Raw genomic sequence first — 56,036 nt, forward strand, 5'->3', positions numbered from 1 at the left:
GCCACATCGAGCAGCACGACACCGTCCAGATCCTCCGGAGCCAGTTCTCGGACCACGCCGAGCGATACCAGGCCCGGCGTCGCGTTGACGACCAACTCGGCGCCCCGGATCGCGTCGGCGTAGGACTCGATGCGGACCGCGCCGTGGGTGCCCGTCCCCCAGTGCCGGCCGTTCGGTGTGTCGTATGTCCGGGACCCGATCGCGACGTCGTGGCCCTGCCGCACGAGGGCAGCCCCGAGGGTCCGGCCGACGATCCCGCTTCCCAGAATGCCGATCTGCATCCCGAGACCGTGACAGGTACGGGAACCGGTGTCAACGCCGTCGGTCGCGGAGCCAACCCTGCCCTGACGCGCCGGACCTGGACTCCCCGGGCCTCTCGTCCCCGCAACCGGGTGCGAGCGGCCTGGTCGGCGGCGGCACCTGAATCAGGCAGCGGCCTGCCGTGCGGCATCCTCGAGCAACTGCGCTCCCCGGCGTGCCCCCTCGGCGGCCCGGAGGCGCTCTCCGATGGCCGCGGCGGCAGCACCGTAGCTCTCCGTGGCGAGGATGGTCATGAGGGCGTCGGCGATCTGCGCGCCGGAGGACTTGCGGCTCAGCGTCAGCCCGGCGCCCGCCTCCTGCACGACCTTCCCGATCATGGGCTGATCGAGCATGGGATGCATCGGCAGGATGAGCATCGGCAGACCGTGGGCGAGGGCCCGCATCGTCGTCGCGTGGCCGCCGTGTCCTACCACCGCGGAGCAGTGGGGCATCAGTTCGGTGTGGGGGACGTACCGGTGGACCGCGACGTTCGGCGGGGCGGTCAGCCGGTCGGGATCGATGGCGGGCCCCGTCGTCACCGTCGCGTCGACGGGCAGGTCCGCGACGGCGTCGAGGATTCGCTGCAGCACCGCGGGCTGACCCGCAAACGCGGTGGTGCTGAGACTCACCAGGACGTGGGGGTGCTCCGGCCGCACCGCCGGCCCCGCCACGTCCAGTGCGGCTCCGGCCCAGACCACCCTGCCGGCGTCGTCGTCCGCGGCCGGATCGAGGGCAGGGTCCGCGCAGACCAGCACCAGCTCGGCGCCCCTGGTCACCTGCCGTGGGCCCACCCCCTTCAGCCGTGCCATCACGGAGATGGGGTTGCGCCGGAACGGGCCGTCGAGGAAGGCGTAGAAGCTGTGGACCAGCGAGACGTAGGCCAGCCCTTCCCTGTCCGCGGCGCCGAGGGCACCGAGCAGCAGGCAGTCGATCACCAGCAGATCCGGTGGGTCGCGGCGGGCTTCGGAGATCAGGTCGCGGGCTATCCCGGGATCGGTGAACACCGACAGCATCATGGCGATGTCGCGGAGCGTCGGCCGCTCGACCGTCGGCGTCATCGGCCGGGCCGAGCGGTACGGGATGAACGCCGCGCCCGTGGTTTCGATCGTGGAGGCCTGGGCCGGATGCCCCATGAACCGCACGGAGTGCCCCTGGCGCATCAGCTCACGGCCGATCAGCAGGGCCGGAGGAACATTGCCGCCGGCGTCGAGTGTGGCAAAGAGGAAGGTGGACATGACGTCCCTCCGGGGAACTCGCCGAACCATGCTGGGGGACGAGAATACTGCTCGCTCCCCCGTGGAACAATGACCGGAAGTACCCTCTTCCCCTGCCCGAAGTCCGAAAGCAGCCCCATGCCGTCACCGCCTGCCCGCCCCACCCTCCTGCGGGCGCGGACCCGGTCACTGGCGCCCGGGCTGACGGTGGTCGCCGCCGGGGTCGCCGTCGCCGTCTGGATGGGATCGCTGCAGTCCGTGCTCGGACCCCTGGTGATCGCGCTGGTGCTCGGCGTCCTGCTCGCCAACTCGCCCCTGTACGCCCCGTCCCTCCGCCCGGGCGTGACGACGGGGACGAAGAAGCTCCTGCGGGCCGGCGTCGTGCTGCTGGGCCTCCAGCTCGCGCTGCCCGACATCGTGGCGCTCGGCCTCCCGGTCCTCGGCCTGATCGTGGCGTGCGTGGCGCTGAGCTACGTGCTCACACTGCAGCTGGGCCTGCGGCTCGGACTCACCCGCGCCGGCGCCACGCTCATGGCCGCGGGCTTCTCGATCTGCGGGGCGTCCGCCATCGCGGGACTCCAGGGCGTCGTGAGGGCCGACGACGACGAGACCGCCGGCGCGGTCGCGATGGTCACCCTCTACGGGTCGCTCATGATCGTGGTCCTCCCCGTGCTCGGCGGCCTGCTCGGGCTGAGCGAGGACCGGTTCGGGATGTGGGCCGGCCTGGCCGTCCACGAGGTGGCGCAGGTCGTGGCCGTCGCGGGCACCGCCGGTGCCACGGCGCTCGCCGTCGCGACGGTGGTCAAGCTCGGCCGGGTGCTGATGCTGGCGCCGGTCGCCGCGTTGGCATCCCTCGGCGAACGACGGCGCGCTGCCGTCCTGGCCGGAGCGGATCGGCGCGGACGGAGCGCCGCCGGCTCCCCGGGCGTCCCGGTGTCCGGTGCCCGTCCTCCCGTGGTGCCGCTCTTCGTGCTCGGCTTCCTCGTCATGGTGGCCGTCCGCTCGCTCGGCATCCTGCCGGACCAGGTGCTCGCGCTGGGCCGCACCGTCACGACCGTCCTGCTGGCAGCCGGGATGTTCGGGCTCGGCGCGGGGATCGACGTCCGCCGCCTGCTGCGCACGGGCGGCCGCTTCGCCGCCGTCGGTGCGCTCTCGACCGTGCTGCTGGCGGGAGGCTCACTCCTCGGAGTGCTCCTGCTGCCCTGACCGCCGCGTCAGTGGCGGAGACTCAGCGCAGGCCGGTGCCCCGCTCGAGGGCCAGCCCGATCAGTTCGTCGATCAGCTCGGTGTACCCGAGACCGGACTTCGCCCACATCTGCGGGTACATGCTGATGGGCGTGAAGCCGGGCATCGTGTTGATCTCGTTGATCACCAGGCGCCCCTCCGCCGTGTAGAAGAAGTCCACGCGGGAGAGCCCCTCCCCGCCGATCGCGTCGAACGCGTCGGCGGCCAGGAGCCGCACGCGGTCGATGACGTCCGCCGGGAGGTCCGCGGGGCACGTCAGCTCGGCGGCGGCACCGTCCACGTACTTCGCCTCGAAGTCGTACCAGGCGTGGTCGCCCGGCTGCATCGCGATCTCACCGGGCAGCGAGGTGCGCGGGGCGTCGAGCCCGCGCCCCTGCAGGACCGCCACCTCGATCTCGCGCCCGTCGATCCCTGCTTCGACGATGACCTTCGGGTCGAACACGCGGGCGGCCTCGATCGCTGCCCGGATGCCGTCGACGTCGTCCACCCGGGTGATCCCCATGGACGAGCCGGCACGTGCCGGCTTCACGAACAGCGGGAACCCGAGTGCCGCGGCGCGCCGCACGGCGGCGTCGGCGTCGGTGCGCCACTGGCGGTCGGTGACCACGTGGTACGGGCCGACGTCGAGCCCGGCGGCCTCGAACACCACCTTCATGTAGTGCTTGTCCATGCCGACGGCGGAGGCCAGCACGCCCGCGCCCACGTAGCGCATGTCCGCCATCTCCAGCATGCCCTGCAGGGTGCCGTCCTCGCCGAACGGACCGTGCAGGAGCGGCAGCACGACGTCGACGCCGCCGAGGCTTTGCGGCACGGACCCGGGGGCCGCGATGAGCAGCTCCTGGCCGGTGCCGCCGTCGACCGCGGAGCCCATGACCACGGCGTGCTCGGTCGCCGTCACCTCGGGCAGCACATCGGAGCGCAGGGACCACGCGGACGGATCCGCGGAGACCAGGGACCACTGCCCGGAGCGCGTGATGCCCACGGGCACGACGTCGTAGCGGGTGCGGTCGATCGCCTCGAGGACGCCGGCGGCGGTCACGCAGCTGACGGCGTGCTCACTCGAGCGGCCCCCGAACAGGACGAGGACGCGGGGCTTGCCGGAGCGGGCCGGGGTCCCGGTGGGCGCGGTGGTCAGGGTGGTCACGGGGTGTGATCGCCTTCCGGCTTGAGGTTGCGGGCCAGCAGGCGCGGCCCGAGGTCGTTGACGGAGAGTCGCCCCTGGAGGACGGCGACCACACTCTCGGTGATGGGCATGTCCACACCGTGCTGGTCGGCGGAGTCCAGGACGGCCTGGGCGGACTTGATGCCCTCGGCGGTCTGGTTCATCCGTGCCGTCACCTCGTCGAGGGTCAGCCCCTGCCCCAGCAGCCGGCCGGCGGTGTGGTTCCGCGACAGCGCCGACGAGCACGTGGCGATGAGGTCCCCCATCCCGGCGAGTCCGGCCATCGTCTCGCGGCGTCCCCCGAGGGCGACGGCCAGGCGGGTGGTCTCGGCGAGCCCGCGCGTGATGACGGAGGCCTTGGTGTTGTCCCCCATGCGGCGGCCCTCGCAGATGCCGACGGCGAGGGCGATCACGTTCTTGACGATGCCGCCGATCTCCACGCCGATCACGTCCGTGGCGGTGTAGGGGCGGAAGTAGGACGCCGTGCAGGCCTCGGCGATCCAGGCGGCGGTGTCGTGGTCCACGCAGGCGACGACGGACGCCGTCGGCTCCTCCCGGGCGATCTCCATGGCCAGGTTCGGCCCCGACAGCACCGCGATCCGGTCCTCGGGCAGCGCGAGTTCCTCGGCGATCACCTCGCTCATGCGGGCGTCGGTGCCGACCTCGAGGCCCTTCATGAGGGAGACGACGACGGCGTGGGACGCGATGAGGGGACGCCACGCCGGGAGCTGGGCGCGCAGGGACTGGGCGGGCACGGCGAGGATCACGAGGTCGCTGCCGGCGAGGACCTCCCCGACGTCGGCCGACGCCGTGATGTTCGCCGGGAGCACGGTGTCCCCGAGGTAGCGCGAGTTGCGGTGGTCGGTGGTGATCTCGGCGGCCACCTCGGGCCGGCGGGACCAGAGCATGACCGGGGTCTCCGGGGACGCATCGGCAACCACCTTCGCGAAGGTGGTCCCCCAGCTGCCGGAGCCGAGGACGGCGATCTTCGCGGGGCGTGTTCCGCGCGGCTCGGCCGTCATGTCGCTCCTCCTGATACCGGTCCGTCGTCGTCGTCGTTCTCCTGGCGACCCTCGAAGTCGCGGCCGGTCAGCTTCTGGTGCTGCTGCGCCGGGTCCCAGCGCTCGGCGGGCGGCTGCTCGCCCCGCAGCTCCGCGAGGAGCTCGGTGACGGCGTCGAGGATGCGTTCCGTCGCCGCATCGAGGGTCGTGCGGGTCAGCGGGAGGTCCCGGAACTCGGAGAGGTCCACGGGGTCGCCCACGAGGACACGGGAGCGCTTCCGGGGGACCAGGTGGAACCGCTTCGCGTAGCGGGGAAAGACCTCCTGGGCCCCCCAGTGCGCAATCGGCACCACGGGCGCACCGGTCTGGAGGGCCAGACGGGCGGCCCCGGTCCGGCCCTTCATCGGCCACATGTCCGGGTCGCGCGTGAGCGTGCCCTCGGGATAGATGATGATCGCCCCATTATCCGAGAGCGCCTCGCGGGCGGCTTCCAGGGAGCGGTTCGCCCCCGCGGAGCTTCGCTCGACCGGCACCTGCTTGGTGGTGCGCAGGATGTATCCCACCACGGGCACCTTGAACAATGACGCCTTCGCCATGAAGTGGGGCATGACGCCCTGGTTGTAGAGGAAATGCGAGATGACCACGGGGTCGATCTCCGTGACGTGGTTGGGGCAGACGATCATGCCCGTACCGTGCGGCAGCTTCTCCTGCCCCCGCCATTCCTTGGCCATCAGAGCGTTCATGACCGGCCTCACCCACAGGCCGAGGAACGTGAACATGGCACGTGAGCCCCGTGACTCCCCCATCCTGCCGGGCCGCCTATGCGAGTGCCACGGCGACAGCCGGGGCGTCCTCCGTGACATCGAAGTCCGCGCCGAGGCCCTCGAGCTTGTCCTGGAAGCGCTCGTAGCCGCGGTTGATGAGCTCGATCCCGGTGACGCGGGACACGCCGTCGGCGGCGAGGGCCGCGATGAGGTGGCTGAACCCTCCGCGCAGGTCCGGGATGTCGATGTCGGTGCCACCCAGCTGCGTGGGCCCCGAGATCACGGCGGAGTGCAGGAAGTTCCGCTGCCCGAACCGGCAGGGGACGCTGCCGAGGCACTCACGGTGCACCTGGATGCTGGCGCCCATGCGCAGCAGTGCCTCGGTGAACCCGAAGCGGTTCTCGTACACCGTCTCGTGGACGATCGAGACGCCGGTGGCCTGCGTGAGCGCCACGACGAGGGGCTGCTGCCAATCCGTCATGAAGCCGGGGTGCACGTCCGTCTCGAGCACGAGCGGCTTCAGGGGACCACCCGGGTGGTAGAAGCGGATGCCGTCGTCGTCGACGTCGAAGGCTCCGCCGACCTTGCGGTACGTGTTGAGGAAGGCCGTGAGGTCGAGCTGGCGCGCGCCCTCCACGTAGATGTCACCCTCGGTGACGAGGGCGGCGGACGCCCACGACGCCGTCTCGTTGCGGTCCGAGATGGCCTTGTGGTTGTAGCCCGTCAGCTCCCTGACGCCTTCGATGCGGATCACACGGTCCGTCTGCACCGTGATGATCGCGCCCATCTTCTGCAGGACGGCGATGAGGTCCATGATCTCGGGCTCGACGGCGGCACCGGAGAGCTCGGTGATGCCCTCGGCGCGGACCGCGGTCAGGAGCACCTGCTCGGTGGCCCCGACGCTCGGGTACGGCAGCGTGAGCTTGGCGCCGTGCAGGCCCTTGGGCGCGGAGATGGAGATGCCACCCGGTCGCTTGTCGACGACGGCGCCGAAGTTGCGGAGGACCTCCATGTGGTAGTCGATCGGCCGGTCGCCGATCTTGCAGCCACCGAGGTCGGGGATGAAGGCCTCGCCGATGCTGTGCATCAGGGGTCCGCAGAAGAGGATGGGGATGCGCGAGTCCCCGGCGTGCGCGTCGATGTCCTTGGACATCGCTATCTTCGCATCGCTCGGGTCCATCGTGAGGTCACCGGTAATGGGGTCCTTCGTCACCCTGACGCCGTGCAGTTGCAGCAGGCTGGTGACGACCTCGACGTCCTTGATCTCGGGGACGTTGCGGAGGACGGACGGCGAGTTGCCCAGCAGCGATGCGACCATCGCCTTCGGTACCAGATTCTTCGCCCCGCGGACGAGGACCTTGCCCCTCAACGGAATGCCGCCTCGGATGGTCAGAACGCTACCCATGAATACCTGTTTCCCTCATACGTTGAACCCCCGCGAACCCGGAAATACCCCCTCCAAGCATAGGAGTACCGTCGGGCAGACAAAAAACAAGGGTACTGGGTGCACTCCCAGCTCCCCTACAGGAACCTCCGGGACCACGCGGTCATTCCTCCCGGGCCCGGCCGTGGCCCGTGAAGTGCGCGACAGCAGCACGTACCACGATGCGACGGGTCGACGCCGACGCGCGGCGTCAGGTGCGCACGGGGAGGGTGGTCGGTTTGTGGGACGGGCGGCGGGCCTCGAACGCCGTGATGTGCTCCTCCTGCCGGAGCGTGAGGCCGATGTCGTCGAGTCCCTCCAGCAGGCGCCACCGCGTGTAGTCGTCGAGCTGGAAGGGGGCACTCACGGAACCGCACTGCACCATGCGCGCCTGGAGGTCCACCGTGACCGTGGCGCCCGGCTCGTTCTCCAGGACCTTCCAGATCAGTTCGATGTCGTCCTGGGCGACCTGCGCCGCGACGAGCCCCTGCTTTCCCGAGTTGCCGCGGAAGATGTCCGCGAAGCGTGATGACAGCACGGCCCTGAACCCGTAGTCCTTCAGCGCCCACACGGCATGCTCCCGCGAGGACCCGGTGCCGAAGTCGGGCCCGGCCACCAGGACGGAACCGCGGGAGTAGGGCTCGCGGTTGAGGATGAAGTCCTCGTCCTTGCGCCAGCCGGCGAAGAGGGCATCCTCGAACCCCGTCCGCGTGATGCGCTTGAGGTAGACGGCCGGGATGATCTGGTCGGTGTCGATGTTGCTCTGGCGCAGCGGGACGCCGATGCCGGTGTGCGTGGTGATCTTGTCCATGGCGGGCTCCTAGGCGGCGGTGACGGTGGACGGGGCGGCGTGGGCGCCCGTGCCGTGGGCTTCGGTGCCGGCGGGTCGCGGAGGCAGGTCCGACGGCGAACTGAGGGTGCCGCGCACCGCGGTGGCGGCGGCCACGACCGGCGAGACGAGGTGGGTCCGGCCGCCCTTGCCCTGACGGCCCTCGAAGTTCCTGTTCGACGTCGACGCGCAGCGCTCCCCCGGGGCCAGCTGGTCCGGGTTCATGCCGAGGCACATGGAGCAGCCGGCGAACCGCCATTCCGCCCCGAAGTCCTTGAAGACGCGGTCCAGGCCCTCGGCCTCGGCCTGCAGGCGCACGCGGGCGGACCCCGGGACCACCATCATCCGCACGGCCGGGTCCTTCTCGCGTCCCCTGATGATGTCGGCGGCGATCCGGAGGTCCTCGATGCGGCTGTTGGTGCAGGAGCCGAGGAACACGGTGTCCACCCGGATGTCCTTCATGGGCGTGCCGGGCTGCAGCGCCATGTAGTCCAGCGCACGGCTGCACGCGGCCTTGTCGTTCTCGTCGGCGAAGTCCTCGGGTGACGGCACCGCCCGCGAGAGCGAGACCCCCTGCCCCGGGTTGGTCCCCCAGGTCACGAAGGGCTCCAGCTCGTTCGCGTCGAGGAAGACCTCCGCGTCGAAGACGGCGTCGTCGTCGGTACGCAGTTCACGCCACTCGGCGACCGCGGCATCCCAGTCCGCTCCCTCCGGCGCGTGCGGACGGCCCTCCAGGTACGCGAACGTCGTCTCGTCGGGGGCCACCATCCCGGCGCGCGCACCCGCTTCGATCGACATGTTGCAGATGGTCATGCGCGCTTCCATGGACAGGGCCCGGATGGCCGAGCCGCGGTACTCGAGCACGTAGCCCTGCCCGCCGCCGGTCCCGATCTTGGCGATGACGGCGAGGATGATGTCCTTGGAGGTGACGCCCGGCTTCAGCGTCCCCTCGACCGTGATGCCCATGGTCCTGAACGGCTTCAGCGACAGCGTCTGCGTGGCCATCACGTGCTCCACCTCGGAGGTGCCGATGCCCATGGCGAGCGCACCGAAAGCGCCGTGGGTGGAGGTGTGCGAGTCGCCACAAACGACGGTCAGTCCGGGCTGGGTGAGGCCGAGCTGGGGTCCGACGACGTGCACGATGCCCTGCTCGGCGTCGCCGAGCGAGTGCAGCCGGACGCCGAACTCCCTGCAGTTCGCGCGAAGCGTCTCGATCTGGGTGCGGCTGGTGAGATCGGCGATGGGCTTGTCGATGTCCAGCGTGGGCGTGTTGTGGTCCTCGGTGGCGATCGTCAGGTCCGGACGGCGCAGGGGCCGTCCGGCGAGGCGGAGGCCCTCGAAGGCCTGCGGCGAGGTGACCTCGTGGACGAGGTGGAGGTCGATGTACAGGAGGTCGGGCTGCGCTTCAGCGCCGACGACGTCGCCCTTCCGCACCACGTGTGCGTCCCAGACCTTCTCTGCCAGTGTCTTGCCCATGACGATCGTCCTTTTCCGCTCCGGCACCGGACCCCGGTAGGGGGCGGCGGCCGGAACTCATCGTGCCGTCAACTCAACCAGCGCCCGCCGAGGAGTGCCACTCCTGCGGCTTGCGTCTCAGATTATGAGACGGCAATATCATCCTATGGACAATTCTAGCGGTGTCGGAGTCATCGACAAGGCCGCCCTCGTGCTCGACGCCCTCGAGGCCGGGCCCACCACCCTCGCCCAGCTCGTCGCCTCGACCGGACTGGCCCGCCCCACCGTCCACCGGCTCGCCCTCGCCCTGGCCCATCACCGGCTGGTGGGCCGGGACATGCAGGGCCGCTTCGTGCTCGGCAGCCGGCTCGTGGAGCTTGCCTCCGCCGCCGGCGAGGACCGCCTGATCGCCTCCGCGGGGCCGGTGCTCCTGGGCCTGCGCGACGCCACGGGTGAGAGTGCCCAGCTGTTCCGGCGGCAGGGCGAGTGGCGCGTCTGCGTGGCGTCCGCCGAGCGTCCCGTGGGACTGCGGGACACCATCCCGGTGGGAACCCAGCTGTCCATGAAGGCCGGGTCCGCCGCTCAGTGCCTCCTGGCGTGGGAGGACCACGACCGCCTGCTCAAGGGCCTGCAGGACGCACGCTTCACGCCGACCGTGCTGGCGGGCGTACGGCGCCGCGGGTGGGCGCAGAGCCTCGGCGAACGGGAGAACGGCGTGGCCTCCGTCTCGGCGCCGGTCCGCGGTCCGTCGGGCCGCGTGATCGCCGCCGTGTCGATCTCCGGGCCGATGGAACGCCTCACCCGCCAGCCCGGCCGCATCCACGCCGAGGTGGTCTCGGACGCCGCGCGCCAGCTGACGCTCGCCGTGGCGAAGGCAGCCGACTGACGTGGACGGGGACACCCCCGGCACCGGGCATCGCTATGCGATCTTCCTGCGGGGCGTGAACGTCGGCGGGATCACCCTCCGCATGGCCGACCTCCGGGACCTGCTCGCCGGCCTGCCGGTGAGCGACGTCGCCACGGTCCTCGCGAGCGGCAACGCCACCTGCGCGTCCGCGCTCGGTGGCGAGCAGCTCAGGGACCGGGTGGAGGAGGCCCTGCGTGCACGCTTCGGCTATCCGGCGCGCGTGATCGTCGTCGAGCGTGCGGAGCTCGCGGACATCGCGGCATCGGTGCCCCGCCGGGAGGATGCCGACTCCCACACGTACGTCACGCTGTTCAGGGGCCCGAAGGACCAGGCGGCCCTCGTCGCCGAGGCCCGCGGCCTCGGCGAGGAGCCGGTGGCCCTCACCGGTGGCACGGCCATCGCCTGGTTCCCGCCGAAGGGCAGGTCCACCGACGTCCCCCTCGCGAAGCTGCTCGCCCGGGCACGGCACGCGGCGAACTCGACCACCCGCAACCTCAACACCGTGGACAAGGTCCTGCGCCTCCTGGCGTGACGGGCGGACGCACGCCTCTTGGTAGGGTTCGAGCACGCCGTGCGGCCGATCGTACCGACCCAGCCGAAGGACACCCATGCGCCTCATCGCCCAGGACTGCCACCAGCTCGAGCATCAGAAGGGCTCCCACGGCTTCGTGGTGGCCGGCGCCGGCCGGGCCGCCGTGATCGACCCCGGCCTGGCCTTCGGGTTCGACGGCGTCATCGCCGAACTGCGGGCCGGCGAGGCGACGACGGGCCCGATCACGGACATCGTGCTCACCCACTACGACATCGACCACGCCCAGCTGGCGCGGCGCCTCCAGGAGGCCCTCGGTGCCACCGTCTGGATCGGTTCCGCCGACGCCGACGTGGTGCGCGGCCGCATCAAACCGAAGACCCGTCTCCGGCGAGTGCTACGGCGGATCGCCCGTGTCCGGCTCCCGGACGGCGTCCGGGAGCTCACCGGCGCCGGTGAGATCTTCCCCGGGCTCGCGTACTTCCCGACCCCCGGCCACACCCCGGGCCACTACGCCTACCAATGGCGCGGGGTCCTCTTCACGGGCGATGCCGCCAGGGTGTCGGCGGACGGGACGGTCAGGGACTTCTACGCGCCCCTCATCGATGACAAGCCCGTCGCCGCGCGGACCGTCCGGCTCCTCGCCGACCGCATCCGTACGGGCTCGGTGGAGTGGGTGTGTTCGGGCCACAGCCCGATCGCCCGGACCCCTGCCCGCACTCCCTGATCCGCGCTCCCGGAGCTCCTGCTCCCGCTCATGGCTGATCCCGTCCTCCGGGACCTGCCCGGGGGACGGGATCGCTCGGTGCGCTCAGACCGAGGCCAGTGCGCGATCCTTCAGCTTGACGAACTCCGGCTCCGTGATGGCGCCGGCTTCGAGCAGTTCCTTCGCCTTCGCGATCTCCTCGGCCGACGTCGGCTTGGCGACGCTGCGGACGTAATTGTCCATCGACTCCTGGGCCGCCTGCCTGCTGGCCAGTTCGCGGTCGGCCATGCCCCGCCCGCGAGCCAGAAGATAGACCACGGAGGTGATCAACGGGATGAAGATCAGGCCCACCATCCAGAGCGTCTTCATCCAGCCCGAGAGCTCACGATCCCGGAAGAGATCGACGATGATCTGAAACAAGACGATCAGGTAGGCGAAGAACACCATGATCGAGAAGGACAACCAAATGATGTTCCAAATGTTCTCCCAGAATTCCATCTGTCCACTCCTGTCAGAATTTTAAACGCCGCGAGGACAGACGGACCGGCGCGGCTTGGGTATCACAAGTGTGGTTATCCGCCGGTGCACGGCAAAGGGCCGAAGGTCCTGATCGCGCCCCCACCGCGCGGGTATCGCGCCCACCCGGAGAGGGCCGTGAAGGCCGGAGGTACCATGAGGCATGGGTGGGAAAAGCCTCGGAGAGAGCAGCCCCGCGTTCTTCCGCGAACTCGACAGGACAAGCCGACGTCGGGCCGTCCTCGGATCCATCGTGCGCGTCACGACCTTCTGCGCGGTTCTCCTCGTCCTCTATTCGGTAATTCCCATCGGGGGGTTCAACGACGCGAATCCCGCGGGCGCGTGGATCCGGCTGATCGCCATCATCCTCGTCTTCCTCGGCGTCATGGCACTCGAACTGAGGATGATCATGTCGTCGCGGATCCCCCAGATCCGGGCCATCGAGGCCGTGGTGGAATCCGTCCTGATCCTGCTGTGCCTCTTCGCGCTGCTCTACCTGTCCATCTCGACATCCGACCCGGCGTCCTTCAGTGAACCGCTCAGCCGGATCGACTCCCTCTACTTCACGACCTCCACCTTCGCGACCGTGGGGTTCGGCGACATCACTCCGCAGAGCGATCTGGCCCGGGCGCTCCTGTCCGTCCAGATGCTGGCAGACCTCGCAGCCCTGGTCCTGATCGGGAAGGTCACGTTCTTCGCGGCCTCGAGGCGGCTGACGGAGTAGTCCCGGGACGCCGGCGCTGCCTCAGCGGCGCTGCACTCAACCGCGCTGCGAAGCCGCACGCACGGCGGCGCTGAAGGCGTTGCAGCGCTCCACCTCGCCGAGGACGGGCTGCAGGACGACGTCGTCCGCCACGCGGTAGCAGGCAGCCAGCAGCTTCCTGCGCACCCTGGCCGCGCGCCTGCCCGCCCGCCAGCGCGCGAGGACCGACGCGACGACCCCGAGCAGGACGCCGGCCGCGAGACCGTCGAGGATCAGCAGGGTGGGCAGGGGGAAGCCCTCCACCCGGGGCACCTCGAAGGCCGGCAGCTGCAGGAATGCAAGCCCCGCCAGGAGCCCGAGCCACAGCAGTCCCGTCACGAGGGCCGCGAAGGCGATCCACTGCAGCACACCGATGATGCCCCACCACCTGCTCCGGCCGGTCTCGAGATCGGTGCCCGTGACGGCCGTGTCGAGGGCGTCCGTGAGCTCCGCGGAGGTGTTCAGGGCCGCGTCCCGGACGGAGCTGCGCCACGGATCGCGGAGGCCCCCGGCCGCGGCGTCCCCGAAGACGCGCAAGGCCTGGCCCACCCGCGCCTGCTGCGCCGGGTCCCGGACGGGGAGCGAGGAGCGGCGGAGCTCGGGGACGACGTCCTGCCGTCGCAGGTTCAGCCGGCGCAGGGGATCCGGTCGGAGACTGGCCAGCCAGCGGGTCACGGGCCAGCCCGTGGTCGCGTGCACGTCCCGGCGATAGGCACTCCGGACGGCGTCCACCACCACGGGGACACCCGCCGCCCTGCCGAGTTCGTCGGCCAGGGCTGCCCGCGCGGCGGCGGACGGTGCGGCGGTGCGCTCCGCCGCGAACGGGAGCAGGTCTCCTGCCGCCCGCTCGGCGTCCGCAGCGACCCTGCGCATCGCCGCAGCGCGGCTCTCCGCGAGTGCCCGGACGGCTCCGGCGAGCTCGCCGACCCCCTGGCCCGTCCGCGCGGACACGGGGACGACGTCGACCCCCGGCAGTCCCTCGTCGGCGAGGATGCCCGCGAGGGAGGACAGCACGGCCTCGAGGTCCTGCGGGTCCAGGCGGTCCGCCTGGTTGAGGGCCACGAGAGTGACCGCCTCGTGGGTCGCCAGCCCCCGGAGAAAGCCGTGGTGGAGCGCCGCATCGGCGTACTTCTGGGGGTCGACCACCCAGAGCAGCACGTCGACCTGGCCCGCGAGCCGCTCGACGGTCTCCCGGTGCGCAACCGCCGTGGAATCGAAGTCGGGCAGATCCAGGAGGATCAGCCCCGCGGTGTCGGGCATCGCGGCCGGCGCCTGCCGGGTCGGCTCCGGGCCGACCGTCGACATCGGGCCCCTGCGTCGCCGGCGGAAGAATCCGCGGCGCGCCGCCCGCTCGCCGGAGTCGGAACCGGGCTCTGCCGCAGTGCCGTCGTCCTGCGCGTCCTGCGCGTCCTGCGCGTCCTCGGGGCCGGCCTCGGCTTCCCGGACGTCCTGCGTCACGCATCCGTCCCGGCCCTCGGCGCCGGGGTGTTTCTCCCGTCCGCCGACGCCGGCACGCCCGTCGAGCGCGGCGTCCGTGCGCGCTCCCCCGCAGGACACGGCCTCGAGCAGGTGCTGTTCCTGGGCGGGGCCTCCCGCGACGAGCGGGGCACCCTCCGGCAGGGCGACGCGCTGCCGGACCTCCAGCCAGTCGAGCAGCTCGTCACTCCCGCTGCTGCCCCAGACGAGGGCCAGCGGTTCCGATGTGGTGGGGCGCCGGACCGCGACCCGCGCTGCGCCCGTGCCGCTCAGTGCGTTGACGAGCGAGGACTTGCCGCTGCCGGTCGGCCCGAAGATGCCCACCACCGTGTGGTCCGCCGACAGCGCCCGGCGCCGGCCTGCGCGCTCCAGTGTTCGGCGGAGCCGCTCGAGCTCCTCCTGCGGGAGCCGGTCCGCGCCGAGCTCATAGGCCTCCTGCAGGTGTGCCAGCGCCTCGGACAGCGAGGCGGCTGCCCCGGTCTCCGTGGTGTCCTGTCCGGGACGGTTCACGCGACGCCCCCGGCGTCGGAGGGTTCCGCCGGCAGCGCCGTGCGGAGCCGGCTCGCCAGGACGGTGAGCGCCTCGGCGGAGGTCTGCAGCGCCAGAGGGTGCAGGCACCGATCGTAGGCCTCTCGTTCGCGGCGGAACAGCGCCTCGACGCGCTGGTACAGGTTCCGGCGGGCCGTGGCGGCCAGCCGACGGACGGCGTCGTCGCCGAAGACCGCCTCCAGGAGCTTCTGGCCCGCGACCGCGGACGCCCCGGCGATACCGATCTCCCCGCCCGTGAGCCCTCCCGTCGACGCGAAGACCACCACCATCAGTGCCACGGCGACGCCGTTGACGCCGAAGGAGAGCATGCGGGCCGTGAAGCGCTTGTCCGCGCCCTCGGCCTGGACGAGCAGCAGGATGTCCTGCTGCCACTCCCGGATCTCCCGGGCCACCTCGGCGGACACGGCGGCGGCGTCCCAGGCCGGGACGTCCTCGAGCAGCACCCGGCCCGCGTGGTCGGCGCGCCAGCGGCGGCGCGTGGTCTCGTCCGCGCGTGCCGCCTGCTCGACGATCACCGTCTGCAGCCCGCTGCCGATGGCCTCGGCGACGGTCGCCGCCGGAGCCGGGCGTCCCGTGAAGAACGCGCTCACCCGGTCGCGTGCCCGGCCGATCCTCGTCTCGAGGCCGCGCATGAACTCACCGGTGCCCACGAAGTCCTGCCAGCGGGCGAGGACCTCCCCGCGCAGCAGCTTGCCGTCCTCCGTTGCCGCGAGCACGTCCGCCAGGGCGTCAGCGTAGGCGCGCTCCACCGCTGCACGCAGGGCGTCGGCGGCGGACTGCTCCTGGTCGGCGGCGTCGGCGATGGCGTCGATGCGACCCGCGAGGGCGCGCATGGCACCGCTGACCGTCCGACGCGCGATATCCCGCCGCCCGTCGGCGTCGGCAGCCAGCGCCTGCAGCCACCGCGTGATCGGCTCGACGGCGTGTGCCGGCAGCATCCGCGACGGTTCGAGCGTCATCTCGGGGACCACGAAGATGGGAGCGTGCCCGAGGTTCTCGGCCGACAGCAGGGTCAGGAGGTCGCTCCTGATCTCCTCCTCCACACCGGCCGGTACCCGGTCCAGCACGACGGCGACGAGGACGTCCCGGTGGCCTGCCTCCGCCAGCAGCCTCCAGGGGACGGCGTCCGCGTAACGGTTGGCGGTGGTCACGAAGATCCAGAGGTCCGCCGCCGCGAGCAGCTGGCCGGCGAGTCTGCGGTTCTCGTCCGCGATGGAGTCCACGTCAGGGGCATCCAGGAGCGCGAGGCCGGGCGGCAGCGTGGACGTGGGGCGCAGCAGCAGCGTGTCGGGTCCCGAGGCCCGGTGGAGCGCGGCGGGCGCCGCCGTGGGTGAACCGCCGGCTCCGTCGCCGTTCCGGTCGTCGTCGTCCCTGTCGTCGTCGGCAGCGAGGCGGACCCGGCTGAGCGTGGGCAAGACCCGCGCGTCGTCGAACCACGCGCCGTCGTCGGGGTGATGGAGCAGGAGCGGCTGGCGGGTGGTGGGGCGCACGGCGCCGGTGATGGAGACGGGTCGGCCCACGAGGGCGTTGACGAGTGTGGACTTCCCGGCTCCGGTGGATCCGCCGACGACGGCGACGAGCGGGGCGTCCAGGCTGGCGAGCCGGGGAAGGATGTAGTCGGTGAGCTGTGCGCGTGCGGCCGCCGCCGATTCGCGTGCCTCGACCGATCCGGGAAGTTCGAGCGCGAACGCGAGACTGTCCAGCGCGGCGCGCACTTCGCGCAGCAGCGGGGAGAGCCCGCGGGCTTCGCCGGCCAGGGAAGGTGCACTCATGAAACCATCATGCCAGTCCCCCGCCTAACACCCCGGAAGTCCTCGCCTTCCCCGAAACAGAGAAGTCCCCGAAACAGAGAAGTCCCGGACATCGTGGTGATGTCCGGGACTTCCCGGTGTCCTGACGGACTGTGCCCTTCCGGGCAAATGTGACCCCAGCGGGATTCGAACCCGCGTTACCGCCGTGAGAGGGCAGCGTACTAGGCCGCTATACGATGGGGCCAGTACTTTCCATCTTACTATGTGTTGCCTCGTGCTTTTGCCATCCCGCCCGGGGGCGGAAGTGCGCTGGGGTACCAGGACTCGAACCTAGAATGTTGGTACCAGAAACCAGTGTGTTGCCAATTACACCATACCCCAATGGCACTTTTCGGAGCTCTGATCGTGCTGAACTCCGGTCGCGTAACCGCTCCGCGCCGAGAAATAACTTTACCGGACGGAGGGCAGGAACTGCAAAACGGGCTCCAGGCCCGCGATGCGCGGCACCTCCTGGGCGTCCCCGGCGTCGGCCGCCGAGCCGCCGTCGGTGCCCGACCCCCGGCCCGTTCCCGCGCGGTCCAGCCACACGCCGACCAGCCCTGCCGAGCGCGCTCCGACGGCGTCGACCAGCCGATTGTCCCCGACATAGAGCGTCCGCGCGGGCGCGGTCCCGAGCAGCCGGGCACCCTCGTGGTAGATCGCCGGATCCGGCTTGGCGACCCCCACGGTGTCGATGCCGACCAGCGTGGCGATGCGCTGCAGGCCGGCGCGGTCCAGCTTCGCCCGCTGGTAGTCGTGCACGTTGTTGCTGACCGCGCCGTACGGGATGCCACGGGCGTCCAGTTCGTCCAGGAGGGGCTCGACGTCGTCGTATGCCCGGAAGTGCAGGGGCAGGGTCTGCTCGTAGGCGCGTACCCAGGCCTCCGCCAGGTGCCCCACGAACGGTTCGGGGGTGAACGCGGCACGGGCGTGCCGGACCCTGTGCACCCTCTGCTCCTCGAAGGTCACATCCCCCGCCAGAAACCGGTCGTAGTGCCGCTGGGGATCCGTCGTGTACAGGGCCTTGTACAGCGCCCAGTCGTCATCGCTCAGGTGGTTCAGGTGCGGGTCCGGGATGGCCTGCAGCGTGTGCCCCATGGCCCCTTCGAGGTCGACGAGGGTGTCGTCGATGTCGAACAGCACGCCGTCCACGACGGGATGGTCCTCCGCGTCCGGGGCGCCCGGCCGGACCCCTGCCGGCCCGGCAGGGCCATGACCGGTCGCCATCATGCGGCCGTCGCGCGCAGCGCCCGGACGCGGGCGATCGAGGACTCCCGCCCGAGGATCACCATCGACTCGAACAGCGGCGGCGAGATCTTGCGGCCGGAGATCGCGGTCCGCACCGGGCCGAAGGCGAGCCGCGGCTTCAGGCCGAGCGTGTCGACCAGCGCGGCGCGCAGCGCGGCCTGCAGCGACTCGGCGTCCCACGTGGAGCAGCCCTCGAGGGCTGCCAGGGTGGCGTCGAGCACCTCGCCGAGGTTCTCGGGCAGTCCCTTGCGGGCGTCGTCGGCGATGTCCACGGCGTCGTCGGCCTTGAACAGGAACCCCAGCATCTCGGGGGCTTCGCCGAGCAGGGTGATGCGTTCCTGGATGAGCGGGGCGGCCTCGGCGACGATGCGCAGGTCCTCCTCGGTGGGATCGGCGCCGATGAGGCCGGCGGCCGCGAGGTACGGCAGCAGACGGGACCGGAACTCGCCCGGATCCAGCAGCCGCACGTGGGTGCCGTTGATCGCCTCAGCCTTCTTGAGGTCGAACCGGGCGGGGTTGGCGAGCACGTCGCGCACGTCGAACTTCTGGACGAGCTGCTCCACCGAGAAGATGTCCTGGTCCGCCGACAGGCTCCAGCCCAGCAGCGACAGGTAGTTCAGGAGGCCTTCGCGGATGAAGCCGCGCTCACGGTGCAGGAACAGGTTGGATTCGGGATCCCGCTTGGACAGCTTCTTGTTGCCCTGGCCCATGACGTAGGGCAGGTGCCCGAACAGCGGCATGTGCTGGGCCACCCCGATGTCGATCAGCGCACGGTAGAGCGCCACCTGGCGGGGCGTGGAGGACAGCAGGTCCTCACCACGCAGGACGTGCGTGATGTTCATCAGGGCGTCGTCGACGGGATTGACGAGCGTGTAGAGGGGCGCACCGTTGGCCCGGACGACGGCGAAGTCGGGGACACTGCCGGCGCGGAACGTGATCTCACCGCGGACGAGGTCGGTGAAGGTGATGTCCTCGTCGGGCATCCTCAGCCGCAGGACCGCGGGACGACCGGCCGACCGGAAGGCGTCCTTCTGCTCCTCGGTGAGCGTGCGGTCGTGGTTGTCGTAGCCGAGCTTCACGTCACGGCCGGCGGCGCGGTGACGCTCCTCCACCTCCTCGGGAGTCGAGAAGGACTCGTAGAGGTGGCCCGCCTCGACGAGGCGGTCGATGACGTCCCGGTAGAGCTCGCCGCGCTGGGACTGGCGGTAGGGCGCGTGCGGTCCGCCCACCTCGACGCCCTCGTCCCAGTCGATGCCCAGCCAGGTCATGGCCTCCAGGAGCTGCTGGTAGCTCTCCTCGCTGTCGCGGGCGGCGTCGGTGTCCTCGATGCGGAAGATCAGCTTGCCGCCGGTGTGGCGGGCGTACGCCCAGTTGAAGAGCGCGGTCCTGATCAGCCCGACGTGGGGGGTTCCCGTCGGTGACGGGCAGAATCGGACCCGGACGGGCGTGGCATCGGAGACGGTGGGGAACTTTGCGGCAGTAGTCATGGTGGTCCCATTCTAGGTGGGCCCACCGGCGGCGGCCTTCCGCCGTCGGACCCGGGACCGCAGGGCCCGACGGCGGAACGGCGTCAGCGACGTGCCGGGTTGGACAGGCGTCCGATGCCCTCGATGTCGACGTCGTACCGCTGGCCGTCGGTGATCATGCCGACCCCGGCCGGCGTGCCCGTGAGGATGATGTCCCCGGGCAGCAGGGTGAAGGCCTGCGAGACGTAGGCCACGAGTTCGCGCACGCCCCAGATCATGTCGCTCGTGGAGCCGTCCTGGCGGAGTTCGCCGTCGAGGCTCCCCCGGACCGTGAGGTTCTCCGGGTCCAGGTCCGTCTCGATCCAGGGGCCGATGGGGCAGGAGGTGTCGAAGCCCTTGGCGCGCGCCCACTGGTCGTCGGTCTTCTGGACGTCGCGCGCCGTGAGGTCGTTGGCGCAGGTGTAGCCGAACACGACGTCGTCCACGCGCTCGAGCGGGACGTCCTTGCAGATGCGGCCTATCACGACGGCCAGTTCTGCCTCGTAGGAGATCTGGTCGGAGAAGGACGGCAACATGATGGGGTCTCCCGGGCCGATCACCGAGGTGTTGGGTTTGAGGAACATGAGCGGCGCAGCCGGCGTCTCGCTCCCCATCTCCTGGATGTGGTCCGCGTAGTTGTGGCCCACACCGACCACCTTGCTGCGGGGAATGACGGGCGCCAGGAGGCGGACGTCCTCGAGGGCGTGGCGTACGCCGGTCAGCTGGATGCCGGCGTAGAAAGGGTCACCCTGGATGACGGCGACTTCCTCGCTGCCCTCGGTCCCTTCCACGACGCCGAACATTGGGTCATCATTTACGACAAAGCGTGCAATTCGCATGCCGCCAAGCCTAACGCGGGCCCCCGCGTCCGGTTGTCGGTGCCGGCGGGTGGTCCGCTGGCAGGCGTTAAGGAGATACCGCGGGCACTCCCTTCCCAGAGAGAGGGTGCCCGCGGTATCAGTCCTGACGCACAGGTGGAAGCGCGGCCTAACGGCACGCGACCATCTGCCGATGAGTGACTAGCCGGGCCAGTTGTTGACGCGGTCCAGCGAGGAGACAGGAGCGACGACGCCGGTCTTGGCCGGAGCGGCATTGGCCGCTGCTGCACTTCCGGTCACGAGGAGTGTTGCGAGGAGGAATGCGGAGGTGATGCGCTTCATGATGTGGTCCTTCTGCGTGTGGTCGACAGTGATGGCAGGGTCTAGCTCACATACCATGAGCGGCCCTGGAATCATCGTAAGCCACACCAGCCACTTTGGTAACAGGTTTTCGGATTTCTTTTTACCCTTCTCCAAATTGTTCGTCCCATGGCGTTCCGATGCCAATAATGGGACGAGTAGCCCGACCGATCCGGAAAGCCGAAGGTGAGCATGACCTATCAGGAAGCAGCGGGACAGCGATTGCTGATGGAACTCCGAGCACGCGAAGCGTGGAGCCAGCGTGACTACGTCACCGCGCAGAATCTCGCCGGGGAGTTGGCAGCATCCGCGCTCGCTGACAGCGACGATCTCGGCTGGTGGAACGCCACTTTCCTCGTGGCCGAGACTTTGCGGAAGCAAGGTCTGATGCAGGAGTCGAGAGCTGTGGCCGAGACGCTGGCCGGCCACGCTCTGACGGTCGAGTCCAAAGCCCTCAGTGCCCGGGTCTCCACGATCCTCTCCCTCGCCCTCCAGGGTTGCGGCGACCTGACGGCCGCTGTCACTGCCGCTCGACAGGCGGTTGACGACGCTTCGGGTGAGATCGACGACGTCGGTGTCCTGGTCGGCGCGCGAAATGCACTCATCGCGGCACTTGCGGACAGCGACCAACTCGACTCCGCCTGGCATGAATGTCAGGCTCTCGACGCACTCCTGCGGTCCGAGCCCTTGAGCCAGACGTCCGGTGTCGGCTATTGGGCCATCGGCAACGTGGCGTTTCTCCTCAAACACATCCCGCAGGGCGTCGAATATCACGGGCGTGCGGCCAAGGCACTCTCTCCTACCAACGACCTCGATCTGTGGGCGCGCTTCAATCGCGCATCGGCGTCGCTCCGACTCACCGCCGGCGTTATCGAGCCCGAGACGCTCGAGTGCATCGAACGGGCGGAACTGGCGAGTTCGATCGTTGGCGGATCGGAGCGGGACTGCCTCGAGTTGAGCCTCACGCGGGCACAGTGGCTCGTGTTGACCGGTCAAGTCGAGGCATCCGTGACACTGCTCAGGTCCATCGTCGAGAAGAAGCGTCTACTGGCTACGCACATGGCGGCGCAAGCCCACTTCCTGCTCGGCCAGGCTCTTTCGGCCCGCGGCGGTGACTCCGGAGCCATCTCGAACCTGGAGGCCAGCGAGGGCCTGTTCCTGCAGTCGGGTGCGGAGGACAGCGCGTCCACGGCCCGGGCCCTGATCGACTCGATCCGGAGCTGAACCGGAGAGATCAGCTCCTGCACGTCGCGTCAAGCAGAATTAATTCCCGATGCATATGCATGCTCTTCCGCCGTACTGGCGTAAGCTTACGAACAGACCCCGGCCGGGTCGGGCGTTTTCCCCCATTACTCCCACCCCGGTCGGGGTTCCTTCGTCTCCGGACCGTGGCGCCGGCCCCAGGTCCTCGATCGCCGCCGGCACGATTCTGGCCGAGCGCTCCCAACGCGCCGTCAGAACAGGCACCTCACCGGATTAGCCGCTCCGCGGAATGTACTCTGGGATCGATGAGCGCTGACCATAAGGACCCCCGCCTCGCGATGCTCGTCGAGAGCATCGTCCGGCTGTCGCGCGGAGAACTGAGCAGCCGCATCGAGCCCTCGACCGCCCGGGACGAGGTGGACGCCGTGATCACCGGCGTGAACCTGCTGGCCGAGGAGCTGGAGCAGGTCTACGAGCAGTTCGAGAAGCGCGTCGAGAGCCGCACGGCCATGCTGCGCCAGGCACACCTCGACATGATGAAGATGGCCATGTCCGATGCCCTGACCGGCCTCGCCAATCGCGTGGCCCTCATGGACGGCATCGAGGAGGCGCTCGCCCAGGCGGCCGCCCACAATGCCGAGCCACCGGCCCTCCTGCTCCTCGACCTCGACAGCTTCAAGAACGTCAACGACCGCTTCGGACACGACGCGGGCGACCGCGTCCTCCGGGAGGTCGCCCACCGCCTCCTCGGCGTGGTCCGCGAGAGCGACCTCGTGGCACGGCTCGGCGGAGACGAGTTCGCCATCCTGCTCCCGGGCGCCACCATGGAGATCGCCATGCAGGTTGCCCGCCGGGCACTCGACGCCCTTGCCCAGCAGATCCGCCTCGACTCCCTGTACGTGCACTCGCGTGCGAGCATCGGAGTGCGCCTCGGCACCGCCGGCCAGACGGCGGACGAACTGCTCCTGGACGCGGACACCGCCATGTACGCGGCCAAGCGGGAGGGCCGCAGCATCATCAAGGTCTTCGAACCCGTGATGCTGTACTCACGCCAGCTCCGCAGCCAGATGGCCACCGAACTCCGCGACGCGATCAGCTCCAACCAGCTCGTCCTGCACTACCAGCCGGTCGTCGAGCTCGCCACCAACCGGATCCTCGGCGTCGAGGTCCTGGTGCGGTGGCAGCATCCCCTCCGTGGGCTGATCCCGCCGGACACGTTCATCCCGCTCGCCGAGGAGATCGGCGTCATCCACGACCTGGACCGCTGGGTGATGTCCTCGTCTCTGCGCCAGCTCGCGACCTGGCGGAGGGATCTCCCGCTCGACGACGACTTCCAGCTGCGGGTCAACCTCTCCGCCGTCGAACTCAAGCAGCTCGACCTCGTCGACCACATCAGGGGACTGCTCCGGGAGCTGGAAGTGCCCGCGCACAGCCTCGTGGTGGAGATCACCGAGACGGCGATCGTGACCCGCGGGGAGGTCGAGATGTACTCGCTGCTGAGCCTGCAGCAGCTCGGCGTCGGGATCGAGATCGACGACTTCGGGACGGGCTACTCCTCCATCAGCTACCTGCGGGAACTGCCGGTCAGCATGGTCAAGGTGGACCGGTCGCTCCTCGTCGAGCTCAACACGAGGCCCGGTCAGCTCGACTTCGTCGCGGCCATCCTGCAGCTCATCCGGGCCGCCGGCCTCGAAGCCGTCTTCGAGGGCATCGAGACCCGGGAGCAGGCCGACCAGCTGAGGTCCATGGGCTGCGCCAGCGGCCAGGGCTACTACTTCAGCCGCCCGATGCCCGCGGACGAGGCGTCGGCCCTGCTCGCCACCACGCGGCACCTGCAGGTCAGCGAGGGCATCGACGACGCGGAGACGGCGTCGTCGTTCTGACTCCCCCGCGGTCCCCGGCCCACCGGGACGGGTGATCCCGGAACGACGACGGCGCCCGTCCGTACCCCTCGCGGGGCGGGTCGGGCGCCGTCGTATCCTCCCGGAGATCAGACCAGGCGCGTGAGCCAGCCGTGCGTGTCCTCGACGACACCGGTCTGGATGCCGAGCAGCTGGCTGCGGATGGACATGGTCACCTCGCCGGCCGGCGCCCCCTCGGCGCCGATGAACTCGTCACCGTCGCGCAGTCGACCGATGGGCGTGATGACCGCGGCCGTGCCGCAGGCGAACACCTCGGTGATCTCGCCGCTCGCGACGCCGTCGCGCCATTCGTCGAGCGTGATCTTGCGCTCGGTGACCTCCAGTCCCCGGTCCCGGCCGAGCTGGATGATGGAGGACCGCGTAACGCCCTCGAGGATGGTGCCGGAGAGGGCCGGGGTGACGATCGACCCGTCGCGGAACACGAAGAACACGTTCATGCCACCGAGTTCCTCGACGGCGTTGTCGTTGAACTGGTCGAGGAAGAGCACCTGCTTGCAGCCGTGCGCCTCCGCCTCGAGCTGGGCCGCGAGCGAGGAGGCGTAGTTGCCGCCGGCCTTCGCCGCTCCGGTGCCCCCTCGGCCTGCCCGCGCGTAGTTGCGGGACACCCAGATGTCCACCGGCTTCACCTCACCGCCGAAGTAGTTCCCGGCGGGCGAGGCGATCACGCGGTAGGACACCTCGCGGGCGGGCCGGACGCCGAGGAACGCCTCGGTGGCGATCATGAAGGGCCGGAGGTAGAGGCTCTCGCCGTCGCCGGACGGGATCCAGTCCTGGTCCGCCGCGACGAGCCGGCGCAGGGACTCGAGGAAGAGTTCCTCCGGCAGCTGGGGCAGCGCGAGGCGGGTCGCCGAGCGGTTCAGGCGCGCCGCGTTGGCGTCGGCGCGGAAGGTCCACACGGAGCCGTCGGCGTGCCGGTAGGCCTTCATGCCCTCGAAGATCTCCTGGCCGTAGTGCAGGACGGCGGCCGCGGGATCCAGGGCGATCGGCCCGTAGGGCTCCACGCGCGCATCATGCCAGCCGCCGACACCCGATGCGTCGACACTGAAGTCGACGATCGCGGTGTGGTCCGTGAAGAAGTTGCCGAAGCCGGGGTTCGCCAGCACCGCCTCCCGCTCCTCGGCCGACGCCCGCTGCGTCGACAGGTGCTGGGCGAAATGGGTATCGGTGGCTGTCATGGTTCCTCCGCGCTGGAACGGACTGCACGCGCGGCTCGGCCGCCGTCGTCCGTCGGTGGTCAGTGCTCCGGCACTGGGTTAATGATGTGTAACCACCTTAGGACACGGCCGCGGCAATAGCATCGCCGACGGCGGCCGTGCTCCGCGCACCGGAGCGCGCAGCGATGTCCTCCTCGACGGCCCGTTCGATCCTCGCCGCCCGGTCGGCGAGGCCGAGGTGCTGCAGGAGGAGCGCCGCGGAGAGGATCGCGGCGGTCGGATCGGCCAGCTGCCGGCCCGCGATGTCCGGCGCCGAGCCGTGCACGGGCTCGAACATGGACGGCGCGGTGCGGTCCATGTTCAGGTTCGCCGACGCCGCGAGCCCGATGCCGCCGGTCACGGCCGCCGCGAGATCGGTCACGATGTCCCCGAAGAGGTTGTCGGTGACGATCACGTCGAAGCGCGACGGATCGGTCACGAGGAAGATCATCGCCGCATCCACGTGCAGGTAGTCATGGGTCACGTCCGGGAAGTCGGCGGCGACGGCCTCCACGGTGCGCTTCCACAGGTGCCCTGCGTACACCAGCACGTTGTGCTTGTGGACGAGCGTCAGCTTCTTCCGGCGCGCGGCTGCGCGCCGGAACGCATCCCGCACCACCCGCTCGACGCCGTACGCGGTGTTGAGGGACACCTCCGTGGCCACCTCGTGCGGCGTGCCGCCGCGCAGTGTCCCGCCGTTGCCGGTGTAGGGGCCCTCGGTCCCCTCACGGACGACGACGAAATCGATCACCCCGGGCCGCGCCAGGGGGCTGGGGACGCCCTGGTACAGGCGGGAGGGCCGCAGGTTCACGAAGTGGTCCAGCGAGAAGCGGAGCTTGAGCAGGAGCTCGCGCTCGATCAGCCCGGACGGGATGCGGGTGTCCCCGGGCGCAGCGCCCACCGCGCCGAAGAGGATGGCGTCATGGCTCCGGAGCCTGTCGAGCGTGGCCTCCGGCAGGGTCTCCCCCGTGGCGAGCCAGTGCTCGGCACCGAGCGGATACTCGGTGAGGTCCAGCTCGACGTCGTCGCCGACCGCCGCGAGCAGCACCTTGACCGCCTCGGCGGTCACTTCGGGCCCGATCCCGTCTCCGGGGATGACGGCGAGGTCGATACTGCGGGGTGCATCAGTCATGATCCCAGCGTAGGAAAGCGCTTCGGGCGGCAGACAATCCGTCCACAGGGTGAGACGGCTCCACCCTGGGTCTGATGTGCGGGGACGCCCGCCCCGCCTAGAGTGGGACCCCATGGACCTCCACCTGCGGCTGGCGCACTGGATCCGCACACATCCGCGAACCATCGATGTCTGCCTCGTGCTGGCGATCCTCCTCCTGTTCGTCCTGCCGTTCGCCGCCGACGGCGTTACGGGGTACACCCTGATCGTCGGCGTGTCGATGGCGCTCACCGTCCCGCTGGTGTGGCGCCGTTCGCGCGTCGTCCTCTCGGCCGGGCTCGTCGCCAGCGTCTCCGTCCTCCAGCTGGTCACCGGGACCGAACCGGTGGCGGCCCAGTTCGTCATCCTCATCACGCTCTACACCCTCGCCGCGCACGGCCCCCGCTGGGCCGGCCTCGGCGGGCTGGGACTGGCCGTCGCCGGCACGGCGATCGGCCTGGTGCGCTACGGGGCCATGATCGGGCTCGGGCCGGGCCAGCCGGTCCTCACCACCGTGCCGCTGTTCCTGATCCTCCTGTTCCTCGTGGAATCGCTCGTGCTGCTCGCCTGGACGCTGGGCGACCTCTCCCGCTCGCGCCGCCTGGCCTACCAGGCCCTCGAGGACAGGACGCGCCGCCTCGAGGTGGAACGGCAGCAGGAGCGGGACCTGGCGGCGGCGGACGAGCGCAGCCACATCGCCCGCGAGATGCACGACATCGTGGCCCATTCCCTGTCCGTGATCATCACGCAGGCCGACGGCGCCCGGTACGCCAGCGCCCAGACTCCGGAGCTCGCCGTCCGCACGCTCGGGACCATCGCGGAGACAGGGCGGGGCTCCCTGCGCGAGATGCGGCGGCTGCTCGGGGTGCTCCGCGGGGACGAGACCGCGTCCACCCGCCCGCTCCCGACGCTCGACGACGTCGATTCCCTCGTCCAGTCGGTGCGCCGGTCGGGGGTCCACGTCGCGTGCCGCCGCACGGGGTCGCCGCGCGGGGACCTCCCACCCGGTGCGGAGCTGACCGCCTACCGCGTCATCCAGGAATCGCTCACCAACGTGCTCCGGCACGCCGGGGCGGCCACCACCGCGGAGGTGGTGCTCGACCACGGACCCCGGGGGCTCGGCATCACGGTCGACGACGACGGCCGGGGTGCCGCGGCCGATCCCGCCACCGCGGGTGCGCGCCAGGGGATCCGGGGCATGACGGAGCGCGTGCGGCTCTATGACGGCTCCGTGGCCGCGGCGCCGCGCTCGGGCGGCGGCTACCGGGTGGAAGCCTTCATCCCCTACACGCAGGCCTGAGGCGCACCGGCCGGAGACCCGGCACCCGTCCACCCCCCCCAAGCACGGCAATCACAGGAGACGACACGCAGCATGGACCGCATCACCGAGACCCCGGCCGGCAGCCACCACGCGGCGGGGACCGCCGACGGCGCCACCCCGCCGATCCGCGTCGCGATCGTCGACGACCAGCACCTCGTGCGCAGCGGCTTCGCCATGCTCATCAACTCCCAGCCCGACCTGCGGGTGGTGAGCGAGGCCGCGAACGGCGAGGCCGCGGTGAGGGCGCTCGCAAGCACGCGCGCCGACGTCGTCATGATGGACGTGCGCATGCCCGGCATGGACGGCATCGAGGCCACCCGGAGGATCCTCGCCGACCGCACCCCACCGGCCGGCGGGAGCGCAGAGGGCGCCGCGGCCGGCCCGCGCATCGTGGTGCTGACGACCTTCGACCTCGACGAGTACGCCCTCGCGGCGATCCACGCCGGCGCCAGCGGGTTCCTGCTGAAGGACGCGCCGCCGGAGGAACTGCTCGAGGCGATCCGGACGGTGCACCGCGGGGACGCCGTGATCGCGCCCTCGACGACCCGCCGCCTGCTCGACCACGTGGCACCGCTGCTGCGGCGTCCCTCCCCCGAGCAGCATGCCCACGCGGAGGCCGTGGCACGACTCACCGTCCGCGAGCGCGAGGTGTTCGGGCTGATCGCGCAGGGCCTGTCGAATCCGGAGATCGCCGCGAAGCTCTTCCTCTCGGAAGCGACGGTGAAGACGCACGTGGGGCACATCCTCGCGAAGCTCGGGGCGCGGGACCGCGTGCAGGCCGTCGTCATGGCGTACGAGACGGGCATCGTCCGGCCGTGACGGTCAGGCCCGCCCGGCCGTACCGGCACGGCGTGGACCGGGGGTGGAGACCGCGGGCAGTCCCCTCATCCCACGGGAGGAGGCCCCGCCCCTGCAATCCCGGACCTGGCGCCGATCCGCCCGACGGCGGGCGTCCCTAGCGTGGAAGCATGACAATCTCCACGAATCTTCCCGGGGCGATCCCGGACTCCCCGGCCGCGTCCTCCGCCGCCGTCGCCGCACGCGCCGTGTCCAAGAGCTACGGCCGGGGTGAGACCGCGGTCCACGCCCTCCGGGACGTCTCCCTCGACTTCGAGCGGGAACGCTTCACCGCCATCATGGGCCCGTCCGGGTCCGGCAAGTCCACCCTGATGCACTGCCTGGCCGGCCTGGACAGCATCGACACCGGCCGGCTCTGGGTCGGGGGCACCGAGATCACCGGGCTTCCCGACGCCGCCCTGACCCGGCTCCGGCGCGAACGCGTCGGGTTCGTCTTCCAGGCCTTCAACCTCGTCCCCACCCTCACCGCCGAGCAGAACATCACGCTGCCGGTCGCACTGGCCGGCGGCACCGTGGACACGGCCTGGCTGCAGCAGATCTCGTCGTCGCTGGGCCTCGGCGACCGCCTCTCCCACCGTCCGCACGAACTCTCCGGCGGCCAGCAGCAGCGGGTCGCCGTGGCCCGCGCCCTGCTGACCCGGCCGGATGTCATCTTCGGTGACGAGCCCACCGGCAACCTGGACTCCGCGACGGGCGCCGAGGTGCTGTCGCTGCTCCGGCGGAGCTGCCGCGAGATGGGCCAGAGCATCATCATGGTCACGCACGATCCCGTCGCGGCGTCCTACGCCGACCGCGTGGTCCTCATGAAGGACGGCGCGCTGGTGGGCGAACTCGAGCAGTCAGCGCCCGACGCGATCCTCGGCGCGCTCGCGACGCTGGGGGCCTGACGTGCTGCAGGTAGCCCTCGCCCAGGTCCGTGTCCATGCCCGGCGCTTCCTCGCCGTCGGCCTCGCCGTGATGCTCGGTGTGGCCTTCCTCTCCGCGACCCTGATGGTGGGCGCGACCACGAAGGCCAGCCTCGGGGAGAGCATCGGGGCGTCCTACGCCAGGGCGGACCTCGTGGTGACCGCGCAGGACGGCGGTTCCGTCCCGGCCGGCGTGTCCGCCGACCTCGCCTCCGTCCCCGGCGTGGACGCGGTCCACGGCCTCGAACGCGCCTACGCCCAGCTCACCACCGGCTCCCAGGACGCGCTCGCCGTCCTGACCACGACGGCGACGCCGCGGCTCGAGACGGCGGTCATGACCGCCGGGTCCTATCCGTCGGAGGCCGGCCACGTGGCACTGGACGAGGCCTCCGCGGCCCGCCTCGACGTCGTCCCCGGCGACACGGTGGCACTCGATGCCGCCGCTCCCGCCACCTCGCCGGGCAACGCCCTGACCGTCACCGGCCTCACCGAACCGAGCGCGGACCCCTCGCTCTCCGGTACGGTACAGGTCCTCGCCTCCCCCACCGTGGTGCGGGAACTGAACGACGGCGAGACCGTGGCCCGCAACCTGCAGCTCGCCCTGGCACCCGGAGCCGATCCTGCGGAGGTGCTCACCGCGACCTCCTCCGCCGTCGACGCGGTCCCCGAGGACGGACGGGCCCCCCTGGTGGTCCGGACGGCGGCGGAGCAGACCGTCGCGGACATCGCCTCCTTCTCCAACGACAGCGACGTGCTCACCGGGGTACTGCTGGCCTTCGCCGCCGTGGCGATCCTCGTCGCCGGGCTCGTCATCTCGAACACCTTCTCGGTCCTGGTGGCCCAGCGCACGCGCGAACTCGCCCTCCTGCGCTGCATCGGCGCGGAACGGCGCCAGGTCCGCACCGCGGTGCTCGTCGAGGCCGCGATCGTGGGGCTCGTGTCCTCGGTGCTCGGCGTGCTGCTGGCCACGGGACTCATGGCCGCCCTCGTGGCCCTGGCCCGGCAGACCGACTACGGCTCCTTCGCGGTCCTCGCCGTGCCGGTGTCCGCCGTCGCCGGCGGTATCGCCGTGGGTCTGCTGATGACGCTCCTCGCCGCGCTCCTCCCGGCACGCGCCGCCACCCGGGTGGCTCCCCTCGCCGCGCTCCGTCCCGCGGAGCCGCCGGTCGCCGGGAGCGGCAGCGGTCGCCTCCGGCTGGTCACGGGGCTCGTGGCCGTCGTCGCCGGTGGGGGGCTGCTGCTGCTCGGCGCGCTGTCCGTCGCCCTCGTCCCGGCGGTCGCCGGTGGCGCCGCCTCGTTCCTCGGCGTCATGCTCCTCGCCCCCCTGTTCGTGCCACGCAGTGTCGCCGCCGTCGGCAGGATCGCCCGCCCGCTGGGCGTGCCCGGCGTCCTGGCGTCGCTCAACGCCGTCCGCAACCCGGCGCGCACGACGGCGTCCTCGGCGGCCCTGATGGTCGGCGTCACGCTCGTCACGATGATGATGGTCGGTGCCCAGACCTCCCGGACGTCCTTCGAGCGGGAACTGGACCAGAACTATGCCGTGGATCTGGCGGTCTCGGGCGCGGGCACCGCATCGGCGTCGCCGGACGCAGGGGGCGGCGCGCAACCTCGCCTCGACGGTCCCACGCTGCTGGAGGTGGACGGCGTGCGTACCGCCGTCGAGCTCACGCCGGTGATGCTCACCAGCGCACAGGACGGCGCGGAGGTGGTCTACGCCGTGGATCCCGCGGAGCTGGCCGGCGTCCTGCGCTCGGAGGGCACCGTGCTCACCGACGGCGTGGTCCTGGCCCCCCAGACGTGGACGCGGACGGACGTGACGCTCGAGGGCGGCGACGGTGCAGCGACGCTCCCCGTCACGGCCGTCGACGCCGTCTACTTCCAGCCGCTGATCACAACCGCCACGGCGGAGCGGCTCGGCGGCACCCCGGACGGCGCCCTGTCCGCCTATCTCGCGCCCACCGGTGAACAGCCGGCGGAGCCGGTACCGGCGGGGGCGAGCCTCGCGGACCACCTCGGGACGGTGTTCTGGCTGAAGCTCGACGACGCCGCGGACGTGGCAGCGGTGACGGACGTCCAGGCGCGGATCGTGGACGCCACGGGCGTGTCCGAGTACCAGGTGAGCGGAGCGGCGCTCGAGCGGGTGGCGTACAACCAGGTCATCGACGTCCTGCTCCTGATCGTCACGGCCCTGCTGGCCGTGGCCGTGCTCATCGCGCTGATCGGCGTCGCCAACACGCTCTCCCTGTCCGTGCTGGAGAGACGCCGGGAGAACTCGCTGCTGCGGGCGCTCGGCCTCACCCGCGGCCAGCTGCGCGGGATGCTCGCCGTCGAGGCCGTGCTCATGGCCGGGGTCGCGGCGCTGCTCGGCACCTGCCTGGGCACGCTCTACGGCTGGCTCGGCGCCCAGTCCGCCCTGGGCGGGATGGCCCCGGTCAGCCCCGCGGTGCCGGTGGGGCAGATCGCGGCGGTCCTCGCCGTGGCGGTCGGGGCGGGCCTGCTGGCCTCCGTGCTCCCGGCGCGTCGGGCCGCCCGGCTCTCGCCGGTCGCCGGTCTCGCAAGCGACTGACGCCCGTCGCGGCGTCCTCCCCGACGACTGTCGTGCCACCTATATTGGGAGCATCGCAGTCGATCTCGGAGAGGACGCCGTGGAGCAGGACGAAGCAGCAGGGAACGACGGCGGGGCGCTCGCCGTCGTCGTCTCCGCGTCCGCGCAGGACGACGCGGCCGTGGACCGGGTGCTCACCGAGGGCGGGTACCGGGCGAGGACCGTCGGCCCCGGGGCGTCCGTCCTCGACGCGGTCCTCGACGCCGCCCCGGACCTCCTGCTGGTGGACCTGCCCACGGCCCTCGACCACGTGGACTCGCTGCCGGACGTCCTCACCCGGTACCCCGCGCTCGCGACCCTGCCCGTGATCCTCCTCCTCCCCGAGGGCTGGAGCGGGGAGATCCCGGAAGCCGTGGGACGGTACGCCTCCGACGTCGTCTTCCCTCCCGTGCAACCCGCCGAGCTGCTGCACCGCACCCACGCGGTGATCGCGCGACGTCGGCGGCACCGGGCGCAGCGGGCGTCCGCCGTCCGGCTGCGGGAGGACATGCGGGCCATCTCCGCCCGCATCCGCGCGACGAACGACCCGGCCGTCATGGTCGAGGCCTTCCTCCCCGGCGTGGGCCGCGCGCTCGGCGCACACCATGTGGCGCTGCAGGTCTTCGACGACGAGCGCGTCGCCGCCCACGGCAGCAGCTGGACCGATCCCGCGGAGGGCGCGCGGACGCCCCTGGCCGCACCCCGGCGCGAGCACCAGGAGGGTGCGCTCCCCCTGGCGCTGGCCCTGTGGGAGGACAGCGCCACCGGCACCTTCAGCGCCGGCCCCGGAGCCGTGCCGCACGCCGGCGAGGTCCCGGTCCCGGGCTGGCTGCGGGAGGGCGACGCCGGCCGCCGCACCCTTCACGGCGTGGTCGCCGCACTGGGCGAGGGGGACACCCCGTTCGGCCTCCTGTGGATCATGAGCGAGGAGCAGCCGCAGGCCTTCTCCGGTGTGGAAGGCGCCCTGACCCAGCACGTCCTCGGGAACCTCGCCCACGGACTCATCCAGGCCCAGCTCATCTCGCGCCAGCAGCAGGCGGTCCGGAAGCTGCAGGCGCTCAACCAGGCGAAGAGCGACTTCGTCGGGACCGTGAACCACGAACTGCGCACCCCGCTCGCCTCGATCGCCGGGTACCTCGAGATGATCCTCGACGGCGTGGGCGGTGAACTGCCGCCGGAGGCGAGCACCATGCTGCAGGCCGTGGAGCGCAACACCGCCAAGCTGAGCGGGCTGATCGAGAACATCTCCGCGCTCTCCTCCCGGGAGTCGGAGGCGCCCGGGCACGGGCCCGTGGACCTCGTGCACCTCCTCGCGGAGCTCGCCGGCCGTGCCGTGTCGGAGGCCGCCGCCGGCCGTATCGTGATCGAGTGCACGCTCCCGGATCATCCGGTGACGGTGTCCGGGGACCGCGGGCAGCTCTCGGCGGCCCTCGCGATCGTGCTGTCCAACGCCATCAAGTTCACGCGGGAGGAGGGCAGCGTCTCGATCGGGCTGGCCCACGAGCCGGACCACGGGCGCGTGGTCGTCGTCGTGCGGGACACCGGCATCGGGATCCCGGAGGAGGACGTGCCGCGCCTCTTCGACTCGTTCCACCGGGCCGCCACCGCGGACCGGGCGCTGCCCGGCGCGGGTGTGGGGCTCTCCGCCGCCAAGAAGACGGTCGAGGCGCACCGCGGGAGTATCACGGTCGAGTCCACCCTGGACGTCGGGACCGCCGTCGCCATCACGCTTCCGCTGCTGGAACACGCTGCCGTAGGGTGAGGTGCTGATCAATCGATGGAAGGAACGCCCATGACGAGCGCCACGAACGGCATCCCGGGGACCCGGCTGAACCTCGAGACACTCCTGCCCTACTTGGACCTCCACCTCGCGGGCGCCACGAACGGCGTCCGGCTGTTCAACGCGGCGCGGATCTCCTGGGCGAACACACCGCACGAGGCAGAGTTCACGCGGCTGCGGAAGGAGATCAGCGAGGAGCGTGCGTACCTGAAGAAGCTCATCAGGACCCTGGGACACCGTCCCAGCCGCATCAAGATGGGCTTCGCGCACGTGGCCTCCGTGGTCGCCGAGTTCGATCCCCTGAACCCCCTGCGCCGCAAGGCGACCGCCGGGGCGCAGCTGGAACTCGAGGCCCTGCAGTCCCTGCTCCGGGGCAAGGAGGCGCTGTGGGCCACGCTCCTCGCCCTGCCGGCGGGTGCGACGGCCGGTCCCGGGCGCCCCGGCTTCGACCGCGCCGCACTCGAGCGCCTGCTGGCAGCGTCGCAGCAGCAGCAGGACACCGTGTCCCGCGTCATGACGGAGACGGCCCAGGCCCGCTTCCTGCTCCGGTAGCCCCCGGGGCGCGGCGGTCACGCCGTGACGGGCTCCTCATACTTCGGGAACACCGGCGTCGGCGCGGGGAGGGCCGTACCCGGTGTGATGCGCTCACCCAGTGCGCTGAAGAGTCGCCGGGCGTCCTCGCCCTCCTCCCCCTGGCCGAGGGCCGTGAGGATCCGCCCCGCGCTGGTCGGCATGACCGGCTGGGCGAGGATGGCGACCACGCGGAGCACCTCCAGCGTCACGTACAGCACGGTGCCCATGCGCTCCGGGTCGGTCTTCCGCAGGACCCACGGCTGCTGGTCGGCGAAGTACGCGTTCGTCTCGCCGAGGACGGCCCAGACGGCCTCGAGGGCGCGGGAGAACTCCTGCTTCCCGTACGCGGCACGGCTGACCCCGAGCAGGGCGTGGGCCCGGTCGAGGATCTCGGTGTCGGCCGGGGTGAACTCCCCCGGCTGCGGCACGGCGCCGCCGCAGTTCTTCGCGACCATGGACAGCGACCGCTGCGCGAGGTTCCCGAAGTTGTTGGCGAGGTCGGAGTTCATGCGCCCCACCACGGCCTCGTGGCTGTAGGAGCCGTCCGCGCCGAACGGCACCTCGCGGAGGAGGAAGAAACGCACCTGGTCCAGGCCGTACTGGTCCACCCAGTCGGCGGGCGCCACGGTGTTGCCGAGCGACTTCGACATCTTGACGCCCTTGTTGTGCAGGAACCCGTGGATCATGACGCGCTTCGGTACCTCGAGCCCGGCGGACAGGAGGAAGGCCGGCCAGTAGATGGCGTGGAAGCGGGAGATGTCCTTGCCGATCACGTGGACGTCGGCGGGCCAGAACTTCCGGAAGCGCTCCGAGGCGGTATCGGGGAAGCCGATGCCGGTCAGGTAGTTGGTGAGCGCGTCCACCCAGACGTACATGACGTGGTCCGGGTTGCCGGGCACGGGCACGCCCCAGTCGAACGTGGTGCGGCTGATGGACAGGTCCTCGAGCCCGCGGCGCACGAACGAGATGACCTCGTTGAAGCGGGACTGGGGCGCGCCGAACTCGGGCTGCGCCTCGTAGAGGTCCAGCAGCTTCTGCTGGTAGGCCGAGAGCCGGAAGAAGTAGCTCTCCTCCTCGGTCCAGGTGACCTCGGTGTCGGTCTCCTTCGCGTACCGCACGCCGTCCTCGCGGACCTCGGTCTCGTCCTCGCCCCAGAACGATTCGTCGCGGACCGAGTACCAGCCGGCGTACTTGTCGAGGTAGATGTCGCCGTTGGCCTCCATCCGCTTCCAGATCTCGGCGGCGGCGGCGTAGTGGTCCTCGTCCGTGGTGCGGATGAAGCGGTCGTAGGAGGTGCCGACGACGTCGTTCATGTCCCGGAACGCCAGCGCGTTGCGCGTGGCGAGCTCGCGGACCGGGATGCCCTCGCGGTCCGCGGCCTGCTGCATCTTCAGCCCGTGCTCGTCGGTGCCCGTGAGGTACATGACGTCGTAGCCGTCGAGTCGCTTGAAGCGTGCCATGGCGTCCACGGCGATCGTCTCGTAGGCGTGGCCGATGTGCGGCAAGCCGTTGGGGTAGGAGATGGCCGTGGTGATGTAGAACGAGGGCTTCTCGTCGGCTGCGGGAGTCACCCTATGAAATTACCCCGCGCGGACCGCATTTGCCCAAGCGTGCAGTGCGGCCGGGGCCTCAGGCGGTTCCGACGGCGTCGAGCCCCAACACCGCGTGGACCCCCCACGTCCGGTTCGCGATCTGCGTGACCCGGAGGTCGACGACGGCACTGGCCAGGGCCAGCGCGGCTTTCCGTTCCAGCCCGTGCAGCCGCTGCAGCCAGGTGAGCATGGCGCCGAGCGCCTCCGCCGTCGCCCGGTTGAGGTCCGCGTCGAAGCCGAAGGTGATGCGCGCGGTCGGCGTCACCGCATGGATGCCGGGGACGGGGGCGTCGCGGAGGACGTCGACGGTGACCGTCGTCGTCATGCCGCACTCGATGGCGGTGCCGCCCACCTCGCCGTCGCCCTGGGCGGCGTGCCCGTCGCCGAGGTGCAGGAGGGCTCCGGGCACCGTCACCGGGAGGAAGAGCGTGGAGCCTGCCGTGAGTTCGCGGCAGTCGATGTTCCCGCCGCCCTCCGCGCGCGGCGGGGTGGTCGAGTGCTCGCCCGGCTCCGCCGGCGGCAGCCCCACCACGCCGAGGAAGGGCGCCAGCCGGACGACGTGCCCGTACTGGTCGGTGCCGGTCCCGGCCGCCCGGTCGAGGTCCCAGAGCAGCCACGCGGGCTCCGTCCCGTCGAGGCCGAGGCTCCGCGCGAAGGCGTCGTCCCGCCGACCGGCCACCGTGAAGCCCCAGTCCGCGGGCTCCAGCGCGTCGAAGCGCACCGCGAGGACGTCGCCGGGTACGGTCCCGGCGACGTCGATCGGCCCGGTGAGGGCGTGGCCGCGCCGGTCCGGGAAGCGGTAGGGCGTCACCGCCCCCGGTGTGGCCTGCCGCTCGAGGTGGCCGGACGCGTCGAGGGACTCGACGACCACGCGGTCGCCGGGTTCGATCTTGAGCACGGGCGGGGTTTCCCGCGACAGGACCTGCGTGGCGGTCGCCGGCGTCGCCGGGAGATGGTGGGTGGGCATGCTCGTCCTCTCGTGCCGGCCGTCGCTCAGTCCTGCAGGTCCACTTCCCGCGCCACGGTGGCACCGATCTCGGTCCGGATGGCATCCAGGACGTCCTGCGGCACCGCGCTGTCCACGGTGAGGAGGGACAGCGCCTGGCCGCCCTCCTTGTTCCGGGCCACCTGCATGCCGGCGATGTTGATGTCCCGCTCGCCGAGGAGGCGGCCGAGGGCGCCGATCACGCCGGGGCGGTCGGTGTAGAGGAGGACGAGGAGGTGCTCGCTGATGGGGATCTCGAGGTCGTAGCCGTTGACGCCCACGAGCTTCTCCACCTGCTTGGGACCCGTGAGCGTCCCGGCCACCGAGATCTGGCTGCCGTCGGACAGCGCCCCGCGGAGGCGGAGCACGTTGCGGTACTCCTCGGACTCGGGCGTGGTGATCAGGCGCGAGGTGATGCCGCGCTGCTCGGCGAGGACGGGCGCGTTGACGTAGGAGACCTGCTCGGAGACGACGTCGGTGAAGACGCCCTTGAGGGCGGCGAGTTCCAGGGCCTTGACGTCGAGGGACGCGATCTCGCCCGCCACCTCGATGTCGATCTGCGTCAGGGAGGCGTGCGTGAGGGCCGTGAAGATCCGGCCGAGCTTCTCCATGAGCGGGATGCCCGGGCGCACCGCCGGATCGATCACGCCGCCGGCCACGTTGACGGCGTCGGGCACGAGCTCCCCGGCCAGGGCGAGCCGTACCGATTTCGCCACGGAGATGCCCGCCTTCTCCTGGGCCTCCTCCGTGGACGCCCCGAGGTGGGGGGTCACCACGACGCTGTCGTGGGCGAAGAACGCGAGGTCGGTGCTGGGCTCCCGGACGAAGACGTCGACGCCGGCGCCGGCGATCAGCCCCTGCTCCAGCGCGGTGTGGAGGGCCTCTTCGTCGACCAGCCCGCCCCGGGCCACGTTGACCACGTAGGCAGTGTCCTTCATGAGCGCGAAGGCCTCGGCGCCGAGCATCCCGACGGTCTCGGGGGTCTTGGGCATGTGGATGGTGACGAAGTCCGACTCGCGGAGCAGCTCCTCGAGGGACACCAGGCGCACCCCGAGCTGGGCGGCGCGGGCCGAGGTCACGTAGGGGTCGTAGGCGAGGATCTGCGTGCCGAAGCCCTGCAGGCGGGCCGCGACGAGGGCGCCGATCCGGCCGAGGCCGATGATGCCGATGTTCTTCTCGTACAGCTCCGTGCCCGAGTACTTCGAGCGCTTCCACTCCCCCGCCTTGAGCGCGGCGCTGGCCTGCGGGATGTTCCGCGCGAGGCTGAGGATGTGGCCCACGGTCAGTTCGGCGGCGGAGATGATGTTCGACGTCGGGGCGTTCACCACCATTACACCGGCCTGCGTGGCGGCCTTGATGTCCACGTTGTCGAGGCCCACTCCCGCGCGGGCGATGACCTTCAGCTTCGGTGCGGCCCGGATGGCCTCGGCGTCCATCTGCGTCGCCGAGCGCACGAGCACGGCCTCGACGTCGGCCAGCGCGGCGAGGAGCTGGGAGCGGTCGGCGCCGTCGGTGCTGCGGATCTCGAAGTCGGGGCCCAGCGCTTCGACGGTGGCGGGCGAGAGTTCTTCGGCGAGGAGGACGACGGGCTTGGTCACGGGGGTTCCTTCGGGGTAAGCGGGATCAGGCGGACGGGAGGGGGCGGGACGTGTCCGGAGGCGGACACAGGTCCGGCAGGACACCTGCTCGTCGGTGAGCATCGAACACGTGTCCTGCCGGGCCGGGGGTACCTGCGCTAGCGCGCGACGGAGCCCTCGGTGTAGTCGTCGCTCGTCTTGATCCAGGAGAAGAGCTTGCGGAGCTCGCGGCCCGTGCTCTCGATCGGGTGGTCCTCGCCCTTCTTGCGGAGTGCGGTGAACTCGGGTGCCCCGGCGTCCTGGTCGTCGATGAACCGCTTGGCGAAGGCCCCGTTCTGGATGTCCGCGAGGACGGCCTTCATGTTCTCCTTCACCTCGGGCGTGATGACGCGCGGGCCGGAGACGTAGTCGCCGTACTCGGCGGTGTCGGAGACGCTCCAGCGCTGCTTGGCGATGCCGCCCTCCACCATGAGGTCGACGATGAGCTTGAGCTCGTGCAGCACCTCGAAGTACGCGACCTCCGGCTTGTAGCCGGCCTCGGTCAGCGTCTCGAACCCGTACTGGATGAGCTGCGAGGCGCCGCCGCAGAGCACGGCCTGCTCGCCGAAGAGGTCCGTCTCGGTCTCCTCGGTGAAGGTGGTCTCGATGACGCCCGCGCGGGTGCCGCCGATCGCCTTCGCGTAGGACAGGGCCAGGTCGCGGGCCTTGCCCGATGCGTCCTGCTCGACGGCGATGAGGTCGGGGACGCCGCGGCCGGCTTCGAACTCGCGCCGGACGATGTGCCCGGGGCCCTTGGGTGCCACGAGGGCGACGTCGACGTCGGCCGGCGGCTGGATGTAGCCGTAGCGGATGTTGAAGCCGTGCCCGAAGAACAGGGCGTCGCCGGCCTGCAGGTTCGGCGCGATCTCGTCCTTGTACACGTGCCGCTGCACCTGGTCCGGGGTGAGGACCATGATGAGGTCCGCTTCCGCGGTCGCCTCGGCCACGGAGAGCACCCGGAGGCCCTCGGCCTCGGCCTTGGCGCGCGACGCCGAGCCTTCCTTCAGTCCGACGCGCACATCGACGCCGGAGTCCCGCAGGCTCAGCGCGTGGGCGTGGCCCTGGCTGCCGTAGCCGATGACGGCCACGGTGCGGCCCTGGATGATCGAAAGATCTGCATCGTCGTCATAGAACATCTCGGTCACGGGTGTTATCTCCTTGAGGTGGGTACTGCTGGAAAGGTCTGGTGGGGTGGGGTCAGGCGCTGCGCAGCGCGCGGTCGCTCATCGACTTGGCGCCGCGGCCGATCGCGAGCGTGCCCGACTGCACGATCTCGCGGACGCCGAACGGCTCGAGCACGGACAGCAGCGCCGAGAGTTTCTCGGCCGTGCCCGTCGCCTCGATGATGAGCGAGTCGATCGCCACGTCGACGACGGCCGCGCGGAACAGGTCCGCGGCCTGGGTGACCTGGAGGCGCGTGGCGGCGTCGGCCCTGACCTTGATCAGGACGTGGTCGCGCTGCACCGACTGTTCGGTGGTCAGTTCGACGATCTTGATGACGTTGATGAGCTTGTTCAGCTGCTTGGTGACCTGCTCGAGGAGATCTCCCTCGGCTTCCACCACAACGGTGATGCGGGACATGCCCGCGACCTCGGTCGGTCCGACGGCGAGGGAGTTGATGTTGAACGCGCGCCGCGCGAAGAGGCTCGCGACACGGGTGAGGACGCCGGGGACGTCCTCGACGAGCACGGACAGGGTGTGGCGTGCCATGGTCAGTCCTCCTGTTCCCAGGTCGGGGTCATGTTGCGGGCGATCTGGATGAGGTCGTTGCTGACGCCCGAGGGCACCATCGGCCACACCATCGAGTCGCGGCTCACCACGAAGTCGATGACGACGGGGCGGTCGTTGATGGCCAGCGCCTGCTCGATGGTGGCGTCGATGTCCTCGTCGCGCTCGCATCGCAGGCCCACGCAGCCGTAGGCGTCGGCGAGCTTCACGAAGTCGGGCACGCGGACGGTGTCATGACCCGTGTTGAGGTCCGTGTTGGAGTAGCGGCCCTCGTAGAAGAGGGTCTGCCACTGCCGCACCATGCCGAGCGAGGAGTTGTTGATCACCGCGACCTTGATGGGGATGTTGTTGATGACGCAGGTGGCCAGTTCCTGGTTGGTCATCTGGAAGCAGCCGTCGCCGTCGATGGCCCAGACCACGCGGTCCGGGTTGCCCACCTTGGCGCCCATGGCCGCGGGGACGGAGTAGCCCATGGTGCCGAGGCCGCCGGAGTTGAGCCAGGCGTGAGGGCGCTCGTACTGGATGAACTGCGCGGCCCACATCTGGTGCTGGCCCACGCCGGAGACGAACACTCCCTCGGGTCCGGTGAGCTCGCCGATGCGCTTGATGACCTGCTGCGGTGCCGACAGGCCGTCGTCGGGCTGGGTGAAGCCCACTGGGTAGGTCTCGCGCAGGTGGTCGATGGTCTTCCACCAGGCGGAGATGTCGGGGCGTTCCTGCGCTGCGAAGGATTCGCGGACGGCTGCGGTGAGTTCGGGGATGATCTCCTTCACCGAGCCGACGATCGGCACGTCGGCCGCGCGGTTCTTGGAGATCTCGGCCGGGTCGATGTCCGCGTGGATCACCTTCGCGTGCGGCGCGAAGCTGGCCAGCACGCCGGTCACGCGGTCGTCGAAGCGCGCGCCGAGGGTGATCAGCAGGTCCGACTGCTGGAGTGCCGTGACGGCGGAGACCGAGCCGTGCATGCCCGGCATGCCGACGTGCTGCTGGTGGGAGTCGGGGAAGACGCCGCGGGCCATGAGGGTGGTGACCACGGGGGCGCCGACGAGTTCGGCGAGCTCCCGCAGTTCCTGCGAGGCGTGCCCCTTGACCACGCCGCCGCCCACGTAGAAGACGGGACGCTGCGAGCCGCTGATCAGCCGTGCGGCCTCGCGGACCTGCTTGGCGTGTCCGCGCAGCACGGGCCGGTAGCCGGGGATGTCGATGCGGGGCGGCCAGGAGAAGGTCATCGACGACTGCTGGGCGTCCTTGGCGATGTCCACGAGCACGGGGCCCGGACGTCCGGTCGTGGCGATGTGGAACGCCTCGGCGAGCACGCGGGGGATGTCCTGGGCGTCGGTGACGAGGTACGAGTGCTTGGTGATCGGCATCGTGATGCCGACGATGTCCGCTTCCTGGAAGGCGTCCGAGCCGATGAAGGCGCTCGAGACCTGCCCGGTGATGGCGACCATGGGCACGGAGTCCATGTGCGCATCCGCGATGGCGGTCACGAGGTTGGTGGCACCCGGTCCCGAGGTCGCGATGCACACGCCGGGACGGCCGGTGACCATGGCGTAGCCCTGCGCTGCGTGGCCGGCCCCCTGCTCGTGCCGGACGAGGATGTGCCGGAGCTTCGTGGACGCCAGGAGGGGATCGTAGGTGGGGAGGATGGCCCCACCGGGAAGGCCGAAGACGTCGTCGACGCCGAGTTCCTCGAGGGAGCGGACGATCGCCGCCGACCCGAGCATCTCGGTAGGGGCCACGACCCGGTTGGGGCCGCGGACGGAGCTCGCCGGAGCGACGGGCGCGGACTCGCGCGCGGGTGCTGCGGGAGGTGCTGGCCTTGCTGCCAACAGCGCTGGGCTGATGGGCGATCCCTTGGACATCTTAGACTTCCTTTGGAACGTTCGCTGCACTGCTGCAGCTGTGACTGCGGGCTTCCGCGCACCTTCTGTGTCGACGGGTTGTGTCAACAAAAAAACCCCTCAGCCTGGTGGGGCTCTACGAGGGGTTGCGCGTGACTGCAGTCGTCTACGAGACGGGCTTCAGGCCACGCGCTGCATAAGAATGACGACTACGGGTTCGGGCTGCATACCTGTAGTTTCCACGCCCCCGTGAAAGGGTGTCAACCGGACCCCTCCGCGTCTCACATGATGGACAAGCAGTCCAGTTAGTGGACATTAACCCCCGGGCCGGGATCCCGCCGGGAGGTCGCGACCTCCCGGCGGGCGGGCCTCAGCCGCAGTAGGCCCCTTCGGAGGCCGAGTGGACGAGCTTGGCGTACTTCGCCAGGACGCCCTTGGTGTAACGGGCGGGAAGGGGCTCCCAGCCGATCCTGCGCTCCTCGAGCTCGGCCTCGTCGACGAGGAGGTCGAAGCTCTTCGCGGCGATGTCCACGCGGATGCGGTCGCCGTCTCGCACGAAGGCGATGGGTCCGCCGTCCACGGCCTCCGGCGCCACGTGCCCGATGCAGAGGCCCGTGGTGCCGCCGGAGAAGCGGCCGTCGGTCAGCAGCAGCACGTCCTTGCCCAGGCCGGCGCCCTTGATCGCGCCGGTGATGGCGAGCATCTCGCGCATCCCGGGGCCGCCCTTCGGGCCTTCGTAGCGGATGACGACGACGTCCCCTGCGTGGATCTGCCCGGCGTCGAGCGCGTCCAGGGCGCCCTGCTCGCGCTCGAACACGCGTGCCGTTCCCTCGAAGATGTCGGCGTCGAACCCGGCGCTCTTCACCACGGCGCCCTCAGGGGCCATGGACCCGTGCAGGATGGTGATGCCGCCGGTCTTGTGCAGCGGGTTGTCGAGGGCCCGGAGGATCTTGCCGTCGAGATCCGGCGGATCGATGTCCGCGAGATTCTCCGCGAGCGTCTTGCCGGTAACGGTGAGGCAGTCGCCGTGCAGCAGTCCGGCGTCGAGCAGTGCCTTCATGATGACCGGCACCCCGCCCACCTTGTCGACGTCGAACATGACGTAGCGACCGAACGGCTTGAGGTCGCCGAGGTGCGGGATCGTGTCGCCGATCCGGCTGAAGTCGTCGAGGCTCAGGTCGACCTCGGCCTCGCGGGCGATCGCCAGGAGGTGCAGGACGGCGTTCGTGGAGCCGCCGAAGGCCATGGTGACGGCGATGGCGTTCTCGAAGGCCTTCTTGGTCATGATGTCGCGCGCCGTGATGCCGAGGCGCAGGAGGTTGACGACAGCCTCGCCGGACTTCTGAGCGAATGCGTCGCGTCGGCGATCGACGGAGGGAGGGGCAGCGGACCCGGGCAGTGACATCCCGAGGGCCTCGCCGATGCAGGCCATGGTGTTGGCGGTGTACATACCGCCGCACGCGCCTTCCCCGGGACAGACTGCGCGTTCGATGCTGTCGAGGTCCTTGAGGCTCATCGTGCCTGCTGCACAGGCTCCCACGGCCTCGAAGGCGTCGATCAGGGTGACTTCCTTCTCGGTGCCGTCCTCGAGCTTGGCGAAGCCCGGCATGATGGTGCCCGCGTAGAGGAACACGGACGCGAGGTCGAGGCGGGCGGCCGCCATGAGCATGCCGGGCAGGGACTTGTCGCAGCCGGCGAGGAGCACGGAGCCGTCGATGCGCTCGGCCTGCATGACGGTCTCGACCGAGTCCGCGATGACCTCACGGGAGACGAGGGAGAAGTGCATGCCCTCGTGTCCCATGGAGATGCCGTCGGAGACGGAGATGGTGCCGAACTGCATGGGGAACCCGCCGGCGGAGTGGACGCCTTCCTTGGCACCCTGGGCCAGACGGTTCAGGGAGAGATTGCAGGGGGTGATCTCGTTCCAGGAACTCGCGACGCCGACCTGCGGTTTCGCGAAGTCGTCGTCTCCCATGCCCACCGCACGAAGCATCCCGCGTGAGGGGGCCGCGTGGATGCCGTCGGTGACGATGCGGCTTCTTGGCTTGATGTCTGGGGTTGTGTCCGCGCTCATAGGGGAGAGTCTAGGCCCGCGTTGCACGCACGTTTCGCCATATGACCGGCCTGTTACAGCAGTCCGCGGGCCCGGCGGCGGCGGGTTCCCGGGTGCGCACGGCACCTCGTCCGCGGGGTGCACGCTCCGGTACAGTGTGGACTTCGCGGGCGAATCGACAGCCCGCCGGGCGCACCGCGAGCAGCCCCGCGAGGGGCCGAGTCCGACAGCCTCCTACCGCAATGGCCGTGATATGACCCCCGAAGAGCCCTCCTCCTCCAGCCGACCGCTCGACGGCGGACAGGGCCTGAAGAACGCCCTGCGCCGGGTCTTCGATTCGCAGATCCCGAACTACGGCGACTACAACCTCGTCTTCGCGGTGCAGGCGGCCACGCCCGGCGCCCGGACGGCCTACGTGGTGGGCTACCGGTGGAAGCCGGCCGAGCTGATGATCGCCCCGGTGGACCTCGCCGGCATCACGGGCGCGGGCGTGCCCGTCGAGGTGAACATGACCAACCTGGCGCACGCGCTGCAATGGGACGAGGACGGCAGCTTCGAGGTGGGAACCAGCACAGGGCGCATCTTCCGGTTCGGCGTGACACCGGCCCCGGTGCTCGACGTCGGCCCCGGCACCGCCCTGCAGCTCCTCCAGCACGAGGACGTGACGGATTTCACGTCCTTCATGGAGGCCTTCATCGGCATGTCCTGAGCGGTTCCCGGCCCGCCCCATCGGTCAGGGGTGTCAGGCCCAGGGGCCGCGCCGCACAAGGTTGACGGGCTCCTCGCCGCGGCCGAGCAGCTCGACCTGCCGGCGGAGCAGCGCGAGGATCCGGGGCGGGAAGGCGCCGGTGTTGCCGCCCACGTGCGGCGTGATGATCGCCCCTGGCGCGCTCCACAGCGGATGCCCCGCGGGCAGCGGTTCCGGGTCGACGACGTCGAGCGCCGCCCGGAGCCGGCCTGCCAGCACCTCGCGGGTCAGCGCGTCGGTGTCGACGACGGCGCCGCGGGCCACGTTGACGACGAGCGCGCCGTCGGGCAGCGCCGCGAGCACCTCCGCCCCGATCAGCCCGCGCGTGGCGTCCGTGAGCGGCGTGATCACGATGACGACGTCGTGCTCCGGTGCGAGCCGGACGAGTTCGTCGCTGCCGTGGACGTGGCCCAGGGCGTCGTCCCGCGCCGCGCTGCCCACGCGCGTGACGGTCACCTCGAAGGGTGCGAGCCTCCGGCGGATCTCCTCGCCGATCCCTCCGACGCCCACCAGCAGGACCCGCCGGTCCGCGAGGCCCGGGTAGCGCGCGCTGCGCCAGCGGCCCTCGGTTTGCTGCCGCACGGCGTCGTCGATCCCCCGCAGCGACGCGAGGGCCAGGCCGACGGCGAGTTCCGCCGTGGCCGCCGCGTGGACGCCCGCGGCGGTCGCGATGGCGACGCCGGGGCCCACGAGGTCCGCCACGCCGTCGTAGCCCGTGGACTGCGTCTGCACGAGCGCGAGGTTCGGGGCGGCGTCGAGCGCCCCGTCGAGGTGCGCGCGTCCCGTGTACGGCAGGACGACGGCGTCGAGCGCGGCCGGGTCGCATCCCTCCGGCGGTGCCTGGAAGTCCCACAGCACCACGTCGACGCCGGACGAGACGCCGGCCAGGGCGTCCCTCAGGTCGGCGGACGGGACGCTCAGGGTGCGGACGGTCGGGGGCGCTGCGGCGGCGGGGATCGTCATGGCGCCAGCCTAGCGCCGTACCCGGTCCGGCCCCCTGGGACGCTCCGGGGCGGTGCGATCCCCCGGTTTCAGGTTTCGGGCAAAGTGCTGGTAGAGTTTCATGCTGTTGCGGATGACCCGGACGGCACGAAAAAGCCGGGAAAACGCCACGCACCTCTAGCTCAATTGGCAGAGCAATTGACTCTTAATCAATGGGTTTCGGGTTCAAGTCCCGAGGGGTGCACAACCGGAAGGCCCTCCCACCAGGCATAACGCCGAGTGGGAGGGCCTTTTTCGTTGCCCCGGGAGTGACGCACTCCACGCTAAGTCGAAGTTTATTGGTGACCCCTTCGCCCACGGACGGCGTGAAAAAGGCGGTCCCGGCGTCCGGAACCGCCTCTCCCCTACCGTCCGGCCAGGTCACTCCACCAAGCCATCTCGGCCGCCATGGTCGCAGGTGGCCTGCTGCTTGGCGCTCACAGGGCGGCCTCCGCCTTACCGGTGAGGGCGGCGAGGACCTGCCGTGCCGGCTGCATGTAGTCCCGGATGGTGAATTCCTCGCCGCGGTAATAGAAGTTCCCGAGGGTGGCAGCAATGACCTCGACCGTCGCGTCGTCCACCTTCACCCGGTGGATGCCCTGCTCGGCGTCGGCGGCATCAGCGGCAGCGAGAATGACCCCGACTTCGTGAGACAGCTCGTCGACCTCGTGCGGCACATACCGGCCGCTCATGTCCTTGTCCCAAGCCTTCGCTGCGGGTTCGATCCTGTGGTCGCTCATGCTGCTGCCCTCCTGGCGGTGGTGTCGACGGCATTGTCGAGGAAGTGGCGCCCTTCGGTGTCGGAGAGCATGGCACCCATGGCCTGCTCCCGTCCATAGGCCGCGCCGACGTCGGCGGTCCCGGCGGCCATGAGGTCCTGCAGCCGGTCGGCCTTGACGATGGACGGGAACCGCACGCGATGGCGTAGCAGTACGCGTCCAGGCGGCCGCGAGCGACGGGGTGGTGTCCGGACCGTCCTGAATTGTTGGTATGCTGTTCATGCCGCTACTCCTTCATACGAGTAGCGGTAGAAACCCGATTTGCTCTCGCCGGCAGTCGGGTTTCGCTTTGCCCGGGGCGTTTGCCCCACGGCATCGCATCTTCCGACGCACCCAGTGGGCCGAGCGCTACCGCGACTGGCCCGTCAACGTCGCTGCCGCCTCGAGGACCGGGCTTCGATTTCCCTGGCGGCACTTCCGCCCCGCTCCGCGCTCCTCGTAAGGTAAGGGTTGCCGCGGCCGGGCCTACGATGGACGCGTGAACGATATCCTCTCCTTCGCCGGGAGCTACTGGTGGCTGGTCTTCCCGCTCTCGGGCGTCTTCGCCATCTGGGGCAAGTCCCTCTCCGAGGCGACGGAGCGGCGGCACCAGCGCAAGATGGAGCTGTACCGGCTGAAGCATCCCGGTGGCCCCCCGGTGCCGCTCGAGGCCCCGCCCGCTGCGGCGAAGCCCGTCCCGACGACGACGCAGCGCGAGCACGTGCAGCGCATGCACGACGAGGTGGACCGGAAGTGGCTCGCCTACGAGCTCGACGCCGCGAAGCTCATCGACTACCCCATGATGACCGACGTCCGCGAGCCGCTCACCGTCGCATTCCTGCGCGCCAAGCGTGAGGCGGACGCGCTGCGGCCGGAAGCATCCGCCGCGGTGACGCCCGAGGACCTTGCAGCGTACCGTTCCGCGGTCACGTCCTACGACGTCGCCTTCCAGATCGCGGAGACCGAGGCCCGGCGGGTCCGGGCGAGCGGGTTCACCACCGAGGAGCGGCAGCGGCTGGAGACGGCGCGCCGGCTCGTGACCGTGGCGATCGACGACGCCGCCACGGCGGCGGAGCGCCAGACCGCCTATCGCCGCGCCCGCCGGGAACTCGATGGCCTGATCGTGCTGCCGGACGCCACGGTGACCTCGCTCGAGGAGAAGGTCGCCGGGGCGATCGCGCAGCGGCCGGAACCCCCACAGCCCTGAGTGCCGCAAAGCCCTTCCCCGTTCCGCTCCCCGGGACGATAATCGCTCCGTCCAGCACAAGGGAGTGGCCGGCGAGCCACCCGACGAAAGGCGACCTCATGGCAGCGACGATCAACACGTATCTCAGCTTCAAGGACACCGCGAGGGAGGCCATGGCCTTCTACCAGTCGGTGTTCGGCGGTGACCTCACCAGCAGCACCTTCGCGGACTACCAGGTCAGCGAGGATCCGGCGGAGCAGGACAAGATCATGCACTCCATGCTCACCACCCCGTCCGGGCAGGTCCTGATGGCGGCCGACACCCCCAACAGCATGGAGTACACCGCCCCCGCCGGGCACTCGCTGTCGATCAGCGGCGACGACCAGCAGGAGATCCGCGGCTACTGGGACGCCCTGGCGGGCAGCGGCAACGAGGTGATGCCGCTGGCGCAGTCGCCCTGGGGTGACAGCTTCGGCATGTGCGTCGACCGCTTCGGGATCAGCTGGATGGTGAACATCGCCGGGGCGCCTGCGGGCGACCAGGCGGCCGGCCAGGGAACGGAGCGGGAGACGGCCCGGAGCTGACCCGCGGCTTCGGTCCGCCACCGACACGACCGACGGCGGTGCCCCTCGAGGGACACCGCCGTCGGGTGCGTCCTACTTGGACGCTTCCTTGTTCACGTCCGTCGGCGAGTCGAACTCGCGGTCGGGCAGGTTCCCGAGGGTCTCGAGAACCGTGTCATCGGCCCCCTTGTCCTTCGCGTGCTTCACGAGGTCCTCCTTGGACGCCGGGTAGTCCATGCCGCCCAGGGCCTTCTGGATGTCGATCGGGCTCGGATCTGCCATGTGGTGCTCCTTCGGTTCGGTTGTGCCGGTCGGGATTGCTGGTGGTGCCTCCGATGCGGAAGCACCGTCACTGGTCCAGGATCTCCTGGGCAGCGTCTGTGGCACGGTCGACCACCGTGGTGGGTGCTTCGAGGTGCACCGCCCCCGAGGGGATGATGCCGGCGCCGCCGTAGCGCTCCATGACACGCCACTGGGCGGCCACGTCCTCCCCTGCGTGCCCGGGCGGCAGCTGGTCCCAGAAGTCGAACCCGCCGCAGTCCACGAGGGCCCGGCGGTCGAAGAGGACACAGCCACCCACCCACGCGACGCGGTAGAGCCGCCACTCCCCGGGTGGGAGGGCCAGCTCGGCGGCGGCGTGCGCGAGGTTGGCCGCGTTGTGCAGCGGCCAGCGATCGAAGCCCTCCGTGCCCGGGCGGATGCGTTCGGGCCGCACCTCGTTGTCCGGCCAGAGGACGAGCTCGCTGCGCTCCTGGGGCCGGGAGTCGTCGAGGAAGGACAGGCCCTGCACCGCGGAGCCCACGAACCCGCAGCCGGCGGCCCGCAGGGCCCGGGTCATGCGGTGCAGGGACGCGGGTTCGAGCCAGACGTCGTTGTCCAGGAAGAGGACGGACGGTGCCCCGGCCAGGCCGAGCAGGTAGCTCCGGTGTTCGGCGAGTCCCCGGCGCGGGAAATGCCGTTCGAGCCGGACGGGCCGGCCCTGCGCCTCGAGGACCCGTACCATCGCGCGGACGGCGGGCTGGTCGAAGGCGGCTTCGCCGTCGGTCTGGTCGCTGAGGATCACGCGGAACGCCGGCGCCTCCTGCGCGGCCAGGCCCGCCAGCGTCACCGCGAGCTCCGCGGGACGCCCGAACGAGGGGATCAGCACGTCCACCTCGGGCTCCCCACCCGGCGGCTCCAGCGCCCACTCCCCCGACCACCGCGAGGTCACGGCACCTCACCCGCCGGGGGCGTGGCGCGGATCCGGCGGACCACCTCCGCGGTGGAACGCTCGGGGACGTAGTCGAGGATGCTGACACGACCGCCGCAGGCCTCGACGGCGGGCGTCTCCTCCAGCATCTGTGCGGTGTAGTCGCCGCCCTTGGCATAGACGTCGGGCTTCAGCTGGTCGATCAGCGGCACCAGGGTGTCGCTCGCGAAGACGGTGACGTAGTCCACGCAGCTGAGGGAGGCGATGATGCCCGCGCGGTCGGCGATCGGGTTGATGGGCCGGTCGGGGCCCTTGAGCCGGCGCACGCCGTCGTCGTCGTTCAGGGCCACCACGAGGACGTCCCCGAGCTGCTTCGCCTGGTTGAGGTAGCGCGTGTGCCCTCGGTGCAGCACGTCGAAGCAGCCGTTCGTGAGGACGATCCGCTTGCCCGCGGCGCGGTCCGCCTCCACCTTCCGCAGCAGCTCGTCCGTGGCGAGGGCCGTGTCCGCGAACTGCTGCAGGTGGCCCGTCAGGTCCGCCGTCGTGCAGACGGACGTGCCGGGGCGGTGGACCACGATGTCGGCCGCGGCCTGCGCGAGGTCCAGGCTCGTGGTGAGCGGCAGTCCCGCGGCACGTGCGGCGGTGAGGCTCGCGACGAACGTGTCCCCCGCACCCGAGGCTTGCTTCTCGGTGGCGGGCCTGGCGTAGGTGCGGTGCTCCTCGCCGTCGGGCCCGAGCAGTACCGTGCCGTCGCGGTCCAGCGTGACGACGACGTTGGCCGCGTTGGTCGCGGCGAGCAGGTCGCTGCGGCGGGCTGCCACGGCGGCGGCGCGGTCGGTCCGCGCGTCGAGGCGCATGCCGAGGACCTGGGCGGTCTCCTGGGCGTTCGGTGTGACGATGTCCGGGCGCAGGGCGGACCACGCCGCGGTGTCGTGGGCGTCGACCACCACGACCGCGCCCGGATCGAGGGTTGCACGGCGGGCCAGGGCGGCACGGACCTCCCCGTCGAGCGCCCCGGAGCCGTAGTCGCAGACGACCACCGCGTCGGCGCCCGTGACGGCGGCGGGGATCCGGGCGGCCAGTGCGGCGATCGCGACCGCAGGCAGGTCGTCGTGCGTATCGTCGAGCCGCAGCATGACCTGGTCGCCGGCGAGGATGCGGTACTTGGTGGTGGTGGAGACCCGGGCGTCCTGGACGAGGTCCGTGGTGTCCACGCCCGCGTCCTCGAGGATGCCGCGCAGGCGGCGGCCGGCGTCGTCGTCCCCGATCAGCCCGCACATCCTCACGCGGGCACCGAGCGCCGCCAGGTTCACGGCCGTGTTCGCCGCGCCCCCGGCCGCGTATTCGCGGCGCGTGACGTCGACCACCGGGGCGGGCGCCTCACGGCAGAAACGCTCGATGGTGCCGCTCCACCAGCCGTCCAGCATCGCGTCCCCGACCACCGTGACGGACGGCGCGCGGTCGGCGATGGCGGCGGGCACCCAGGCCGCGAGCCCGCGCACCCGGGCCAGGTCCCCCACACCGTCCCGGTCCTCGGGCGCGGTGTCGGCGGGGAGTCGCTGCAGGGCGTCCTCCATCAGTCCTCCTGCGGTGGGCTGCTGATGTGCACGACCTTCACGAGGGAGAACTCGTCCAGCAGTTCGGGGCCGTAGCCGAAGCCCGCACCGCTGATGCCGCGCGGCTGCGCGGAACCGCCCGGGGCGCCCCCGAACACCGCGTTGACCTTCACGGTCCCGACGGCGAGCCCGGCGATGGCCCGCTGCGCGTGGGCGATGCTCCCGGTCAGGACGGACGCCGCGAGCCCGTACGGGCCGGCGGCGGCGAGGCGCAGGGCGTCGTCGAAGCCGTCGACGACGGTCACGGGCGCCACCGGGCCGAAGGTCTCCTCCGCCATGACGGTCATGGCCTCCGTGCAGCCCGAGAGCACGGTGGCCGGGTAATGGGCGCCGGGGCCCTCGGGGACGGCGCCGCCCTCGAGGCACACGGCGCCCTGCCCGACGGCCTCGCCGACCTGCGCCTGGACCGCGTCACGCATGCGCCGGTCCACGAGCGGCGGGAAGGTCCCGCTCGCGTTGCGGCTCCGGGCCTCCTCGGTGAGGGCCGCGAGGAACGGCTCGGCGATGGCCCGGCACACGTAGATGCGCTCCACGGAGGTGCAGATCTGCCCGGCGTTGGCGAAGGCTCCGAGGGCCGCCTGACCGGCCGCCCAGACCGGGTCGACGTCGGCGTCGACGATCAGGGGGTCGTTGCCGCCGTTCTCGCGGATGACATGGGCGCCGGTGAGGACCGCCGCGCGGGCGATGCGGGCGCCGGTGTCACTGGATCCCACGTGCGCGTACACGTCGACGTCCGCCTCCGTGGTGAGCTGCTGCCCCACCCCGGCGCCGCCGGTCAGGGTGATCAGGACGCCGTCCGGGAAGGCCGGCTGGAGCAGGCGGCCGAGGAGCTCGCCCACGTGGGGGCAGCGTTCGCTGGGTTTGTGGATCACCGTGTTGCCCGTGACGAGCGCCGCCCCGATCAGGCCGGCGGCCACCGCCACGGGATCGTTCCAGGGGGTCAGGAGGACCGCGACGCCGCGCGGCCCGGCCACCGTGTAGTCGGTGGCGGTGACGGCCCCGCGCAGGCTGAGCCCACGGTGGACGGGGCCGAGTTCCGCGTACTGCTCGAGCGTGGAGATGGCGGCCTCGACGCCCCCGAGCGCATCCGCGGGCGGCTTGCCCGTCTCCCGCGTATTGAGGTCGGCCAGTTCCCGGGCGCCGTCGCGCAGCGCCGAGGCGGCCCGTCGCAGGGCGGAGCCCCGCTCCGCCGGGCTGGTGGCCGCCCATTCGGGCTGCACGGACCGGGACAGGGCGACGGCGAGGGAGACCTGCTCCCGCGCCGCGGAGGGCAGGGTGCCCACCTCGCTGCCGTCCCGGGGATCGACGATGGTGACGGACTCCTCGCCGAGCGCATCGGGCAGCGCGGGTGTCTGGGCGTTGATGGACATGGTGCTCCTCGAGGTCGAAGGCCGTGACGGCTGATCTACTCTTCCCGTACCCGGCTCCCGCGCGTTCACACAGGCGGCGGGCCGATTTCTCCTCTCCGTGCCGCAGTCATCAGCAGGCTTAGCATATGGTGGCAGGAGGAGCAGCGGTGGCTTCCCGCACGGCGGGGAACCGCTGGACAGCGGCCGGTCACACGACACGGCGGACGGAGAGGACACCCATGCAGGACGGCACCACGGCGGCGGACTTCGGCGGGCGGCAGGACACGGCGCGAGCGGTGGGACCCGTCCTCGAACCGTTCGGGGACATCCGGCGGATCGCCGTCCTGCGCGGCGGCGGCCTCGGCGACCTCATGTTCGCGATGCCGGCGATCTCCGCCCTCGACGCCCGCTATCCCGATGCTGCGATCACCCTGCTCGGCATGCCCGGCCACGCGGCGCTGCTCGAGGGCCGGCCCGGACCGGTGTCCTCGGTCGTGGAGCTGCCCGTCTGCCCCGGGGTCCGCCCGGGGGACGAGGACCCGGGGGCCGTGGACGCGTTCTTCGACGGGATCCGGGGGTCCTTCGACCTCGCCGTGCAGCTGCACGGTGGCGGCCGCAACTCGAACCCGTTCCTCCTGCGGCTGGAGGCCCGCCACACGGTCGGCACCCGCACGCCCGACGCCGTGGCGCTGGAACGCACCATCCCCTACGTCTACTACCAGCACGAGGTGTTCCGCGCCCTGGAGGTCGTGGGCCTGGCCGGGGCCGTGCCCGTGGACCTGGAACCGCGGGTGAGGGTCCTGCCCGAGGAGGTGGACCGGGCGGCGCAGCTGACCGGTGCGGGCGCCGTCGTCGCCCTGCATCCCGGCGCCACGGATCCGCGCCGCCGGTGGCCGTCGTCGTCGTTCGCCGAGGTGGCGGTGCGCGCGGCCGCGGACGGCTGCGAGGTGGTGGTGGTCGGGGATGCGACGGACGTACCGGCAGCGGAGGAGATCGTGCGCCTGGCGCTCGCGCAGGACCCGGCGGCGGACGTCAGGTCGCTCGCGGGGCAGCTCTCGCTCGGCGAGCTGGCCGGCGTGCTGGACCGCAGTGCCGTGCTGGTGGGTAACGACAGCGGGCCCCGGCACCTCGCGCAGGCGGTGGGGACGCCCACGGTCGGCGTCTACTGGATCGGCAACATGATCAACGCGGGGGCGATCGGCCGGACCCTGCACCGCGTCCACTTCTCCTGGGTGACGCACTGCCCGGCCTGCGGCGTGGACGTCACCCAGGTGGGGTGGACGGCGGAACGCTGCGAGCACGATGACTCGATCGTCGCCGCCGTCCAGCCCGGGGCCGTCTACGCGGACGTGGCCGAACTCAGGGCCACGAGCCTTCTTCTGCGTGGGCGATGACCATCTCGCGGATCTCGCAGCTCCTGGGCTGTGAGAGCGCGAAGAGGATCGCCTCGGCGACGCGCTCGGGATCGTTGAGGCGGGAGTCGTCCTGCGGCTTGTACTGCTCGTCGCGGTCGTCGAAGAAGCGCGTCTTCATGCCGCCGGGGATGATCGTCGTGACGCCGATCTGCCCGGTGGTCTCCGCGGCGAGGGCCTGCGAGAAGCCCATGACCCCGAACTTGGAGGCGCAGTAGGCCGTGGCGTCGCCGACGGCCTTGATGCCGAGGGTCGAGGCGATGGTGACCACGCGGCCGTGGGTCTTCTTCAGGTACGGCAGGGCGGCGCGGGCGGTGGACGCCGTGCCCATCAGGTTCACGCCGATCACCTTCTCCCACTCGTCGGCCGGCACGGTGTCGAGCGCGCCGCACCGGTCGATCCCGGCGGCGGTGACGACGGCGTCGAGTCCGTCCATCATCTCGGCGGCCTCGCGGACCGCCGTCTCGACGGCCTCGCGGTCGGCGACGTCGACCTCGAAGGCCTTGACGCCGGTCACCCGGCTGATGTCGCGGTCCAGCACCACGGGGGTGCCGCCTGCGGCGAGGACGCCCTGGACGATGGCCGCGCCGAGGCCGGAGCCTCCCCCGGTCACCAGGACGCGTCCCGGGTTGAAGCCGTTGCCGGTCGTGGTGGTCGTCGTGTTCTCGGTCATGTGCGTACCTTTCGTAGCGTGCACGGGGCCGGCCGGACGGGCCGGGAGATCTCTGGAGGTCAGCCGACGCGGGCGAGCGCGGCTGCCAGTTTCGTGGTGGAGCGTGCGGGGATGTAGGGGACGGTGACGGTCCTGCCGCCCCAGCTGCTCACCAGCGCGGCTTCGGGGAGGTCCTCGGCGGCGTAGTCTCCACCCTTCACCCAGATGTCGGGCTGCAGGCGGGAGATGGCGTTCTCCGGCGTGGACTCGGAGAACACCACGACGGCGTCCACGCACCCGAGGGCCAGGAGCAGCTCCGCGCGATCCTCCTGCTTGATGATGGGCCGACTCTCCCCCTTGAGCCCGCGCACCGACGCGTCCGAGTTGAGGCAGACGATCAGGCAGTCGCCCAGCCGGCGTGCCGCGGCGAGGGTCCGCGCGTGCCCGGCATGCAGGAGGTCGAAGCATCCGCCGGTCGCCACGACGGTCCCGCCTGCCTCACGCGTCCGCCGTGCGAGGGCGAGGGCGTCGAGCCCGTCGACGGGCAGCTGCTGCGGTGCGTCCTCGCACTGCCGGCCCATCGTGCCCACGCCCCCGGAGGCCAGGAAGTGCGCCGCGGCCTCGACGGCCTGCTGGGCGGCCGCGTCGATCGGGGCTCCCTCGGCGAGTCCGACGGCGAGGGCCGAGGCGAAGCGGTCCCCTGCTCCGCAGGGATCGGGGGCGCTGATCCGGGGTGCGGGCACCACCTGCGGCAGGAGGCCGGTCGCGGCGACGAGGGCTCCGTGGTCGCCCATGGTGACGAGCACGGCCCTGCTCCCCCAGGCGGAGAGCAGGACGTCGGCGGCGGCCGCCGCGGCCCGCGTCCCGGAGCCCTGGACGTCGGCGAAACGCAGGGCTTCCCCGAGGTTCGGCGTCACGGCGGCCACGCCGGGAACGGGCCGGGCGCCGGAGGGGTGGGGATCCCAGACCACCGGGATGGTTTCGGCGAGCGACTGGAGGCGGGCCCGCAGGTCACCATTGGCGAGCAGGTTGCGGCCGTAGTCCGCCGCAATGATCGCGTCGGCGCCGTCCAGGGCGGCCAGCATCGCGTCGGTGATACCCGGCACGGGAGGCGTGGCGCAGCCCTCGTCGAACCGGACCACCGCCTGGCCTGACGCCCGGACCCTCGTCTTGACGGGTGTGGGCGCGCCGGAGGGTCCGGCGACGACCGTCACACCCTCGAGTTCCGCCCGCAGCAGTCCCGACGCCTCGTCGTCCGCGAGGACGGTGACCAGGACGGCGTCGTGCCCGTCGGCGAGCAGCATGCGGGCCACGAGGCCCGCTCCCCCGGCGCGCCGCCGGACGTCGTCGACGTCGACGACGGGCACGGGCGCGTCCGGCGACAGCCGTCCGGCCCCGCCGGAGAGGTCGGTGTCGAGCAGGACGTCGCCGACCACCACGATCCTCATCGCTGTTCCTCCCGGCGGCGGCGGTGCACCTCGGCGTCGAAGGCCCGGCAGATCGCGTGGAGGGCGATGAGATGGCCCTCCTGGGCATTGGCGGACTGGGCGTCGACCGCGACGTAGTCGTCGACGCACTCGGTGAGCGGGTTGGGTCCGGCGCCGGTGAGCGCCCAGGTGGTGATGCCGGCCGAGCGGGCGGCCTCCACGGCACGCAGCAGATTGGGGCTCCTGCCGCTCGTGCTCAGGAGCACCAGGATGTCCCCCGACCGGCCGTGGGCGCTCACCTGACGGGCG

General features: G+C 71.1%; 51 protein-coding genes and 3 tRNA genes (2 of these 54 cut by a window edge). 18 read left to right on the forward strand and 36 right to left on the reverse strand.

From position 1 onward, the window contains the following. Window positions 1-281, reverse strand: the 5' portion of a protein-coding gene (locus tag MWM45_RS10435) for an NADPH-dependent F420 reductase (RefSeq protein ID WP_247826388.1). The gene continues 415 nt to the left of window position 1, outside the view; the window shows 281 of its 696 coding nt (coding positions 1-281); its start codon is at window positions 279-281; its stop codon lies off the left edge, out of view. A gap of 144 nt (window positions 282-425) precedes the next feature. Then, complete coding sequence (locus tag MWM45_RS10440) at window positions 426-1,535, reverse strand: glycosyltransferase (RefSeq protein WP_247826389.1); 1,110 nt, start codon at window positions 1,533-1,535, stop codon at window positions 426-428. A gap of 117 nt (window positions 1,536-1,652) precedes the next feature. On the opposite strand from MWM45_RS10440, the gene MWM45_RS10445 reads away from it, so the two are divergent. Next, on the forward strand, window positions 1,653-2,720 hold the full coding sequence (locus tag MWM45_RS10445) for a YeiH family protein (RefSeq protein WP_247826390.1): 1,068 nt from the start codon (window positions 1,653-1,655) through the stop codon (window positions 2,718-2,720). 22 nt (window positions 2,721-2,742) lie between these two features. Here MWM45_RS10445 and MWM45_RS10450 read toward each other — a convergent pair whose 3' ends face one another. The 6 genes from MWM45_RS10450 to leuC form a co-directional block, all read right to left on the reverse strand. Next, complete coding sequence (locus tag MWM45_RS10450) at window positions 2,743-3,894, reverse strand: D-alanine--D-alanine ligase family protein (protein ID WP_247829204.1); 1,152 nt, start codon at window positions 3,892-3,894, stop codon at window positions 2,743-2,745. A 5-nt stretch (window positions 3,895-3,899) separates the two neighbouring features. Beyond that, a complete protein-coding gene (locus MWM45_RS10455; protein ID WP_247826391.1) occupies window positions 3,900-4,943 on the reverse strand; it encodes an NAD(P)H-dependent glycerol-3-phosphate dehydrogenase in 1,044 nt (347 codons plus the stop codon). Further along, window positions 4,940-5,728: a lysophospholipid acyltransferase family protein gene (locus MWM45_RS10460; protein WP_247826392.1), complete on the reverse strand. Its 789-nt coding sequence runs from the start codon at window positions 5,726-5,728 to the stop codon at window positions 4,940-4,942. The genes MWM45_RS10455 and MWM45_RS10460 overlap by 4 nt, the downstream gene beginning before the upstream one ends. Window positions 5,729-5,741: 13 nt before the next feature. Continuing rightward, window positions 5,742-7,091: a UDP-N-acetylglucosamine 1-carboxyvinyltransferase gene (murA, locus tag MWM45_RS10465; RefSeq protein ID WP_247826393.1), complete on the reverse strand. Its 1,350-nt coding sequence runs from the start codon at window positions 7,089-7,091 to the stop codon at window positions 5,742-5,744. 229 nt (window positions 7,092-7,320) lie between these two features. Beyond that, window positions 7,321-7,920 (reverse strand): 3-isopropylmalate dehydratase small subunit, encoded by a 600-nt coding sequence (leuD, locus tag MWM45_RS10470; protein WP_043445904.1) that lies wholly within the window; start codon window positions 7,918-7,920, stop codon window positions 7,321-7,323. A 9-nt stretch (window positions 7,921-7,929) separates the two neighbouring features. Then, window positions 7,930-9,414: a 3-isopropylmalate dehydratase large subunit gene (gene leuC, locus MWM45_RS10475; protein ID WP_247826394.1), complete on the reverse strand. Its 1,485-nt coding sequence runs from the start codon at window positions 9,412-9,414 to the stop codon at window positions 7,930-7,932. Window positions 9,415-9,559: 145 nt separating this feature from the next. Here leuC and MWM45_RS10480 point away from each other — a divergent pair, with 145 nt between their 5' ends. From MWM45_RS10480 to MWM45_RS10490, 3 genes are all read left to right on the forward strand, one after another. Then, window positions 9,560-10,279 carry an IclR family transcriptional regulator gene (locus MWM45_RS10480; RefSeq protein WP_043445906.1) on the forward strand — a complete coding sequence of 240 codons (720 nt, stop codon included), beginning with the start codon at window positions 9,560-9,562 and terminating at the stop codon, window positions 10,277-10,279. Between the two features lies 1 nt (window position 10,280). Then, a complete protein-coding gene (locus MWM45_RS10485; protein WP_247826395.1) occupies window positions 10,281-10,832 on the forward strand; it encodes a DUF1697 domain-containing protein in 552 nt (183 codons plus the stop codon). Window positions 10,833-10,908: 76 nt separating this feature from the next. Further along, window positions 10,909-11,556, forward strand: a complete 648-nt coding sequence (locus MWM45_RS10490; protein ID WP_247826396.1) for an MBL fold metallo-hydrolase — start codon at window positions 10,909-10,911, stop codon at window positions 11,554-11,556. A gap of 84 nt (window positions 11,557-11,640) precedes the next feature. Here MWM45_RS10490 and MWM45_RS10495 read toward each other — a convergent pair whose 3' ends face one another. Next, window positions 11,641-12,033, reverse strand: a complete 393-nt coding sequence (locus MWM45_RS10495) for an SHOCT domain-containing protein (RefSeq protein WP_247826397.1) — start codon at window positions 12,031-12,033, stop codon at window positions 11,641-11,643. Between the two features lie 181 nt (window positions 12,034-12,214). Here MWM45_RS10495 and MWM45_RS10500 point away from each other — a divergent pair, with 181 nt between their 5' ends. Beyond that, window positions 12,215-12,775, forward strand: coding sequence for a potassium channel family protein (locus MWM45_RS10500; RefSeq protein WP_247826398.1), 561 nt, complete (start codon window positions 12,215-12,217; stop codon window positions 12,773-12,775). A 36-nt stretch (window positions 12,776-12,811) separates the two neighbouring features. On the opposite strand, the gene MWM45_RS10505 is transcribed toward MWM45_RS10500, so the two are convergent. The 8 genes from MWM45_RS10505 to MWM45_RS10540 all read right to left on the reverse strand — a co-directional run bounded on the left by MWM45_RS10505 (window position 12,812) and on the right by MWM45_RS10540 (window position 20,521). After that, complete coding sequence (locus MWM45_RS10505; protein WP_418909684.1) at window positions 12,812-14,779, reverse strand: dynamin family protein; 1,968 nt, start codon at window positions 14,777-14,779, stop codon at window positions 12,812-12,814. Beyond that, window positions 14,776-16,590, reverse strand: coding sequence for a dynamin family protein (locus MWM45_RS10510; protein ID WP_247826399.1), 1,815 nt, complete (start codon window positions 16,588-16,590; stop codon window positions 14,776-14,778). Before MWM45_RS10510 ends, MWM45_RS10505 begins: the two co-directional genes overlap by 4 nt. A 150-nt stretch (window positions 16,591-16,740) precedes the next feature. Beyond that, window positions 16,741-16,813 (reverse strand) — tRNA-Glu (locus MWM45_RS10515). A gap of 65 nt (window positions 16,814-16,878) precedes the next feature. Further along, window positions 16,879-16,950, reverse strand: a tRNA-Gln gene (locus tag MWM45_RS10520). A gap of 69 nt (window positions 16,951-17,019) precedes the next feature. Further along, window positions 17,020-17,760 carry an HAD family hydrolase gene (locus MWM45_RS10525; protein WP_247826400.1) on the reverse strand — a complete coding sequence of 247 codons (741 nt, stop codon included), beginning with the start codon at window positions 17,758-17,760 and terminating at the stop codon, window positions 17,020-17,022. A 74-nt stretch (window positions 17,761-17,834) separates the two neighbouring features. Further along, window positions 17,835-19,343: a glutamate--tRNA ligase gene (gene gltX / locus MWM45_RS10530; RefSeq protein WP_247826401.1), complete on the reverse strand. Its 1,509-nt coding sequence runs from the start codon at window positions 19,341-19,343 to the stop codon at window positions 17,835-17,837. An 83-nt stretch (window positions 19,344-19,426) separates the two neighbouring features. After that, entirely contained in the window at window positions 19,427-20,200 is a 774-nt protein-coding gene (locus MWM45_RS10535) for a fumarylacetoacetate hydrolase family protein (RefSeq protein ID WP_247826402.1), read from the reverse strand. Between the two features lie 180 nt (window positions 20,201-20,380). Then, complete coding sequence (locus tag MWM45_RS10540) at window positions 20,381-20,521, reverse strand: hypothetical protein (protein ID WP_156135178.1); 141 nt, start codon at window positions 20,519-20,521, stop codon at window positions 20,381-20,383. A 210-nt stretch (window positions 20,522-20,731) separates the two neighbouring features. On the opposite strand from MWM45_RS10540, the gene MWM45_RS10545 reads away from it, so the two are divergent. Continuing rightward, window positions 20,732-21,763: a hypothetical protein gene (locus MWM45_RS10545; protein ID WP_247826403.1), complete on the forward strand. Its 1,032-nt coding sequence runs from the start codon at window positions 20,732-20,734 to the stop codon at window positions 21,761-21,763. 284 nt (window positions 21,764-22,047) lie between these two features. Then, a complete protein-coding gene (locus MWM45_RS10550) occupies window positions 22,048-23,625 on the forward strand; it encodes a putative bifunctional diguanylate cyclase/phosphodiesterase (RefSeq protein WP_247826404.1) in 1,578 nt (525 codons plus the stop codon). Window positions 23,626-23,732: 107 nt separating this feature from the next. Here the strand turns inward: MWM45_RS10550 and MWM45_RS10555 are convergent, their stop codons facing one another. Together MWM45_RS10555 and MWM45_RS10560 are read right to left on the reverse strand one after the other, a co-directional pair. Beyond that, a complete protein-coding gene (locus tag MWM45_RS10555) occupies window positions 23,733-24,839 on the reverse strand; it encodes a branched-chain amino acid aminotransferase (RefSeq protein WP_247826405.1) in 1,107 nt (368 codons plus the stop codon). A 97-nt stretch (window positions 24,840-24,936) separates the two neighbouring features. Continuing rightward, window positions 24,937-25,989 carry a 3-isopropylmalate dehydrogenase gene (locus MWM45_RS10560; RefSeq protein ID WP_247826406.1) on the reverse strand — a complete coding sequence of 351 codons (1,053 nt, stop codon included), beginning with the start codon at window positions 25,987-25,989 and terminating at the stop codon, window positions 24,937-24,939. 112 nt (window positions 25,990-26,101) lie between these two features. Here MWM45_RS10560 and MWM45_RS10565 point away from each other — a divergent pair, with 112 nt between their 5' ends. From MWM45_RS10565 to MWM45_RS10590, 6 genes are all read left to right on the forward strand, one after another. Beyond that, a complete protein-coding gene (locus MWM45_RS10565) occupies window positions 26,102-27,307 on the forward strand; it encodes a sensor histidine kinase (RefSeq protein ID WP_247826407.1) in 1,206 nt (401 codons plus the stop codon). Window positions 27,308-27,379: 72 nt separating this feature from the next. Next, window positions 27,380-28,147 (forward strand): response regulator, encoded by a 768-nt coding sequence (locus tag MWM45_RS10570; RefSeq protein WP_269076545.1) that lies wholly within the window; start codon window positions 27,380-27,382, stop codon window positions 28,145-28,147. 149 nt (window positions 28,148-28,296) lie between these two features. Next, the gene (locus MWM45_RS10575; RefSeq protein ID WP_247826408.1) at window positions 28,297-29,073 is read left to right on the forward strand and encodes an ABC transporter ATP-binding protein; all 777 of its coding nucleotides are present in this window, start codon (window positions 28,297-28,299) and stop codon (window positions 29,071-29,073) included. A gap of 1 nt (window position 29,074) precedes the next feature. Continuing rightward, window positions 29,075-31,657, forward strand: coding sequence for an FtsX-like permease family protein (locus tag MWM45_RS10580; RefSeq protein ID WP_247826409.1), 2,583 nt, complete (start codon window positions 29,075-29,077; stop codon window positions 31,655-31,657). Between the two features lie 79 nt (window positions 31,658-31,736). Continuing rightward, on the forward strand, window positions 31,737-33,437 hold the full coding sequence (locus MWM45_RS10585) for a sensor histidine kinase (RefSeq protein ID WP_247826410.1): 1,701 nt from the start codon (window positions 31,737-31,739) through the stop codon (window positions 33,435-33,437). 30 nt (window positions 33,438-33,467) lie between these two features. Continuing rightward, window positions 33,468-34,007 (forward strand): hypothetical protein, encoded by a 540-nt coding sequence (locus MWM45_RS10590; protein ID WP_247826411.1) that lies wholly within the window; start codon window positions 33,468-33,470, stop codon window positions 34,005-34,007. Between the two features lie 17 nt (window positions 34,008-34,024). On the opposite strand, the gene metG is transcribed toward MWM45_RS10590, so the two are convergent. The 7 genes from metG to ilvD form a co-directional block, all read right to left on the reverse strand. Next, window positions 34,025-35,599, reverse strand: coding sequence for a methionine--tRNA ligase (gene metG / locus MWM45_RS10595; RefSeq protein WP_247826412.1), 1,575 nt, complete (start codon window positions 35,597-35,599; stop codon window positions 34,025-34,027). Between the two features lie 58 nt (window positions 35,600-35,657). Then, window positions 35,658-36,587, reverse strand: coding sequence for an acetamidase/formamidase family protein (locus tag MWM45_RS10600; protein WP_247826413.1), 930 nt, complete (start codon window positions 36,585-36,587; stop codon window positions 35,658-35,660). 26 nt (window positions 36,588-36,613) lie between these two features. After that, a complete protein-coding gene (gene serA / locus MWM45_RS10605; RefSeq protein WP_247826414.1) occupies window positions 36,614-38,203 on the reverse strand; it encodes a phosphoglycerate dehydrogenase in 1,590 nt (529 codons plus the stop codon). A 137-nt stretch (window positions 38,204-38,340) separates the two neighbouring features. Then, window positions 38,341-39,366, reverse strand: a complete 1,026-nt coding sequence (ilvC, locus tag MWM45_RS10610; RefSeq protein WP_043445951.1) for a ketol-acid reductoisomerase — start codon at window positions 39,364-39,366, stop codon at window positions 38,341-38,343. A gap of 52 nt (window positions 39,367-39,418) precedes the next feature. Then, entirely contained in the window at window positions 39,419-39,931 is a 513-nt protein-coding gene (gene ilvN, locus MWM45_RS10615; RefSeq protein WP_043445954.1) for an acetolactate synthase small subunit, read from the reverse strand. Window positions 39,932-39,933: 2 nt separating this feature from the next. Continuing rightward, complete coding sequence (locus MWM45_RS10620) at window positions 39,934-41,814, reverse strand: acetolactate synthase large subunit (protein WP_247826415.1); 1,881 nt, start codon at window positions 41,812-41,814, stop codon at window positions 39,934-39,936. Between the two features lie 349 nt (window positions 41,815-42,163). Beyond that, the gene (gene ilvD / locus MWM45_RS10625) at window positions 42,164-43,867 is read right to left on the reverse strand and encodes a dihydroxy-acid dehydratase (protein ID WP_104165532.1); all 1,704 of its coding nucleotides are present in this window, start codon (window positions 43,865-43,867) and stop codon (window positions 42,164-42,166) included. 232 nt (window positions 43,868-44,099) lie between these two features. On the opposite strand from ilvD, the gene MWM45_RS10630 reads away from it, so the two are divergent. Further along, window positions 44,100-44,555: a hypothetical protein gene (locus MWM45_RS10630; protein ID WP_247826416.1), complete on the forward strand. Its 456-nt coding sequence runs from the start codon at window positions 44,100-44,102 to the stop codon at window positions 44,553-44,555. Between the two features lie 33 nt (window positions 44,556-44,588). On the opposite strand, the gene MWM45_RS10635 is transcribed toward MWM45_RS10630, so the two are convergent. After that, entirely contained in the window at window positions 44,589-45,557 is a 969-nt protein-coding gene (locus MWM45_RS10635) for a 2-hydroxyacid dehydrogenase (protein WP_247826417.1), read from the reverse strand. A 150-nt stretch (window positions 45,558-45,707) separates the two neighbouring features. Between MWM45_RS10635 and MWM45_RS10640 the strand changes: the two genes are divergently transcribed. Continuing rightward, window positions 45,708-45,780, forward strand: a tRNA-Lys gene (locus tag MWM45_RS10640). Window positions 45,781-46,012: 232 nt separating this feature from the next. Here the strand turns inward: MWM45_RS10640 and MWM45_RS10645 are convergent. Together MWM45_RS10645 and MWM45_RS10650 are read right to left on the reverse strand one after the other, a co-directional pair. Continuing rightward, window positions 46,013-46,315, reverse strand: coding sequence for a hypothetical protein (locus MWM45_RS10645; RefSeq protein WP_247826418.1), 303 nt, complete (start codon window positions 46,313-46,315; stop codon window positions 46,013-46,015). Then, the gene (locus MWM45_RS10650) at window positions 46,312-46,491 is read right to left on the reverse strand and encodes a hypothetical protein (RefSeq protein WP_247826419.1); all 180 of its coding nucleotides are present in this window, start codon (window positions 46,489-46,491) and stop codon (window positions 46,312-46,314) included. Before MWM45_RS10650 ends, MWM45_RS10645 begins: the two co-directional genes overlap by 4 nt. A 341-nt stretch (window positions 46,492-46,832) precedes the next feature. Here MWM45_RS10650 and MWM45_RS10655 point away from each other — a divergent pair, with 341 nt between their 5' ends. Continuing rightward, on the forward strand, window positions 46,833-47,540 hold the full coding sequence (locus tag MWM45_RS10655) for a hypothetical protein (RefSeq protein WP_247826420.1): 708 nt from the start codon (window positions 46,833-46,835) through the stop codon (window positions 47,538-47,540). Window positions 47,541-47,638: 98 nt separating this feature from the next. Next, window positions 47,639-48,103, forward strand: a complete 465-nt coding sequence (locus tag MWM45_RS10660) for a VOC family protein (RefSeq protein WP_247826421.1) — start codon at window positions 47,639-47,641, stop codon at window positions 48,101-48,103. A gap of 72 nt (window positions 48,104-48,175) precedes the next feature. Here the strand turns inward: MWM45_RS10660 and MWM45_RS10665 are convergent, their stop codons facing one another. The 4 genes from MWM45_RS10665 to MWM45_RS10680 form a co-directional block, all read right to left on the reverse strand. Beyond that, complete coding sequence (locus MWM45_RS10665; protein WP_247826422.1) at window positions 48,176-48,364, reverse strand: DUF2795 domain-containing protein; 189 nt, start codon at window positions 48,362-48,364, stop codon at window positions 48,176-48,178. 67 nt (window positions 48,365-48,431) lie between these two features. Beyond that, entirely contained in the window at window positions 48,432-49,292 is an 861-nt protein-coding gene (locus MWM45_RS10670; protein ID WP_247826423.1) for a glycosyltransferase family 2 protein, read from the reverse strand. Next, window positions 49,289-50,848 (reverse strand): PfkB family carbohydrate kinase, encoded by a 1,560-nt coding sequence (locus MWM45_RS10675; protein WP_247826424.1) that lies wholly within the window; start codon window positions 50,846-50,848, stop codon window positions 49,289-49,291. The genes MWM45_RS10670 and MWM45_RS10675 overlap by 4 nt, the downstream gene beginning before the upstream one ends. Continuing rightward, entirely contained in the window at window positions 50,848-52,257 is a 1,410-nt protein-coding gene (locus tag MWM45_RS10680; RefSeq protein ID WP_247826425.1) for an aldehyde dehydrogenase family protein, read from the reverse strand. Before MWM45_RS10680 ends, MWM45_RS10675 begins: the two co-directional genes overlap by 1 nt. A 218-nt stretch (window positions 52,258-52,475) precedes the next feature. Between MWM45_RS10680 and MWM45_RS10685 the strand changes: the two genes are divergently transcribed. Further along, entirely contained in the window at window positions 52,476-53,630 is a 1,155-nt protein-coding gene (locus MWM45_RS10685; protein ID WP_247826426.1) for a glycosyltransferase family 9 protein, read from the forward strand. On the opposite strand, the gene MWM45_RS10690 is transcribed toward MWM45_RS10685, so the two are convergent. The 3 genes in view from MWM45_RS10690 to MWM45_RS10700 are tightly spaced (at most 59 nt apart) and all read right to left on the reverse strand, a layout consistent with a single transcriptional unit that may run on beyond the window. Beyond that, window positions 53,596-54,321, reverse strand: a complete 726-nt coding sequence (locus tag MWM45_RS10690; protein WP_043445974.1) for an SDR family oxidoreductase — start codon at window positions 54,319-54,321, stop codon at window positions 53,596-53,598. The genes MWM45_RS10685 and MWM45_RS10690 overlap by 35 nt on opposite strands. 59 nt (window positions 54,322-54,380) lie before the next feature. Further along, window positions 54,381-55,748, reverse strand: coding sequence for a PfkB family carbohydrate kinase (locus tag MWM45_RS10695; protein WP_247826427.1), 1,368 nt, complete (start codon window positions 55,746-55,748; stop codon window positions 54,381-54,383). Further along, window positions 55,745-56,036: the end of a D-sedoheptulose-7-phosphate isomerase gene (locus MWM45_RS10700; RefSeq protein ID WP_247829207.1), read on the reverse strand. It continues 332 nt past the right edge of the window; only the last 292 of its 624 coding nucleotides appear in the window; its start codon lies off the right edge, out of view; it ends in the stop codon at window positions 55,745-55,747. Before MWM45_RS10700 ends, MWM45_RS10695 begins: the two co-directional genes overlap by 4 nt.

The sequence above is a fragment of the Arthrobacter antioxidans genome, assembly GCF_023100725.1.
Classification (GTDB): Bacteria; Actinomycetota; Actinomycetes; order Actinomycetales; family Micrococcaceae; genus Arthrobacter_D; species Arthrobacter_D antioxidans.

Bases quoted from the DNA above. Each gene is read 5' to 3' on its own strand.
- MWM45_RS10480 (WP_043445906.1), top strand. From the start codon at position 9,560: ATGGACAATTCTAGCGGTGTCGGAGTCATCGACAAGGCCGCCCTCGTG.
- MWM45_RS10695 (WP_247826427.1), bottom strand. From the start codon at position 55,748: ATGAGGATCGTGGTGGTCGGCGACGTCCTGCTCGACACCGACCTCTCC.
- MWM45_RS10645 (WP_247826418.1), bottom strand. From the start codon at position 46,315: ATGAGCGACCACAGGATCGAACCCGCAGCGAAGGCTTGGGACAAGGAC.
- MWM45_RS10510 (WP_247826399.1), bottom strand. From the start codon at position 16,590: ATGAGTGCACCTTCCCTGGCCGGCGAAGCCCGCGGGCTCTCCCCGCTG.
- MWM45_RS10545 (WP_247826403.1), top strand. From the start codon at position 20,732: ATGACCTATCAGGAAGCAGCGGGACAGCGATTGCTGATGGAACTCCGA.
- MWM45_RS10575 (WP_247826408.1), top strand. From the start codon at position 28,297: ATGACAATCTCCACGAATCTTCCCGGGGCGATCCCGGACTCCCCGGCC.
- MWM45_RS10460 (WP_247826392.1), bottom strand. From the start codon at position 5,728: ATGGGGGAGTCACGGGGCTCACGTGCCATGTTCACGTTCCTCGGCCTG.
- MWM45_RS10690 (WP_043445974.1), bottom strand. From the start codon at position 54,321: ATGACCGAGAACACGACGACCACCACGACCGGCAACGGCTTCAACCCG.
- leuC (WP_247826394.1), bottom strand. From the start codon at position 9,414: ATGGGCAAGACACTGGCAGAGAAGGTCTGGGACGCACACGTGGTGCGG.
- MWM45_RS10555 (WP_247826405.1), bottom strand. From the start codon at position 24,839: ATGACAGCCACCGATACCCATTTCGCCCAGCACCTGTCGACGCAGCGG.
- MWM45_RS10665 (WP_247826422.1), bottom strand. From the start codon at position 48,364: ATGGCAGATCCGAGCCCGATCGACATCCAGAAGGCCCTGGGCGGCATG.
- MWM45_RS10635 (WP_247826417.1), bottom strand. From the start codon at position 45,557: ATGACGATCCCCGCCGCCGCAGCGCCCCCGACCGTCCGCACCCTGAGC.
- MWM45_RS10490 (WP_247826396.1), top strand. From the start codon at position 10,909: ATGCGCCTCATCGCCCAGGACTGCCACCAGCTCGAGCATCAGAAGGGC.
- gltX (WP_247826401.1), bottom strand. From the start codon at position 19,343: ATGACTACTGCCGCAAAGTTCCCCACCGTCTCCGATGCCACGCCCGTC.
- MWM45_RS10535 (WP_247826402.1), bottom strand. From the start codon at position 20,200: ATGCGAATTGCACGCTTTGTCGTAAATGATGACCCAATGTTCGGCGTC.
- MWM45_RS10600 (WP_247826413.1), bottom strand. From the start codon at position 36,587: ATGCCCACCCACCATCTCCCGGCGACGCCGGCGACCGCCACGCAGGTC.
- MWM45_RS10590 (WP_247826411.1), top strand. From the start codon at position 33,468: ATGACGAGCGCCACGAACGGCATCCCGGGGACCCGGCTGAACCTCGAG.
- MWM45_RS10630 (WP_247826416.1), top strand. From the start codon at position 44,100: ATGACCCCCGAAGAGCCCTCCTCCTCCAGCCGACCGCTCGACGGCGGA.
- MWM45_RS10495 (WP_247826397.1), bottom strand. From the start codon at position 12,033: ATGGAATTCTGGGAGAACATTTGGAACATCATTTGGTTGTCCTTCTCG.
- MWM45_RS10565 (WP_247826407.1), top strand. From the start codon at position 26,102: ATGGACCTCCACCTGCGGCTGGCGCACTGGATCCGCACACATCCGCGA.
- MWM45_RS10675 (WP_247826424.1), bottom strand. From the start codon at position 50,848: ATGGAGGACGCCCTGCAGCGACTCCCCGCCGACACCGCGCCCGAGGAC.
- MWM45_RS10455 (WP_247826391.1), bottom strand. From the start codon at position 4,943: ATGACGGCCGAGCCGCGCGGAACACGCCCCGCGAAGATCGCCGTCCTC.
- murA (WP_247826393.1), bottom strand. From the start codon at position 7,091: ATGGGTAGCGTTCTGACCATCCGAGGCGGCATTCCGTTGAGGGGCAAG.
- MWM45_RS10440 (WP_247826389.1), bottom strand. From the start codon at position 1,535: ATGTCCACCTTCCTCTTTGCCACACTCGACGCCGGCGGCAATGTTCCT.
- leuD (WP_043445904.1), bottom strand. From the start codon at position 7,920: ATGGACAAGATCACCACGCACACCGGCATCGGCGTCCCGCTGCGCCAG.
- MWM45_RS10500 (WP_247826398.1), top strand. From the start codon at position 12,215: ATGGGTGGGAAAAGCCTCGGAGAGAGCAGCCCCGCGTTCTTCCGCGAA.
- MWM45_RS10540 (WP_156135178.1), bottom strand. From the start codon at position 20,521: ATGAAGCGCATCACCTCCGCATTCCTCCTCGCAACACTCCTCGTGACC.
- MWM45_RS10685 (WP_247826426.1), top strand. From the start codon at position 52,476: ATGCAGGACGGCACCACGGCGGCGGACTTCGGCGGGCGGCAGGACACG.
- ilvN (WP_043445954.1), bottom strand. From the start codon at position 39,931: ATGGCACGCCACACCCTGTCCGTGCTCGTCGAGGACGTCCCCGGCGTC.
- MWM45_RS10560 (WP_247826406.1), bottom strand. From the start codon at position 25,989: ATGACTGATGCACCCCGCAGTATCGACCTCGCCGTCATCCCCGGAGAC.
- ilvD (WP_104165532.1), bottom strand. From the start codon at position 43,867: ATGAGCGCGGACACAACCCCAGACATCAAGCCAAGAAGCCGCATCGTC.
- MWM45_RS10570 (WP_269076545.1), top strand. From the start codon at position 27,380: ATGGACCGCATCACCGAGACCCCGGCCGGCAGCCACCACGCGGCGGGG.
- MWM45_RS10660 (WP_247826421.1), top strand. From the start codon at position 47,639: ATGGCAGCGACGATCAACACGTATCTCAGCTTCAAGGACACCGCGAGG.
- MWM45_RS10550 (WP_247826404.1), top strand. From the start codon at position 22,048: ATGAGCGCTGACCATAAGGACCCCCGCCTCGCGATGCTCGTCGAGAGC.
- MWM45_RS10680 (WP_247826425.1), bottom strand. From the start codon at position 52,257: ATGTCCATCAACGCCCAGACACCCGCGCTGCCCGATGCGCTCGGCGAG.
- MWM45_RS10620 (WP_247826415.1), bottom strand. From the start codon at position 41,814: ATGTCCAAGGGATCGCCCATCAGCCCAGCGCTGTTGGCAGCAAGGCCA.
- MWM45_RS10445 (WP_247826390.1), top strand. From the start codon at position 1,653: ATGCCGTCACCGCCTGCCCGCCCCACCCTCCTGCGGGCGCGGACCCGG.